This is a genomic window from Xanthomonas campestris pv. campestris str. ATCC 33913 (assembly GCF_000007145.1).
In the GTDB taxonomy this organism is placed as follows: Bacteria; Pseudomonadota; Gammaproteobacteria; order Xanthomonadales; family Xanthomonadaceae; genus Xanthomonas; species Xanthomonas campestris.
This window is the reverse complement of the sequence record NC_003902.1, coordinates 4,200,499-4,257,252: the sequence shown is the minus strand read 5'-3', so window position 1 is coordinate 4,257,252 and position 56,754 is coordinate 4,200,499. Positions and strand designations below refer to the sequence as shown.

Sequence of the window (56,754 nt, the reverse complement as noted above, 5' to 3'; positions counted from 1 at the left end):
GCCGCGGCCTGATCCGAGGTTATTGACGTGGTAAATTTCAGCGACACTCTTAGCGCAGGATCAGAGAGATGGCCCTTCACCTTGGGAAATCCCATGGCCGGCAAGTTAACCAAGGACGTAATGCCCTCCCTTGGGCAGCGTTGTTACCAGTTGCGCTGCTGACACTATGCACTTTTCATGCGGGATGTGCCCTCAGCACTCCACGCGATCAGCCAGCCGTAGCGGCTGCAAAGTCCTCCATTGAAACCAGGAGCAAAGACGTGACGGAACGCCTCAAGCAAGATGTGGATCGTTTGATCGCAACTGACTTCCACGATATCGCAGCACTTAACGCTCAGCTTCAAACGCAACTGGGCCCAGGTGAATCGCAAGATGTGATGGTGATACGGGCCGGTGTAAGTGGTGTGCTGGCTGGTGCAGCCTTGAAGCGCATTGAGCTTCGCAGTAATCAGCATGCCCCTTCGCATGCGACTCTTGTGCTTGACTTTTCGCCGCCTGGGCCGAAGTTCGAGGGTATGCCCTCGCCAGATGCTTCCCTCTACCCACCGCGCCCAGACGCGGCCGGCTCGAGCGCTTACTGGTCGATGCAGAGAGAAACGGCAACTGTCATCTTTGGATTGAACCAAGATCAGTCTGGTCTAAGCTACATCACAATCAGCAAGAAATAAGTTGCTGAGTTGGGTTCCCGCAACGGAGTGCATGATGGAAAATATCGACGAGTCGAAGTATCCGCAGCCGCAGCAATCGGTGTCAGGAGCCGCTGCAGTGAAGCCGTCCTCTCCGCTATCGGATCCTTCGGTCACGCCTTTCTTGCAGAGGTCTCCAACACTTCAGGCAGGCCTCGCGCAGCTGAATCGGGACAACATTGGGGTGGTATGGGGGACTGCCGGTGCCGGCACCTATCTCGTTCCTCGCACGCAAGTAGTTATTGACGAAAATGCAGTTGGAAACGGTGCGCGCATCGCTCGGTCGCTATCGCATGAAATTGGACATCATCGATTTTCTGAGCAATCCGATCAGTCCTCCAAGAATGGGTACGTCACGAGCATGCTCCGTGGCGAAGCTGCAGCAACGCTTAGCAACGCACTAATTCGGCGTGAGATTATAAATAATAACGGACCGGATATCGGTATCTCTGGAAGCGGCACAAGGCCACAGCAGTACCAGGCAATTGCAGATCAGCAAATGGCAGGTCGCATCACGCGCGATGCTGCATTGAACCAGATTGCCCAGGTCTTCAAGACGGAAAAACCTTCGGTTGGTCCAAGTAAAACATATGAACAATATTACGGAGATTACTACGATAAATATATTGCACCGCTGCAACGCAAACAGGGTCGACCGGAACCTGGAGGCGTTGGCGACATCAGTACTTCTGATGTGAAGCAGGGTGGACTTGGTCCTGAATCACCCTCGGTGTCACCGAAGACCACGTTGTTGCCCTCACAGCCAGGCCACGCGGACCACGCGCTGTACCAGCAGATCAGAGGTGGCGTGATGCAGCTCGACGCCCAACACGGCAAAGAGTGGGACGGGGCCAGCCAGCGCATGACCGCCAGCTTGCTTGCGTTGGCCAAAGAGGAAGGGCTGTCGCGGGTGGACCATGTTGCACTCAACAACCCCACGCCTCAGCTAGCTGGCGGCGAGAAGGTCTTCGTTGTACAAGGCGCGCTCAATGACCCGGCACACCAGCGGGCACATATGCCAACGATAGAAGCCGTGCAGACACCTGAGATCCAGTCGTTCGATCGCCTGCAGGCACTCAACCAGACTCAGGCCCAGGCGCGCGAGCAGCAGCAGGCATTAGAACAGTCGCAGCAAGCCGTCTCACAGGCCGGTCCGTCGATGACGCGCTGATATTTTTCAAGAAATAGGCAGAGCCAGTCGCCGTACTAAGCCTGGCGTGGTGAACACATCGACGGAGTAGAAAGTGAGTATGCGGATGATCACGGGGTTTATTTTAGCCCTACCGTTGCTGCTTGGCATCGGCGCCGCGTCGGCTACTAAGGTGCGCCAGTCTGTTGCGTATCCACAAGAGCTTCAGGGCATATGGGACCTAGGCCCTCACGCTTGCAAGCTACCCATGAATCCTGACTCCGATACGCCGATACATATCGAGAAGACCTGGTTGCGTGGCCACGAGCACCAGCAGACGCCCATATCGATCAGGCGTGTTTCTTCTGATCCACATGCTTGGCTGGTTTCCGCTAAGTCGGATATCGCGCCAGATATCAGAACTGATGACCTTTACATTCTGAAAGGCGGCTATCTGGTGATCTCTGATGGCAAATCGGTTAGCCAGTATCGTCGCTGTCAGTGAGTTGAATGACAGCACGCTCAAGATGACAGACATGAACACGGGTGACGCGATCGCCAACCGATCGCGCAATCTTTGGCCAACTGCAGTAACTAAATGGGATGCAGCGAAGGAACAAACCCAGCAGTAGTGACCAGATGCTTGTGCTTGAAATTCATCCGTCTTGCTCGCCAGTCAGTGCACTCACGCACCTCAGAACCATAGATCACGCACGCAACGGCCATCGGGCGGCAGGTCGTCAAAGCTGTCCAGACCATCGAAGTGGTCGATGGCCAAGTGCGCGACGGCGTCTGGATCGGCGAGCCTGATGTTGACTGCCATGCGCCGGCTTCCGTCGGCTTCGAGGCGCAGCCCACGCCAGCAGATCACGCAGGCGCAGGCAGGGCAGAAGTGAATCTCTAGCGCGGGGTCTTGCTTCCCGGCGCGGACATAGGTTTGCGTTGGCCCGTGTAGCGTTATGCGCCCGTGTTCAACGTCGTACGCCCAGAGCGCGCCGTAGCGCCGGCACAGCGTGCAGTTGCAAGCCGTGACCGCGCCTGGATCACCGGAGAGATGCCAGCCCGCGCTGCCGCAATCGCAGCTACCGCTGAGTGTGTCTGGTGCCACCTCGAATCCCCGTGTCCGTGCGCAATCGCCGCAATCTAGCAGGTTGGAATCCAGGCGTGCGGGCCCGTCACATCGCACTTTGTCCGGGTGAATACAGTGGTTTGCGCCGTGAGACCCGCTGGGCTACGCCGCTAATACGAGCTCATCCGGCAGGCGCGCCGGCCCACACCCACTGAATCATCAAGGAGCAGCCATGTCTATTGAAGCGGATCAGACCCATGCAAGTCGTGCGCGTCGCACGCTACTACGCAATGCCCTGCTGACGGGCGCGGCGATGATGGCGCCGGGCACGGCTGCGATCGCGAAAGACCTGCGCCCGGCCAGCGCGGCCAGTGGTGATTTATCCAAAGGCACCGCTCAGTTGACGTTAGGAATGGTGGTGTTCTACGGCTTCCAGCTACTGGATGTGTTCGGTCCGCTGGATATGTTCGGCAATCTTGATGGCAAGGTCAGGATCGTCATCCTGGGCGAGCGCGCTGGCATGGTCGCTAGCAGCGCCGGTCCTGCGGTTGCCGTTGACCATGCGTTGGACGCGGCGCCGCACATTGACATCCTGATGGTTCCGGGCGGCATGGGCACACGGCGCGAGGTGGGCAACACCGCATTCATCGCCAGCATCACGCGCCTGGCGCGTTCGGCGCCACACGTCGCCAGCATCTGCACCGGGGCGGCGCTTCTGGCGCGCACCGGTCTGCTGGATGGGCGGCGTGCCACGACCAACAAGCGCGCCTTCAACTGGGTAATGACGCAGGGGCCAAAAGTAGAGTGGGTGAAGCAAGCGCGCTGGGTGGAGGACGGCCATGTGTTCACCTCCTCCGGCGTCTCCGCAGGTACGGACATGGCGCTGGCCCTGATCGCAAAACTGTTCGGCCCCGATGCCGCCAAGCAGGCCGCCGATATCGCCGAGTACCGCTGGAATGCGGATTCCACCAACGATCCGTTTACTGCCGCGATCGACACTGAGTGAGCAAAGCAGTGTTGCTGGTTCGGTGCCCATCACGCGCCGGCCAGCGTTTCTGTGTCTGCAGGCACTGCAGTTACGTACCGTCTGGGCGCCTATGGCCGGCGATAGAAGCGCTGCGGTTCTTTGCGCATAGATTTTCGTCCGGCCCTACGCAATGCACAGGCAGTCGTCCGTAAATGAAAGGCGCCATTGACCACCGTCTTGGGCGCAGTTAGCGTCTCACTCAGCCTGGTACAAACGAGTAATCCATCCTTGCGCGCCATCTATGAATTTTTCGCTCCCTTTGCGAGCCACGGCAATAATCCTTAAGAAAAAAGAGCAAGGAGTCTCCGTGCAAGTAACTAAGCTTGGTTGCCTGACACTCGTGTCCCTCGCAGCAACAGGATGTTTGTCAGCTTCCGCTGGCAGTGAAACGGGTGCCATGTCCGGTGGCTCGCTCTGTGACGAGTCTCGTCGCTGGGGACGTATCGACGCAACGCACGCGCTGCAAGTGGTTCCACAGGTCTTCGAAGACGAGAATGGGCGCCTTTATCATTTTGACCTCAAAGGGCGAGGTGGCTTGTACTACCTGGATGCTCGCTGTGGCGTTGGGACCTATGCTGAGTGCGCTTTCACTGCAACGCGTTCAACAGGGGAGCGTTTCCAGTTTTCGGATATTTCGACATTTGGTCTTTGGGAAACTCAGTATGCGTATTATCTGCTCTACCGCGTCGTGACACCGAAGAGCGCGTCTGAAAGACGACAGCGAAGAGTCGTCCAGCTGGGCGATCCACCGGTGGAGATATGCAATCAAATTGGCGACTATTCGAATCTCATGTAATTGCTTGAGCAGATCTCAATGACTTCTTGCGCATACTGATTTCATAGGTCTATAGGAGGGGCATGCGTCTTTCTTCAGCGAAGACAGAGGGTTCTCCAGGGGGGGGGCAAGCGCTGCTTACTTCTGGTAAAAACGCCGATTGCCGCAGCAAGGAGCCGCGCCGGATGCCATTCGCTATCTTCCGTCCCCACGTTTCAATAGCGGCCGCAGTGGTGGTTGCTAGCTTTGCAGGATGCGTCGTGACGGAGGCGCCGATCTCGCAGAAGCAGTTCTCCGATCATGTCGCGACGCTGCTGGCAGGCAAGGATTCGGCGGTGGTTGAGGCGGGCAAGCTCACCGACTTCCCTTGGAAGACACTGTGCTTCGAGCGCGATGACAGTCTGGTGCTGAGGTTCGATCAGGGTGGGAAGAGATCAGTTCTGCAGTTACCGCACGAAACGTTCTTCGTGGACGAGGGGCAGGTGGAGCATTCTCTTGAGGACAGATGTGTCACGCCCGCCGAACACATCTTGCTCAAGAAGAAGTATCCAGGTGATCACGGGCCGATCGAGTTTCAGAAGGCAGCGCACGGCGCCTGAGTCAGGCTGTACCGAATCACCCAAAGCGCTATGCCGGCGATCCCGGCGCGGCGAACACGTAGTTCGCCTGCTGCATGATTCAACAGCGTCCGTTCTGCACCGCTGGCAGCGCCGGCCGATGCGCTCCGCTACTGACCGGCCTCACCAATCCGTCGGCGCATAGTCCTTCAAGAACTGCCCCCACACATGCTCGCCGGTGTTGAAGCCGTGGATGATCGGGTCGACGATGCGCGCGGCGCCGTCGACGATGTCCAGCGGCGGATGGAAGCGTTCCTGCTGGACCTTGAGCGCGGCGATGTCGGCCGGATCTTCGTCGGTGACCCAGCCGGTGTCGACGCTGTTCATGTGGATGCCGTCGTTTTGATAATCGGCCGCCGAGGTGCGCGTCATCATGTTCAACGCGGCCTTGGCCATGTTGGTGTGCGGGTGACGGGTGGTCTTGAAGTTGCGGTAGAACTGGCCCTCCATCGCCGAGACGTTGACGATGTGCTTGTCGCGCTCGGGCGTGCGCAGCATCAGCGGCTTGAGGCGCGCATTGATGATGAAAGGCGCGATGGCATTGACCAGTTGCGTCTCCAGCAATTCCACCGAGGGCACCTCGGCCAGCAGCAGGCGCCAGGAGTTGCGGCCGCGCAAGTCGACCTGCTGCAGATCCTGATCGAGACGGCCTTCGGGGAACAGGTGCTCCTGGCCGACCAGCTCGTCGTCCAGCAGCGCGACCTGCGACAGCTCGGCGGCGCGGGTGAGGCCGTCGGCGCCGTCCAGGCCGCGTCCGTGCACGGCCGGCAGCGCAGTGGCTGAGGCGTCGCGCAGCAGTTCGGGTGTACGCAGGCCTTCGTAATGGCCCACCAGCTTGCGCACCGTCTCGGGCAGGTCGTGCAGCGCGGCGGTCTCGCCGGCCATCATGTGCGCGTAGAACTGCGGCGGGCGGCGCACGGTCTGGCAGGCGTTGTTGATGATGAAATCCAGCCGCGTGCGCGTGGCCAGCAACTGGCTGCAGAACGCTTCCACGCTGGGCGTGTGGCGCAGATCCAGCCCGAACACCTGCAGGCGGTGGCCCCACTCGGCAAAGTCGGGTTCTTCCGCATAACGCGCGGCCGAGTCGCGCGGGAAGCGCGTGGTGACGATGAGTTCGGCGCCGGCGCGCAGCAGCTTCAAGCCAGCCTGATACCCAATCTTGACCCGGCCGCCGGTGAGCAGCGCCACGCGCCCGCGCAGGTCGGCGGTTTCGGTGCGCTTGAAGAAATTCAGCTCCGCGCAGGCCGGGCACATCTGGTCGTAGAAGTGATGCAGCTGAGTAAACTTCTGCTTGCACACATAGCAGTGCCGCAGTTCCGGCGATTGCTGTGGCGCCTCGGCAGCGGCAGCGCCTTCGCCATTGTGTGCATCGTGCAGGCCGGCGGCGTGCGGCGGGAAATAGTTCGGCGTGCTGAACACCGGTTTGCGCCGCAACGCGCGGATGCCGGTCTGCTCGAGCAAGGCCTCGGCCTTGCGGACCTTTTCCTGATGGCGTTCGCGCTCGCGCTGCTTGAGCAGTTGGCGGCGCGCCTTGGGCTCGGGGTGGTAGACCTTGGCCACCACCTGATGCAGCCGCACGCGGTCGGCCTCGGAGAGCGTATCGAGCACGCTGCGGTCCGCGTCGATGGCCTCCAGCACATCCAGCGCGGCGCGCAGGCGGTCGGTGAGCGGCAGGTCGTCGGCGGGCAGGGGCGGGGCAGTGGTATTCAAGGCAGATCCGGGCAGAAGCGGCTGAAAGCCGTGGGTGTGGCGGCAGGCGGCCGGTGGGCAAGACGGTGCTGAGCCCTTAGAAAACGCGGGCGTTGCCAGTGAGTTTCAAGGCTGGGCGCTATTTTCGCCGATTGGCGGCGGCAGCGCCAATCCGGGGCCCGGGGTGGTGTCCGAGCGCCCCGAGGCGGCCGGCGTGTTGTGGCGTTGGCGGTCCGCTTCGGCGGAACACACGGGTGGGCATTTGCACCTGCTGCCGTGCACCTGCAACAGCGCTGAAAGGACAATGCTCTTCGCGTGGATCCTGTGCGAGTCAAGACTAACAACGGGGCCAGTCAGAGGTGGGTTACCCTCACCGTCAGTTTTGCTATCGGAAATGCTGCTCATGCAGTCCGCAGTCGACAAGGATCAGTCATTCGCAGGTGCATTAGGGCGCCTGCTGCTTGATGCGGTTCTGGTGTTGGCGCCATTGGCTCTACCGCTTTTGCTGTCGCCACCACTGGCATGGCTGTACCTGAGCGGGACGGTGCTGTTTGAGTGGGCTGAAGAACGCGTCTTTGGTCGTGTCGAGTGGATGCCGCTCTACAGATTGGGGGCCTGCATAGGTGTCAGTTATGCCGTCGCTCAGGCTACTCCATCGCGCACCGTCGCGCTGCTGGCGGGAGTGGCCGTTTTCGCGGTTCTTGTGGCGCTGGGAAAGGCATGGGAGAAGCTTGCTGGGCTTTCAATCGAACGCCCAAGCAAGGGCCCAACGTTTACGCGCATCGCAGGGCCCGGGCGGCCATCCGGACGCCCCGTTGACGATCCGGCACCGCTGACGCCGGAGGGTGGGCAGATACGCATGATCGGTTGCCACGAAGTGCGCAATAGTGCTCCGCTGCAATACGATTATCTGTTTCCCGATGGCAGCGTGCTGTTTGGAGCGGGCGCGGTGCTGATGTTTTCTCCAGATGGCCGCTATTGCGTTTCACCGATGCCAACCACCGGTTTCTGGGGGCTGCTGATCTATGACCGGCGCGCACGCATCCTGTACCGTTTCACGCAGCGCGAAAGTTTTGTTGCGCTTCATGCCGTCACCGCGACCGAGATCCACGGCTGGGGTAGTCGCGTGCATAAGGATGGAACCATGCTGTGCGTGTTGATCGACGACGTGATCGCACATGCCTGTGCAGTTCCGATGGTGAACATCGGTGATCTCATGGTGCCGGCGTACTATTTGGAACAGGTGCACCAATCCCAAATGGGCGAATTTCCTCCCGCACCGGCCGGCGGACCGGTACTGACCGTGGCGCCCTACCTTCCGCAGCGCTTGATGGCGTTGGCCGATCCAGTGGCGCCGCTTGCAGACCCGTGGGTGGAGTTGATCGTCAATGGCGCAGCAAGTGGCTTGATTGTTTCGCGCCGTTATCCCCGCTTGCTCTGGAGCAGCGATGCACGCGGGCTGGTGTGCATTGCCAAGCGCAAGCACTGCGACGAAGCGGCCAGCTTCTGGTACTGGAACGACGTGGCGGGCTGGAGCTCGGTTGGCGGAGGCGACCGCGTTATACCGATGCAGTAGCAACGTCATGCAGCGGATCGCAAGGCGCGGTTGCAACAATGCAACCGCTCCGTGTGTTGCGGTGTTCAGTTGCGCCGCCGTTGTGTTCGCCGATCACATGTCTTTGGAATGGCGTGCGCTACGGTAAGTGCGGACCTATTTCCGGGAGACACCATGGGCCTGCTGGTCGACGGCAAGTGGCAAGACCGTTGGTATGACACCGACAAAAGCGATGGGCGCTTCGAGCGCTCGCAGTCGCATTTTCGGCATTGGGTGACGGCCGATGGGCGTGCTGGGCCGCATGGCGAAGGCGGCTTTCAGGCTGCGCCTGGGCGGTACCACCTGTATGTGTCGCTGGCCTGCCCGTGGGCGCATCGCACATTGATCTTCCGGCAGCTGAAGGGCCTGGCATCACTGATCGATGTGTCGGTGGTGCATTGGTTGATGGGCACGCAGGGCTGGACCTTCGAACATGGACCCGGTGTGGTGGGCGATTCCATCCACCATGCCAAATATCTGTATGAGGTCTATCTCAAGGCCGATCCGCAGTACTCCGGCCGCGTGACGGTGCCGGTGTTGTGGGATCGCGAGCGCGATACGGTGGTGAGCAACGAGTCAGCCGACATCATCCGCATGTTCAACAGTGCGTTCGATGCGGTGGGCGCGGCAGAGGGCGACTACTATCCGGAAGCGCTGCGTGCGCAGATTGATACGATCAACCAACGCGTCTACGACACCGTCAATAACGGCGTGTACAAAGCGGGCTTTGCGACCACGCAGGCGGCGTACGAAGAAGCCGTGGTGCCGTTGTTCGACACACTGGATTGGCTGGACACGTGCCTGAGCACGCAGCGCTATCTGTGCGGCGATTACCTCACCGAAGCAGACTGGCGCCTGTTTACCACGCTGATTCGGTTCGATGCGGTGTACGTCGGGCATTTCAAATGCAATCTGCGGCGCATCGCCGACTACCCGCAACTGTCGGGATTCCTGCGCGAGCTCTACCAGATGCCGGGCATCGCAGAGACGGTGAATTTCCAGCACATCAAGAGCCATTACTACCAGAGCCATGCCATGATCAATCCCACCGGGATCGTGCCGATGGGGCCGGTGCTGGACCTGGATGCGCCGCACGGCCGGGGATGATGGCGGCCATGGTCGCTCGCAGTGGATGGGCGGTTTACCGTTGCGCGTTGGTTGCCCTATGCTGCTCGCCCTGCGAATACACCGGAGTGCTGCATGCTGAGTCACGTCATGGTCGGGTCCAACGACATCGCCCGCTCGAAAACCTTTTACGACACGCTGTTGGGAAGCGTGTTCGGCGCGCCGGCGGCGTTCGTCAACCAGGCCAACTCCGGACATACGCGGCTGTTCTATCGGCACGCGGGCAGCAGCTTTTGCGTCAGCGAGCCCATCGACGACGCGCCGGCCAGCCCGGGCAATGGCACCACGGTCGGGTTCGTCTGCGACTCACCCGAGCAGGTGCGGGCATTTCATGATGCAGCGGTCGCCGCAGGTGCCACCAGTATCGAAGAGCCGCCTGGCCTGCGTGACAGCACCATGGGGCCGACCTGGCTGGCGTATGTGCGCGACCCGGATGGCAACAAACTCTGCGCCATCCATCGGCCGTAGGCCGTCATGCAACGCGGGCCGCGTGACGCGCTGATGCGGCGCGGCCCTCGAGACGGGCGTTACGTAGGCAAGACGGCCAAACGCATTCGGATCGACCGCGCGCTCGGCACCGGCCCCGCGCAGTCCCTCGCTAAATGATGCCTGCCGACGTGGATTATCGGTCGCTCACTCTTCAGCAGCGCTGCGCACGATCAATGTGGCCGCACCCACCGAGATGGCATCCTCAACCGCACCGGTGCTGGTCTGCCCGTAGCGTTCGATCGCGCGCATCCGCGCATTGAAGGTGAGGTAGGCCGCCGCGACCGCGGTGCCGGCACCCAGCAGGGCCGCAATGCCGCGCTGATGGCGCGGCGCCAAGGCGGCGCCGGCAATGGCACCGGTGGCGACACGGGCCATCATGCCGGCCAGCACGATGCGGTCTGGCGCGGTCTTCATCTTGTCGCCCGCCAGCTCGCCACCTGCCAGCGCCAGCATGCCGGCAGACGCCAGTGGGTTGGCGAGTAGCCGCGGGGCGCCATTGTCGCGCGGTAGGGTGCCGGTGCGTGCCGCATTGGCGACCGCGGCAAGCGGGGTCATCGAGCGCATGCCAGCGACGGCGCCCATCAGAATCGAATGAATCAGAGCCATGTGCACCTCTGCAGGTACGCATCGACGTGCTCCGCCATGGAGCCCGCAGGCGCGCATCAGTTTATTGGTGCTCAGAGCCTAGGAGGTCAGATGTGTGCGAGATGGCAAGGCAGTGCCAGGGCACTGCGACGTAGGTGACGTCAGACCAACGCGGTGTCCGCCTGGCAGCTGACGTCTATTCCGCGATGGCTGCGCTGTGCAGGCACCGCGCCATTGTCATGCGTGGCAGGCGCCACTACGCTGCATCACCTTGGGGGCGCTGCAGCGTGGCGGATGCGCATCAGGGCTGCTTCGCAAACCGGCCTGCGCGCCACGCCATTGCCAACACGGCAAGGCCGACCGCCAGGCAGACCAGCACGCCAGGCAACGACGCTTCCGGGCCAAACGCACCGCCGGTGAGCCATTCGGGAAATCCCGGGCGGGCCGTGCTACGCGCGATGGCCGGGCCCATGTCGGTGCCGGAGACGGCTGCGCCAAACAGATAGCCCTGGGTGAAGTTCCAGGCGATATGCACACCGATCGACATCCACACGCGGCCGGTCAGGGCATGGAACGCGCCCAGCAAAATGCCGGCTTCCAGCGCGATGCAGATCGCTGCGAATGCCGTGGCGTGCGGATTGGCGATATGGCCGAAACCGAACAGCGCGGCGGACGCGGCGAAGGCGATCCACGGCCCGAACGCGCGCCAGACCAGGCGCAGGAAAATCGCCCGGAACATCAGCTCTTCGATCACGCCCGCCTGCAATGCCTTGCGCACCGCAGTCCATGCCGGCGCCATGCCCAAGGACTGGATGTCGTACAGCCCGAACACCGCCATGATGCCCATGACCGAGGCGAACATCGCCGCGCCGATCAGCAGGCCGAGAAGCACGTGCGGCACCATCGGCCGCACCGCGAGCTCGCTGGCGCGTCGCCCTTCGGCCAGGCGCACCGCAAGCACGTACACGCCCAGGCCCACCGCGATGCCTATCAGGCTGGCCAGCAACTGCAGCGGGCCGGACTCCTTGGGCAGCAGGCCGCTGACGAACCGGCCGCTCATGGGCGCCAGCGCGGCAACCACCACCAGCAACAGCACCGCCCAGGCGATGGCGCGGAGCCAGCGCAGGCGCCCGGGATGCAGGAACTTGCGCTCACCCAGTTCGATCGGGCGGCTCATCTGTCTGGTCGTGGCCAAGGACTGTCCGGCAACCGATTGCGTTGATGCGTGCATGTACGACTCCATGTGGTGTGGTTGCTAGCGGGTGGTGGAGCGGGATGACGCGTTGGATGCGTCTGCAATCCGGGTGGAAAACGCACGCTGGTTCAGCGCGTCGATGGCCTCACTGAGAATGCGGGACAGCGGGACGGACAACTCTGCATCGAGCTGCGCGGCGGCGGCATTGGTCGCGGCCCATTGCCGCTCCAGCGCGGGAATCATCTTTTTCGCCTTGGGCGTCAGCACGACGATGCGTTCGCGCGCATCCGTGCCTGGTTTCAAGGCAATAAGACGGTGCGTGGTCATCTGCGCCACCGTCTGGCTGGCGGCCGAATGGCTGATGCCGATCTCCTGCGCGAGCACCTTGATGGGAACCGGGCCCACACGCAGCAGGGCGCGTAACACGGGGGTATAGCGTGGCCGCCAGGTTAGCCCCGCAGCCGCGTAGACACCTTCCAGATCACCATCGAGCCGCTCGATGAGTTGCCGGACCAGGGTGCCAAGGGTAGGTGCAGGTGGGGTCATGACCGAAATGTATAAGCGCTGTTGTAATTGCGCCTGTGCCAGAAGTATTGGCATCTGCCAGCGCTAGCGGCGGGTCGGGTAAGGCTTCGGCGCTGCCGCTGCATGACATTGCGGGATCGCGCGAACCAATGTGGGGCGTGTCGATGGATGCGCTGATCGGTTTTGGACTGCCGGCTGCGGAGAGGGTTGGCGCGCGCATCATACGCTGGCGCCGCCGCACCAAGTGGGTCAGCAGCGATGCAACGATCAAGACGCACTCTTACGCAGCAGCGCTACGCTGTTCCGCGCATGGCCATGCTGCGGAGCATGTGGTCTTGATGGTTTTGGCTTGCCGGGGTCAGTTAGTCGCTTCGTCGCCATACACCCACTGCGCGAACAGTGCTGAAAGATCGCGCCCGCTGGCGTGCTCCATTGCTCCCTGAAGGTCCTGACTGACGACGGTGCTGCCCACGTTCTTGCGGGTGTAACGGCGCATACCCGCCCAAAACGCCTGCTCACCCAGCGTCTGCCGCAAGTGCGCCATGAACAGCGCGCCTTTGCTGTACTGCACGGCGCGGCGGACACGTAACGAGGGGTACTCACCTGACCAGGCCAGCGGTTTGTCGAAGCCGGCGTCACGGGCGATGGCAAGCCGGCGGCGTGCTTCATTCAACTCCTGCTGGTAGGCCGCCTCGCCGAAGGCGTGTTGCTTCCAGGCGGCGACCATGAACGTGGTGATGCCCTCGTTCAACCAGAAGTCTTGCCACGATGCGCAGGTGACAAGGTTTCCCCACCACTGATGCGCCATTTCATGCGCGATGATCCATGACGAAGCGGGGTCTTCCTGCTCGTCTTGCAGTGCTTGCACGCCAATGAGCGAGAAGGTGGCCGCCTCCTGCGCCTCCTGTCCGGGCACAAGCAGCTGGGTGTAACGACCATCCGGGAGCGATACGCCTGCCGCCTGCGCAAAAAATGCCGCAATGGAGGGTGTCTGCTGGAATGCGTCTGCCAGGTCCGCACCTCGACCTGTGCCATCGAGATAGACGAACGTCCCGGCCGTGGTTTTGGATGACTGCTGCGAGAAGGTGCCAACCGCAAAGCCGAACAGATAGGCCGAATACGGCCTGGTAGCGCGCCAGCGGTGCAGCACCAGGCCGTTCGGAAGCACCTTCTGGGGCAAGCCTGCGCCGATGCTCAACGTATCGATGCCGGCAGGCACGAACAGATCCAAAGCGAAAGACGCTTTTTGGCCGGGGCTGTCCTGCAGGCAGACCATCCAGTCGCACGCGAAGTAGCTGGTGTAGAAGCCACTGGCCGCGCGAACAACACCCTGGGCCGGCACGCCGACGATCTTGAAGGCGAGCGACGCGCGGGCGCCTTTGGCAAGCGCGCTTGGCAACGCAAACGTGATGCCATCGGTGGTGCTGGTCACTGCGATCGGCTGACCATTTAGTTCGGCCGAGAGGATCTGCAGTGCATTAGGCGAGAACGTCAGCTGGGTGAGGTGGTCGGAGGTGCTGCGTAGGCGAATGCGCTGCACGCCGGAAAGCGCGGTGGTGCTGAGGTCCGGGCGCAGTTGCAGCTGATAGCCCTCGACCTCGAACCCCGCGCCTGGCAGTGTCGGTGCTGCGGCCATCAGCGAAGTCGGTGCAAGTGCCAGCAGTGCCAACAGTGCAAGCAGGACCTTGTATGCAGTGAGTCCCCGATGTGTCACCGCTCGCTCCGATCAGCCGTCTTGATCCCGAGCAAGACCTTCAAGCCGTGGGTGGTGCCGCGTGGCCCGATGGTCAGGTGGTCCTCGTCATTGAGAACGTCCAGCGTGAGATGCAACGACGGATAGTGCCGCGCGCGCAATGCCTGCGCCATGTTCTGTGTGTCGACGACCATGTCGTGATTCTGGTGGTAGCGCACTTGCTCGTACTCGCCAACGTATAGATAGACGAGCGCCGGCAGGTCTGTATGCGAGGCGGCAAAGGTTTTTTCCTGCGCCACCATCGCGTGCTCGCCATACCAATACGATGGGCTGCCCAGGATGTAGCCGGCAAACATGTCCGGTGTGCTCAACAGGATCTGCGTGCCCAGCAGGCCACCGTACGAATGCCCGAGATATAGACGCCGCTGCTCGTCGGTTCGGTAGCGCCTAGCAACGAACGGCAACACGCGATCGCGCAGGTAGCGGATGTAGTCCGCGCTCTTACCATGGGTCGCAACCGGCGCCGCGTCTGGGCCATCTTCCGGTGTGGGCGTGTAATCGCGCCGCCGGCTGGGCATGGGCTCGTCGCCGACGGCGTAGGACAGGCCGACCAGGATGAAGTCCTCGACGGCCGGGCCTTCGCCATTCAAGCGTCGCGCGATCTGCTTGACCAGGGGGAACGCATAGTCGCCATCGGTGGCGTACAGCACCGGGTAACGGCGTTGCGGATTGTCTGCATAGCCACGTGGCAGGGCGACGAAGACCTGATACGTGCGACCCGTTGCCGGGTCGGGCACGTCCCAGACCTCGCTGTCGACCAATTCATAGGGCTTGCCGCCGCCACGTTGCCCGCCCAGCGGCGTAGCCTGTGCCGGCGCTGCAATCGCCTGACTGGTGACTGCAGGTGCTGTTGCGGCGGGCGGCGCCTTGGCGGTGTTGTCGCACGCACTCAGCAACAGCACGACCAACCCGATCAATCCGATTCGATTCAAAGACATTCCCAGCCTGACGTTGCGTGTGGTCCGTCGTGCGGACATGGAGTGGTGATTGCATGCGTGCAGATCATGATGGGATCGCCAGCGCAGCGCGTTGAGGAGGCTGCAGCGTCAACGCTGATCGTCACTACGCGCACCCCGGCTCACGTCCCTGAGCACGGCGCCGTAGCCATGGTAGAGATTTGCAGCGGGCAGCTGGTTTTGCGCGTGCATCCAGCGATGCAAGGCCGGCAGTTGGTAGAACGGCACGCGCACATGCTGGTGGTGTTCGATGTGGTAGTGGATGCCATGCGGGCCGCAGAAAAAGGTTTGCCAGCTGCGCGCGACGATGGTGCGCGCGCTGTGGCGCTGGTCCTCGCACGCGGCGTAGCCGGCATGCTCGGTGATGGCACGGATGCGGGCGAACAGCTGCAGCAGCGTCAGCGCCGGCAGCAGCCATAGGCCCAGGTACAGCAGCGGGTGGCCAAATGCGGCGAGAGCCCCGAACAGCAGCCCGTTGCTGAGCAGGATCGTGCCGGCAACCAGCCCCGCGCGCTGCGGCACGGTACGGGTGTGCGCACTGGCTGGTTGTGTACGGCGCCTGCGTAGCGCACCACGGATGGCGAGTACGTAGCCGATGCCGGTGACATCGCGGAGCAATCGCAGCGCCAGCTCGCGGCGCGAGACAGGGTAGTCGGCAATGCCGAACATGATGGCCACTGGATCATCCGGCGACATCGGTGCGCGGTGATGCTGCAAATGCCCTTGCCGGTAGGCGAACAGCGACAGGAACAGCGGGCCGGCGGCCAGCGCCTGCGCCACCACGTCATTACGTGACTGGCGATGCGCCAGCAGGCGGTGCGCGCCCTCGTGCATCATCACCGCGAGCGCAAGCTGGGTGCGGGCAATCACCACAATCGCCAACGCATACACTGCCGGATGTGGATACAGCATGGCGGCGCCAAAGCACAGCGCGATCACGGCCCAGTCGGCGGCCAGTGCCATGCCGCTGCGCCAGGGCTGCAGGCGGGCAAGCGCTATCGGCACCGTGGCGCTCATGCGTGCTGTCCGGTGGCTGTGAGTTCCACCCATGCCTGTGCAGGTGCGCCGCGTGCCAAGGCCAGGATCAGGCTGACCCACAGCTGCAGGCGCTGTGGCGCGTCCAGCGTGGACGCGTCGTGCCCGGCGGCGGGCGGGGTTGCGCGCAACGCGTCGCAGGCGTGGTGGATGGCATGCGCAAAGGCGTCTGCATCGCCCGTCCACGCAACGATTTGATGCGCCAGGCCGCAGGTTGCGGCATGCGCGGCATTGCGTTGCTGCTCCGGCTGCCCGGTGACGATCAGCAGGATGGGCCGCCGGTACACCAGCGCAATCGATAGCGCGGCCATGCCGGGCGCCGAGATCAGCAGCGTGCTGGTTGCGGCGTGGTCGATCCACTGTGGGTGGTCGGCCTGCCAGCCGGGGCGCTGCGCATAGCCTTCGCCGACACACAGGCTGCCCAATCCCGCGCGTCTCAGTCCTAGCTCCAGTGCCTGCGCGAGCGCGGGATCGCGGAAGTGCGGGTTGAGATAGACCGCGGCCATTGGCGCCGTGGGGGTGGCAGATGGGGATGCAATCGCTACCGGCGTTGGCAGCCGCACGCGTCGTCCGCTGGCCTGCGGTTGGCTTTGCGCGAAGTCGTGCTCCAGTTGCGCGGCGGCGCGGTCGATCTGCCAGCCGATGGCGCCTGAGAACAGCGCAGCCAGCACGCGCGGCAGCCGGCCTTCGAAATTGCCCTGCAGTGCGGCGCGCAAGCTGCCGCCATAGATGTGCACGATCTTGTGCCGCCAGACCGGCAGCATGCCCATCACCAGCAGCGCCGGATGGAAGGAATCGTTGAGGACCAGGTCGACCTCACGCAGGCGTCGCTGCAGTTGCAGGACATCGCGCAGCAGCCGCGCCGGATGCAGCAAATAGGCGGCGACGTTGGCATCGGTGGCGGCCGCGCGCATGTTCTGGCGCGCATCGAACTGCACGGCGTAATGCGGCGACAACACGCTCGCCTGGATGTCAAAGGTGTGGAGAAACCGTGCGCCGGCTGCCGAGGTGGTGATGACCTCGACCGCGGCGCCCTGCGCCTGCAACGCATGCGTCAGCAGCTGTGCGCGCATCAGGTGGCCGCGTGCGTCGGCGGTGGCCAGGTACAGCAGGCGCGGGCGCTTCACCGCCACAGGTAAGCCCGTACACGCAGCACCGCACCGGCGGCATACATGCCGAACGCACCACTGATGCCGAATGCACGGTCGATCCGCCGCACCTTCGCCAGCAGTGCCTGCAGCGCTGCCTGCTCATCTGCAGGTACCAGCCGCTGCAGGATCCTCTGGCACTGTTGCACGTGGCGTTGCTCATCGCCGAGCACGCGCGTGAGCAGCGGCTGCAGTGCGTGGCCGGCAGGCAACACGCCGCAGTGTCGCTGCAAGACGCGCGACGCCATCTGTTCGGCACACAGCCCGATCGCAAACGCAGGCACCAGCAGGCCCTGCCGGAACTCACCCGCATGATGTGTTGCCAGCCGATGCCACTGCGCAATCTTGCGCCGGCTCAGGGCATCGGGCTGCGCGGAGGGCCGTGCGGCACCGCGTGCGGCCAGCGCGGCGGCGAACGCCTGTGCATGCCATTGCTCTTCCTGCAGATGCTGGTCCATCAGCGGCACCAGCCACGCAGGCCGCTGCACCGGCACCTCGCGCTGCAAGGCCAGCTCGGTGGCTTCTTCGCCAACCAGATACATCCGCAGCAGCAGGCACTCGCCGGCGACGCTGGCATGCAGCTGACGTAATGCGGCCGCCTTGATCCGATCGACCAGCCACGCCTGGGTGCGCGCCCAGCCACGCAGGGGCGGTGGCTGCAGCGCCAGGAGCGGCACGCCGCCAGCGGTGCCGGGGTCAGCTGGCAGCGCGCTGCTCACCGCTAGGAGTGGTGGTAAGACAGCGCCTGCGCATCGGCGCGGCGGCGGCGCCAGCCCAAGCCGGCGGCCAGGCTGCCGAGCATGTCCACCGCGGAGAACGCGGCGATCAGTGCCAGCGCGGCGCCCCGGCGCAGCCCGCGTACGGGCGGCAGGTCCTGCATATTTAAGGCTTGCGCGCTGAACCACAGACGCGATGCCAGCACGCACAGCGGCCCGACCGGCCCGCTGCGCGCCAGCCAGTGCAGCGATGCCGGCAGATACGCCTTGACCAGGTGCGGGGTCAGGCCCAGCGTGTCCTGGCCGCGCCACCAGCGCAGCTGCAGTGCTTCGCCACGGGTGTCGGGCAGCTTGTGCACCGTGTGCGCACGGGGTGCGTAGTGCACCGCGATGCCGCAGGCCTGCAGATGCAGCCCCAGCACCTGGCAGTGCGCGCGGTACACGCCATCCAATGGCTGGTAGGCATGCGCGGCGAAGATCTCGCGCCGGAACACCACGTTGTTCGCATAGAAGTTGCGCGTGGCCTGCGGCTGCAAAGGGCTGGGGAAATACATGAAATCCAGCGTGGTCAGTGCGGTGCCCACCAGCGTGGCGGCGTAGCTGGTACGCCCGGCAACCGCTGCCAGCTGCGGCTGTGTGCTGAAGGGCAGCAACAGTTCGGCCAACCAGTCCGCCGCCGGCAGGCAGTCGGCATCGGCAAAGATCACGTAGTCGCACAGCGCCGGATCGGTGGCGGCAAAGCCACTGTTCTTCGCCTCGTAATAGCCGGTGGTGTGCGCAATGCGGACAAAGGTCACCGGCCGCCCGGCGATGCCGCTGAGCGCGGCGCAGGCGGTTTCGCTCAGGCCGTCGTGGGTCACGATCAGCTGCGCCAGCGCGGTGAGCGGAACCGTTTGCGCGGCCAGTGCGGCCACTGCGCGCTGCAGGCTCTCCAGCACAGCGTTGTGTGCTGCGTCGCCACCGCGCAGGTTGTTGGTCTCCAGGACCAGGGCGCAGCGCAGTGCAATCGGCGTGGACATCGTACGGATCCCTGTGACGTCGTGATCTCCCGGCAGCTGCGCCGTTGGACTGATCGCAGATGCCATCAAGTGCCGAGAGTTGCGCGACTATACCGGGAAAGCACGGGTTGGGACGGCTGGCGGGTCCCTGGTGCCCGACGTCACCGCGTTCGACGTGCAGCCTGGTGTGCAAGTAACCGTGACGCCCAGCGTGCCGCATCAGTGCGACCGCAACGGTCGCACTGCGGTCAGCTCAATCCAGTGGCCCAAGCGCCTGCAACGCTGGTGCGCGCGCCATATCGTTGGGGTTGGTGCCGGGCAGGCCTTGTGGCACATCCATGCCCTTGCTGCGGTAAAACTCTGTCCAATATGCAGACATCTGCCCGCTCTGCGGGTTCTTGAAGTTCATCGGCTGCAGCGCGAAGACCTGATGCGCGCGGAAGGCGCGCTCGATGAAGTCCGAGCAGTAATAGCTGTTGTCGTCCTGCACGTAGGTCAGGTTGTAGGGCTTGCCGAGCATGCGCCGCGCCTGTGCGATGGCATCGGGAATCGCCGCACGCTGCGCGGCGTTGAGCCGGTACACGAAGATCTGCCGCTGTTTGGCACGCGCCTGCCGGATGAAGTCGGCAAGCGGTTGCTGGCGCGAGCCTTCCTCATCGGCATGCAGCACCACGCGCGCGCGGCCGTCATGGGCCACCAGGCCCACATGATCGAAGCTCGGTGCGCCCTGGGTGGCGGTGGCATCGTCGATGGCGCCGCTCAGGCCGGTGCGCGCGGCGGTGACGAACAGCAGATCGCCATCGTGCAGCCGCAGGGCCAGCGCCGAGGTCGGCAGCAAGGCCAGCAGGAGCAGGGACAACAACAGCCGGAACGTGTGCATGTGTGGATGCTTGGCGGTGGCAGGACGTACCGATTATGGACAACAACGCCTGTCTCGGCGCGTATGCCGAGGAAGGCGCAGCCCGGGGCGAGGGCAGCGGCTGTTGGCCGCGTGGTGCACGCAGCGAGGCGTCTGCTCCGCTGTCGATCGGGGGTTCCAGCCGCAGCGGCTTGCAAGAAGCCCTGGCTTGCCCTGGATCGCAACAACGAAAGCCCAAGCCTGGCCCGTGTTTTGTAGACTACGCAGGCCAGCGGGCGTCGCCGTCGCCATCGTGTCGCGGCATTGCCTTGGTCGCCTGGAGTGTTGCATGCGTTCGTCTGCTGCGTTGTCGCCGATCGGCCGGCTGTTTGCCGTGGCCGCCCTGATCGAAGGAGTCACCTGGGCCGGTCTGCTGATCGGCATGTGGCTCAAATATGGCCTGCAGACCACCGAGACGGTGGTCTGGCTGTTTGGCCGCCTGCACGGCGGTGCCTTTCTGTTCTATGTGGTGGTGAGCGTGCTGGCCGCGCTGCGTCTGCGTTGGCCGTGGTGGGCCTGGGCGCTGAGCCTGCTGGCCGCACTGCCGCCACTGGTGACGGTGCCGTTGGAACTGTGGTTCCGGCGCATTGGTTTGTTGGGTGTGCGGACGCGTTGATGCGGTTCGTCAGCGAGAGAGTGCGTTTCCCCAACGAAAGCCACGGCTTCTACACCGAAGCGCATGGGCGTGAGTACTACACGCGCTTGCTGGCGCTCTTGAGCAAGGAGCTCGGCGGTAGCGCCGCGGTCCAGTAGCTGTGCTGGTCATGCGCTGGCGCGCGGCGCGGACGTGAGTGCAGTACCGCGCCGCCGCGCCATTGCGCAACGCATGAACCATCTGCGTTGCGCGATGACACCAGCTGCAACTGGCGTGCTCAGTGCTTCGGCATCGGCTGCATCTGGTACTGCGCCGGGGGCGTAGCACCGAGCAGATACTGCACGAAGTAGTCCCAACGGCGGCGGGTGACATACGGGGTCAGGTCGCCGTAGCCATGCTTGGCATTGGGCAGCATCAGCATGTCGAAGTTCTTGTTGACCTTGATCAGCGCGTCGGCCACCAACAGGGTGAGATATGGCGGCACGTTGTCGTCGAGCGTGCCGTGCACCAGCATCAGCCGGCCTTGCAGCTTGCTTGCATGCGTCGCGTTGGCTTGGTCGTCGTAATTGGAGGTGCCGTCTTTGTTGACGATGTGCTCGCCGTGGTACTTCTCGGCCCAGTCGTCTTCGTAGCCGCGGTTGTCGTGGTTGCCGCTTTCCGACCAGGCCACCTTGAACAGTTCGGGGTAGCGCAGCATCGCGCCGGTGGACGCATTGCCGCCACCGGAGTGGCCCCAGATGCCGACGCGGGTGGTGTCGAACCACGGGTAGCGCTGGCCGAGTTCCTTCACCGCAGCCACCTGGTCGGGCAGGGTGTTGTCGCCCATGTTGGCGTACCAGGTGTCGTGGAAGGTCTTGGAGCGCCAGGGCGTGCCCATGCCGTCGATGGCGATGACGATGAAGCCCAGTTCCGCGAGCGATCGATTGTCGCCATGGCCGGCGTAGAAGCCGCGCCCGCGCACCGAGCCGGTCTGCGGGCCGGGGTAGATGTAATCGATCACCGGATATTTGCGTGCCGGATCGAAGTGGGTGGGCTTGAACAGCAAGCCGTACAAGGTGGTCTTGCCGTCGCGCGCCTTCACCGTGATCGGTTCCGGCGGGACCCAGCCGGCGGCCTTCAGGCGGGTGATGTCGGCGGTGGCGACGGTGCTGAGCGTGCGCCCATCGGCCGCAGCGCGCAGCACGCTGACCGGTGGGGTGAGCGTGGTGGAATAGGTATCGACGAAGCGCGCGCCATCGGGTGAGAGTGCAATGCTGTGATCGGCCGCTTCCGGCGTCAGCAGCACCGGTGCGCCGCCGTCCAGGCTCACCTTCCACAGTTGCTGGTAGTACGGGTCCACGCCCGGCACCTTGCCCACGCCGACAAACCACGCGGTGCGGCTCACCGGGTCCACCCGCAGCAGCTCGGTGACATTGCCTTCGCCGCTGGTGATCGCGCGTTTGGGCTTGCCGGTCTGCAGGTCGTACAGATACAGCTGGCCCCAGTCGCTGCGTTCGGAGAACCACACCGCTTCGTTGCTGCCGGGCAGATAGGCCCAGTTCGCGGCGACCTGGCCGCTCTCGTAATAGGTCTTGGCGGTTTCGTCGAAGGCGGTACGCACCGCGCCGGTGCTGGCGTCGGCAATGCGCAGCCACACCTGCTTGTGGAAGCGCGAGGTGGAGGCGAACGCCAGGGTCTTGCTGTCCGGCGCCCACTTCACGTCGTCCCACAGGCCCGGCGAGCAGCTCACGTCATCGCACAGGGTGGAGCGGTGCTGGTCCGGCGGCAGCTTCAGGCGCACCACGCTGGCGGTGGGCACGTCGATGATGACGCGCTCGATCATGGTCACGTCCTTGTCGCCGGCCAGCGGGTATTTCCACGACTGCAGTTCCGGATGCCCGAGCTTGGTGCTGACCAGATACATGTCGCCGGTCTTGCGCTGGTCCTGCTGGAAGGTGGCGATCTTGCGCGAGTCCGGCGACCACGCAACGATGGCGTTGTCGCTGTGCTGCCAGCCGGCGTTGTCGGTGGCGTAGCCGAAGTTTTCCACGCCATCGCGGGTCAGCTGGGTTTCCTTGCCGGTGGCCAGCTCACGCACCCACAGGTTCCAGTTGCGGATGAAGGCCTCGCGGGTCTTGTCCGGCGAAAGCACGCCCGGTTCGGCCTTTTCGCTGGCGTAGACCTTGCTGCAGGCGGCGCGCACATCGCAGATCACGTCGGTGTCGCGGATCTCGAAACGGTAGCGGCCATCGGCGGTGAGGCGGACCTTGGGCGCCAGCGTGGCGGCCTTGAGCGGTTTGTCGCCGGTCTTGAGCAAGCTGTTGAGCGCGGTGGCCAGCCGGGCAGGCTTGAACAGTGGCGCGGTCTTGCCGGTGGCGGTGTCCAGCTGCAGCAGGCGGTCGCCCCTGGCGTCATGGTCCACATACACCACATGCGTGGGGTCCAGCCAGGTCACCTGCGTTGCGGCGTGGTCCACCAGCGGCTGCGCCAGATAGCTGACCAGGCGTTCGGCGCGCGCGTAGTCGGCGGCAGTCACGCTGGGCGCCTGCGCGCTGGCCAGTGCGGGCAGCAGGGCAACGGCCAGGGCGGTGAGCAGGTGGCGCATCGGCAACGGTGTGGGCATGTGGACCTCATCAAAAGGACGCGCGCCGAGCAGAGTGGCGCAACCCGGCAATGCTACGTGCGCGGGCGGGGCCTGTGACCCTGCCATACGTCGTGCTTTGCCACGGCGCGCAGCTACGGGCATGGTGCCAGAGGCGCCGCGTGCCCCGCAGCGGGTGCTGCTACTTGGCCATGCAGCGCTTCCAACGGTCGTTGACGCGTTGGGCAAACCAGGCGGTGGTGAGGGTGCGGGTGATCTTGGGGCTCTCCAGGGTGATGCCCGGCAGCACCGCGCGTGGCAGCGCCGCGCGGCCGTCGCGCTCGGCCAGCGCGAAGACCTGGCGATACAGTGTGCTGTCGCCGAAATCGGCGCGGTTGCCGTCTTCGAGCGCGGCGCGGATCTGGCGGTCATTCATGCCCAGCTGGCTGGCCAGCGCCCGTGCGGCGCGTTCGGTGCCGCCGGGTGCGTCCAGGCTGGCGCCCGGGGTGAGCAGGTCGCCATCCAGCGCCAGCGCGATGCCGCTGGCCTTGCTCAGCGCGGTCTGGAACGCGGCATTGCGGCTGGCGTACCAGCCGGCATTGAAGTCGGCAAAGCGGTACAGCAGCGCGTCGTAGCGGGCGGGGTAGCCCAGCAAATGCCGGGTGCCGAACCACAGCCCGCCGCGGCGGCTGAATACCTCATGCCGGATGGAGTCGTCAGGCGGGTAGGGGTAGCGGTCGGCATGCTGCTCGGCGAAGGCGATGCTCACCTGCATCGGCCCGCCGGTGCGCACCGGATTGAGCCCGCCAAACAAACGCCCACCCAGCGGCACGCTGCCGGCGAAGTCTTCGAAGATGCCGCTCAGCTCCTGCTCGGTGCGCGCAGCGGCAATGCGGGTGGCATAGCTGCGGCCATCGGGCGAGGTGATGCGCAGCGCGGCATCGACCATGAAGCCGGGCAGGTGGTGGGCGCTGGCGCGGCGGTCGATCTCCGCGCGCGAAATCTTGCCCAGGTTCGGCACCGGCGGATTGGCCTGATAGGTGGACTCCTGCTCGGTGACCGCCAGCACCGCGCAGATGTGTTCGGGCGTGGTGGCGATGTCCTGCGAGGCAAGCGCCACGTAGACGTCGCGGGCCCAGCCGGCGCGGTCGCTGACCGATGCCGGCAGGCGGCGCGCGATATCGGCCTGCACGGCCTGTGGCGAGCGTTGCGGCGTGCGGGGCGCCTGCGTCGCACAGGCCGACAACAGGGCGAGCACGCCAAGCGCCAACAGGCGCGGAATCGAACGGGTCACGGCGTCTCCGGGAAAGGCGGGTGGTACTGCCGGGTGGCAGTTTACGTGGCGCGGTGTTGGCGGATGGCAGATGGCGGCGGCAGGCGCATGCACGGCTTGCCGGTGGCATGGCGTGGTTCACCGGGACAGCGCGTTTGCTGCTGTCCATATGGCCTGTCACCGGGCGCCGATGGCCGCGGCGATGCGCTGCGCGCGGGGACATGTGCAGGACCGGCGCGCGCCACAGCTCGGGCGGCGCTTCGTAGCACGCATCGTAGAGCGCGCAGCGCTGCCACGTTCAGCGGGCGCCATTCAAGACCCTGGCCACCCGGCCGATAACGAGCTCGACCATCTGCGTGATCGCCTGGTCGGGCACGTCGCGCGACCACCATTGTGCTCAGTGTCGCTATCGCGCGCGACTGCAGCATTGTTTCCATCACCTGCGACGGAGGACTGCGCCATGCCACAGCAATCAGTACCTCCTCACCCAGGGCCACCTGCGAGCCACGGCCGCGATGCCATGGTGATCGCGATGCGTGTGCGATGAAACGTCAGCGCACGGCGTGGTGGTTTCCGCATCTGTGCACTGCACTGCTGTGGGTCAGTGGGGCGGCCTGGAGCCAGCCGCAACCCTGGGCCACGACCGAAGCCATGCTGCTCGACGACCCCACCGCCGCCCTGCAGGCCACCGACCGACAGCTGCGCCAGGCGCGCGCAAGCGGGCAGGCCGATGCCACGTTCTGGGCGGCCTTGGCGCAGGCGCGGGTGCTGATTTCGCTAGAAGACAGTGCACGCCGCAATCAGGCGCTGACGCAGGCACGCGACGTGCTGGGCCAGCTGCATGGCAGCGGCGCGCAGGCGCGGCTGTGGCTGCACACGGTGCAGGCACTGAGCGATGTGCGCGAAAACCCCAATCGCTCCATGGTGGCGCGGCTGGAAGAGTTGCGCCGGCAGGCGCGCGCGCTGGGCCGCCGTGACCTGCTGTGCGAAGTCGACGCGGTGGACATGTGGAGCATGCTGGCGTCGGGCAGCAGCGATGAGGCCTGGAATGCCGCGCAGGCCAGCTACCAATGTGCGGTGCGCGAAGGATCGCTGTCGCTCGAGCTGGATGCGCTGACACAACTCGGGTCACTGGCCAGCCGCGTGGGCGGGCGAACCGCCAAGGAAAATGAGGCGGAGGCCTATCTGCTGCGTGCATTGGCGCGCCTGGGCGACCTGCCGGCACGCTTCCAGCGCAGCCTGATCGAATACGAATACGGTGCCTCGCTGGCGCTGCAGCAGCCGGACGCGGCGCTGGTGCATTTCCGCCGCGCACTGGCCTTGAGTCGCGCGCTGGGCGATCAGGCCGGCGTGGCAGCGGCACTGACCAGTGCCAGCGAAGCCTTGATCGAGACCGGCGATGCCGCCGCGGCGCTGGTCACCGCCAACGAAGCGCTGCCGCTGATGCAGGCGCAGGGCAACATCGGCCGCGTCGCGGCCTGCCACGCGGTGTTGTTGAAGGCGATGACCGCGTTGACGGATGCGCGCCTGGGCGAGGAGATCGCCGCGGCCAGGCGCGCCGATGGCCCGCAGCTGGCATCAAGCCGCCGTGTGGACCTGGCCGATGCCATTGCCGCGGCGCTGGCCTCGATGGGCCAGCACGCGCAGGCCTATGCCGAACTGCAACGTGCCAACGCCTTGCGTGAGCGTAGCCAGGAGGGCCAGCGCGACACGGTGATGCTGCGGCTGCAGGCGCGCTACGAAGATGCACGCCGCAGTGCGGAAACCGCGGAATTGCGCCGCCGCAGCGAAACCGCGCAGTTGGCGCTGCAGGCGCGCGAAGCCGGCCAGCGCACCTTGTGGATCGCGCTGTGTGCGGCCTGCCTGTTGCTGATCGCCGCGCTGGTGGTGGTGGCGGTGGGCTGGCGCCATCGCCGCCAGCTCTCCACTCTGGCCATGCGCGACGAACTGACCGGCCTGCCCAACCGTCGCGCGATCCGTACCGAGGCGCAGCAGCAGATCGAGCATGCGCTGCGTACACGCACCTCCTGCATGCTGGCCTTGATCGACCTGGACCACTTCAAGCAGATCAACGACGTGCACGGCCATGCCACCGGCGACGCGGTGCTCAAGGCGCTGGCTGCCGCGTCCCGGCGCGCCCTGCGCGAGCGCGACCAGCTCGGCCGGTTGGGCGGCGAGGAATTTCTGCTGGTGTTGCCGGGCTGCACCGCTGACGAAATCGGCAACGTGTTCGCGCGTCTGCGCAGTGCGGTGGCGGCGATTGCCATCGCAGGCCTGCCGGCAGATGCGCCGGTGCGCTTCTGCCTGGGCGCGGTGCGCGTCACCCCGGCGACCGGGCTGGACGTGCTGCTGAGTCAGGCCGACCTGGCGCTGTACGCCGCCAAGACCGCCGGCCGCGACCAATGGGCCGTGTACGGCGCGTAGTGCAAGTGCGCGCCCTGGTGCAATGCGACAATGGCGCCGCAGTGCGGCACACTTTGCGCAGCGGCGCTGCCGCTCCTCCCGCCTGCTCAGCGATGCCATTCCGTGCGAACCGATAGCCGCCTTTCCCGCATGCTGCATGTGCTGTTGCACATGGCCAGAAGTGCGCAGCCGATGACCTCCGAACAGATCGCCCGCATGCTGTCGACCAATGCGGTGGTGGTGCGGCGGACCATGGCCGGCCTGCGCGAGGCCGGCTACGTGCAATCGTCCAAGGGCCACCACGGTGGCTGGCAGTTGGCGCGCGATCTTGCTCAAGTCACATTGCTGGATGTGCACCGCGCTGTCGGTGGCCCGCATCTGTTCGCAATCGGCACCGACCAGGACCACCCGCAATGCGGTGTGGAGCGTGTGGTCAATGCCGCCATCGCCGACGCGCTCACCGCCGCCGAAACCTTGCTGTTGGAGCGCCTGGGAACGGTGACCCTGGCGGACCTGGCCAGTGACTTCGATGCCTTGTGCAAGACCGCCACACCCGTGCAAGCCGCGGGAAAAGCCAAGCGCGTACGGCGCGATTGAGCGGTTCGGCAGCGCCGGTGGCCTGTGGTGGGTGCGCTCGGTTGCCGGGGTCCTCGCTTGCCAGCGATGGTTGACTGATCTGTCTGCTTGCATGCAGCCTGATGCTGCTTCAACGCAATGAGTAGTTCAATCGCTGCGCGTCGAATGAGGTGACGGGCGACGCATGCACTTGTGGTCTCTGTAAGCCTTGCTCATCGCAGTGCTACGCATTGCAGGCAATCACGCGTCAGGCTGCACGCTGTGCGTGGCGCGGCGTTGGCCATGTGATCAGCGCGGTGCGCGCAGTCGCCTCGCAACCTCCGCAATCTCGCAGTGCTTAGCGTTGCAGGGCATGACAGATCGACGCCGTGGATCACCAGCTCGCCGGCACGCGCGTGGAGGTTGGCCACGTGCTGCACCGCCTTGATCATCCAAGAATCGCGCCCATTGCCGGCGTCGCCCAGCACCTTGAAGCCATAGAGCTGCGTCCCCGGCTGGCTGCACTCCAGGCTGTCGCCCTGCAGTGGCCATACGATCAACACGGCACGCACAGTCGCTTCAAGTGCTGACTCCAGTCTCGACAAAAACGCAGCTGCTGAGCTCGCTTATAAGCGCATGCACAACCACACAGCCCTTCGGTGACCGCTTGAACCGCTGGTCCAATCATGTAACATCGAAAAGTACATAAAGAAGCAAAAGGCAAGGCAGCGCAATGCACTACGACGTGATCATCATCGGTGGCAGCTACGCGGGACTTTCGGCCGGCTTGCAGCTCGCGCGTGCACGCCGCCGCATTCTGGTGCTGGATAGCGGTCTGCGCCGCAATCGCTTCGCCGCAACCTCGCATGGCTTTTTTAGCCGCGACGGCGAGTCGCCTGCGCAGATTGCCGCGCACGGGCGCACGCAGTTGCGCGCGTATCCCGATGTGCACTGGGCCGATGCCGAGGTGACGCAGGTGGACGGCACCGCAGAGGCATTCCGCGTGACGCTTGGCAATGGTGGGGCCCACATGGCGCGCCGTCTCATCATTGCCACGGGTGTGGTGGACCGCCTGCCGGATATCCCGGGCCTGGCCGAGCGCTGGGGCAAGCAGATCTTCGTTTGCCCGTATTGCCATGGCTACGAACTGGAGCAGGGACGTATTGGTGTGCTGGCCACTTCTGCGTTTGCGGTGCATCAGGCCGCGATGCTGCCGGATTGGGGCGTCACCCGCCTGTTCTTGAACGATGCGCTGGTCTTGGACGCCAAGCAGAACGCCCAACTACAGGCACGCGGCGTGACCCTGGTGCCAGGCGCGGTGGCCCGCATCCAGGGCGACGACGCGCATGTGGAGGTGGTGCTGCGCGATGGGCAAACCACACAATTGGACGGCCTGTTCATCACCACGCAAACCCACATCAGCCCTGTGGTGACGGCAATGGGGTGCGCCCTGGCGGACGGGCCACTGGGCAGCCATGTAGCGGTGGATGCAATGCAGGCGACCTCGGTTCCCGGGGTCTTTGCATGCGGCGACATTGCCAGCCCCGCAGCCTCGGTGACCTTCGCGGTGGCCAGCGGTGCCATGGCCGGCGTGGCCGCGCATCGCTCGCTGATCTTTGGCTTGCCGGCGTGAACTGAGCCGGCGCGGTGACCGCGGAGCGGCGAAGAGAGAACTCGCGCGCGTAATCGGTGTTATCGCCGCCATTTTGCACCGGATCCAGCTAATGAATGTTGGTCGGCGGTAACAGCCATGTACCGCGATCTATGCCGAAGCGTGCGCTCGCCCTCTGCATTTACTGACGAGTGCGCGCTGCGCTCGCCAGCCGCTGCAGCGGTGTGCGAATCGCCCGCAGCAACACCGTTGCGCCTGCGCATAGGCCGCATATAAACACGCCCGGTACATGGCAGCGGCAGCACACCGTGGTGTCTGCCGATGCCATGTACCGGGCGCGTGGTGACGACTGCAGTGCGCAGTCGTCTCTGCTGTTACTGCTGCACTTCCTGGAACGGCACGTTATGTTCCTTGGAATACGCACGCTGCGCCGTGTTCAAGGCCTGGATGTCGGCCACCAGGCCGTTGGCGGTGGTCTGCAGCTGCTTGCCCAGCGGTGCCAGGGTCTCGTTGGTGTAGCCATCCGGCAACGCGGCAATCTGCTCCATCGCGGCCATGGTGGCGTCGGCGCTCTTGAGGGTGGCAACCAGCTTGGCATCCAGCTCCTTGGCGTTATCGGGCACGCCCGAGGCCATCATCGTGTTGGCCTGCGTATTGGCGGCCAGGGCCTTGCGCTGGCCGGCCAGTGCAATCTTGTACTGCTCCAGCGGCTTGTGTGCGATGGCATCGGCCATCAGCGACTGCCCACGCTCGCCCGACACCCATGGGTCGACGATTTTGACCACGCCGTTCCAGACCGAGATGTTATGCAGGAGATAGTCGCTGGAGGACATCTTGGAGGCGCCGCTGGCGAGATCGCTTCCGCCACAGGCAGACAGCAGCAGGCTGAAAGAAAGCACGACAAACGCGGTGAAAGTCTTCAAAGCAGAGTCCTTGGTACGGGTTTTCCGCGGCAGGGCCGCAGCGAACAGGAGAACACCAAGGAAGCGCCAACGGCCTGCAGCATCGCAACCGATGCGGACGATCTTCCTTGATACGAAGCAGCGCTGGGGTCCATCCCGCGATGCGGGTGCGCTACGGCACGTAGTATAGCGGCCGTCGTCAGATGCATGCGGCATTGCCCGCTCAAGCGCGATCTGCACGCGCTCAATCCTCATCGTGTGCTGTACGGCAGGCGCCGGTATTGGCAGCGTGGATCTGTGCGTAGCGGTGCGTGCATGCGACATCGGTAAACTGGCGAACGATTCGTTGCAGTGGCACTACGTTGAAACCACCCCGTCGCCGTGCAGTTGTACCAGCACCCAACTCACGCAAGGAGCGCATCGCGGCGGTGCTGCAAGGTGCGGGCATGCTACTGGTGGCCGCAGCCTGCTGCATGCGGCTGGCGCTGCTGGTCGAGGCCGTGGTGAAGGGGCGTTATGTCAGCGTTATCCGTGGGCGGCCGACACGCATATTCCTGCTGGAGGCGGATCCGCAGCGTTACTGGATCGCCATTGGCTGGGATGCGGCAGTGACAGGTGGCTTGTTGGTGCTGCTGCTGGTGATCGCCCGCATGTGGTGGCTGCAGCGGCGCTGATGCCGCGTGTAGCGCACTGTTGTGCAGCGATGCGTCTCTCGCCTCGCAGCGCTCTACCAGCACCACGCATTAACGCAGCGCTGTTCTGAGATGTGACGTGCATTGCGCATTCCGGCGCGGCATGGCGCTGCATCGAGCGTATTGCTTGATGATCAAGCGCCATCACGGCCGCAAATCGGGCCAACTCCGCTCAGCGCGTGGGCTGCCGAGGCGCTGGCTTCTTCGGCTTGAGATTCGGCCAGGTGTCGTAGCCGTAGACGAAGTTCTTCTGATCGGTGCCCTCGGTGGGGTCGCAGCGTGGCGAACTTCCGCTAGCGGCCATGCCGGGTTCCAGCTTCCCGCCCACATCGCGCACGGCCTGCGCGGCGTAGTCGCAGATCGGGCCGTCGGTTGCCACGTTCCAATCCGTGCGCGTACTGGGCTTGGCATGCTGGATCAACACGATTGGCGTGCCGTTGAATACATGCACTTGTGCAGCGTGATCGCGCCCGGTGCTGAAATAACAGGGCGCCGGAATGCCCAGCGGCAGGGTTTCGGCATCGCGCTGGACCACGCATTGCCCATCGCGTTCGCCCAACTGCAGTACCCGGCCCGCCAGGGTGGCGGTGGTCACCGGATGGCGCGTGGTCACCGGTGACGATGCGGCGGCGGGAGTCTGTGCGTCTGCCGGCAGGCAGGCGAGCATCAAACCGAGTGCGAGGGTGCTGGCGGCAACTGGCAGGTGCATGCAACGTCCGTGTCGATGGCGCCGCAGTATGGCAGATGCGCTGGCGGCTCCTTCCTTCAGATCATCCAGCCCAGGGATGCAGCAGCCCACGCGTTGGGCCACGCGCCTGCATTGCTAGACTCCCGGCACTGCAAATGGAGCGCACCGCGTGGAGATGGAAACCCTGAAGGCCGCGCGGCGGCCAACGGTGTTCGGTGGGCTGTCGTTGCTGGCGGTGCCGGTGGGTGGTGGTGTCGGGATCATTGCCGCCGCCGGCTACGGCGGTTACGGCGCGGCGATTGCCGGGCTGATGGTCGCGGTCTGCGTGGCGGCCGTCATCGGGCTGGCGTGCCTGATGCTGTCGCGGCTCAACAATGAGCGCTATGCGCCGCTCGCATGGGCCGGTGCGGTGCTCAGCGTCATTCCCGGCGTGATGCTGCTGGTCGTCATCGTGCTGCGAGGTTGACGCTGATTGCCTCAGACGCGCATCACCGACGTGGCGGCAGCACCGCCAGCACGCCATCGAGCGCCAGCTGGGTGCGAAACCCGGCCTTGCTCAGCCGCTTGCTCACTTCGTTGGGCACGTCGCGGCCGCTGGTGAGCCTGTTGGGCGCGCCGGTGTAATGGAACAGGCGCCCGCCCGGACGCAGCACGCGCGCCAGCTGGTCGTAGAACACCTGCGAATACAGCTCCCCGGCAATGCCGAAGCGTGGCGGGTCGTGCAGGATGGCATCGAATGCTGCATCGGCCAGCGTGGTGATGTGCTGCGCCACATCGCCATGGGTGAGGTGCAGGCGGCCGGCCGCTGCTGCCGCGTCCGGATCCGGCGACCAGGGGTTGAGCGTGCGCAGCCACAGCACGTCGGCGTTCTTTTCGAACGACTGCAGCTGCGCGACGCCGGCCTCCAGGCAGCAGGCCGCGAAGTAGCCGAGGCCGCCGCAGGTGTCGAGCACGGTCTTGCCGCGCGGTTCCACCAGCGCCACCTTGCGTTGCGCATCCTCGAACGGCGAGAGCTGCGCGGAGGGCAGCATCTTGATGCCATCGATCTCGAAGGTGGGCGGGCCCCAGTCGGTGGGCACCAGCTTGATCAAGCTGCTGCCAAAGCGCGAGATGGGTTCGAAGTCGTCGCCATCCCAGAAATACAGCGTGCGGTCCTTGAGCTTGCCCGGATACGGGTAGCCCTTGCCCCGCCACTGCCAGGTCTGCGCATCGAGCTCGGCGGTGGCCGTGGTGCGGCCCAGGTCCAGCGAGCCGGTCCAGCGTGGGAGCCCCTTATCGCGCGCGGCAAGCAGGGCGAGGGCGTCGGAGCGGGTCAGCAGGGGGCCGGAGTAATGGGGCACGATGGCGGTCTGCACCGGGCCGCGCCACACGCACGACCAGGCTGAAGGGGAGGGACCGGCATCGTACCTGAGCCATTGCGCCGCGGCATCGGGGCAATGCGTACGTGTTGGAGGCCGTTGTGCTGGCGTAGCGCTGGCGGCTTGGCCACCCTTGGGAGCGCGCGGACGACGACCCGGTATGCAAGATGCGCTTGTGCACTGCGTGGCATGCACATTTCGAAGCGACTGCGCTCCGCAAGCGGGCCGCGCTGGGCCAACACACCGCCGTGTCGCTGCTATCGCGGTACTACCGTGCCCGGATTCACCGCGCGCCAATTCCGCTTGAGCGCATCGCACCGCATACTTGGCCATGCCGGCATCGACACCGCGTCGGATGCAGCGCCACTGCGGAGTGCGGTCCATGCTGAAGGGTGTGTTGTTGGGGTTTGCGTGCTACGCGGCCTATTCGATCAGCGATGCGTTTGTGAAGCTGCTGGAAGGCACGCTGCCGGCCTATGAAGTGCTGTGCCTGGGCGCACTGCTGATGCTGGTGGCGGTGCCGTTCCTGAAGAAGCCCGAAGACCGCTTGCGCGAGCTGGTGATGGCCAAGCAGCCGGCGCTGTGGCTGTTGCGTGCGCTGACCGGCGCCATCGGCAACCTGACCTCGGTGATCGCCTTCACCACCTTGCCGATGGCCGAAGCGTTCGCGCTGATCTTCCTGATGCCGATCTTTGTCACCGTGCTGTCGGTGGTGTTCCTCAAGGAGGAAGTGCGCTGGCGGCGCTGGTCGGCGGTGATCGTCGGCTTTATCGGCGTGCTGATCGTGCTGCGGCCGGGCTTTCGCCACCTCACCCATGGGCATGTGGCCGCGATCGTGTGTGGCCTGGTCGGTGCGATTTCGGTGATCACCTTGCGCATGGCCGGGCATAGCGAAAAACGCCTCACCTTGTACGGTGCCGGCGTGATCGGCCCGCTGGTGATGGGCGCGATCTTGATGCTGCCGACTTTCGTGTGGCCCACGCTGTACCAATGGGGCCTGCTGGCCGGCTACGGCCTGTTGGCGGGCCTGGCGGCGATCTGCCTGATGTACGCCACGCGCATGGCCCCGGTCAGCGTGGTGGCGCCCACCCAGTACAGCCAGATGCTGTGGGCGATTGCTTTCGGCTACCTGTTGTTCCATGACCACCTGGATTGGCCAATGGCGGTTGGCATTGCGCTGATCCTGGGCGCCGGGCTGTTCACCCTGGTGCGCGAGGAGCAGGTATCGCGCTGGTGGCGACGCACCAAGATTGTGTGAGGTGCGGCGTGTAGCGCCGCGGGAATGGGGAGTCGGGAATCGGGAATCGCAAGAGCAGCTGCTGGCGCTGATCATTACGGCGCAGCGCCTTTGCGATTCCCGATTCCCGATTCCCGATTCCCGACATCACAGCGTGATCGTCAGCGCCCCCACCAATGCTCGACGATGCGCGCATAGTCGCCACTGGCCTTGCTCAGGTGCAGCCATTGATCCACGTACGCCTTCCACGCCGCGTCGTCGCGTGGGAGCAGGAAGGCTTTTTCGCTGTATTGCAGGGGCTGCTCGGGTGCGACTGCGCACAGGCCGGGCAGGCGTGCCTGCTGGAATGTGGCTTCGGAGGCGTCGGTAATCATCACGTCGGCGCGGCCCTGCCGGAGTTCTTCGAAGATGGTGGTGTTGTCTGCAAACAACCGCAGGTTCGCCTGCGGCAGTTGACGCCGTGCGAACGCCTCGTTGGTGCCGCCGGGCGGTTCGATCACACGCACCTCCGGGCGATTGATCTGGGCGACGCTGCGATAGCGCGCCTGATCGGCGCAGCGCACCAGCGGAATCTTGCCGTCGACATCCAGCACGCTGCTGAAACTGGCCTGGCGCTGCCGTTGCAAGGTCACCGAAATGCCGCCCACCGCCAGGTCGCAGCGATCGGCCAGCAGGTCGTGCATCAGCTGTGGCCAACTGGTACGGACGAACTGCACCCGCGCATCCAGGCTGTCTGCCAACGCCTGTGCCAGCGCGATATCGCTGCCCTCGAACTGCCCATCGGCGCGCAACAGCGAATACGGGCGGTAGTCGCCGGTGGTGCAGACGCGCAGCACGCCGGCGCGCACCACCGCATCCAGGCGCGAGGCCGGTGCTGCTGCCGTAGCGGCGCCGCACAGGAGCAGCAGCATGATCAGAAGACGTGGGCGCATGACGGCGGCCTGGAGGGCGGAGCCCCATGATAGCCACTGGCCCGCAGGCAACCACAGCGCAGCGGTGCGCGCTCAGCGTCAACGGCATGTCAGCGCCCGCGCGCTGCGGCTCACGGCCTGCTAGCGCTGCGCGCACTAGCGTCGAGCACAGGTTCCCAGCTGGAGATGTCGCATGATCCTGTATTCGCTCAACACCGATCCGCCTGCGTCCGTTGTCTCGCAGTTTCGCTTGCACGGCACGCCGGGGCCGCAACGCGACGACGACTTGCCGCCCTCGAACGACCCCTCGCCACGGCGCGGCGGTATCGACGATGAAGTGGGCGATCTCGACAACCCCGAGAACGACGACGATCAGGCATTACCCGGGCGCGTCGGTGGTGGCCTGGCGGGTGGTTGATGCACCTGGATTGCACCGGCGAAACTACCCAAGTAGAGGCCGATGCGACGTTGCATAGAGGCCGCGCCGTCGTTCGCTGCCAGAGGCGCATGGTAATAACAGCATGGCCTCATTGCCGTTTACAACAGCGCCAATTAGCGTATACCGCTATTTGGTCGGTATTGCTGGCGATTCACGGTGCTCTACTCGAGCGGCCAAGCGTTGGCCACACGCGCGCAACTGCGTAAGGCTGGCTCGCTGAAGCTGATGACTGTGTCTCTGGCGCTGCGTGTGTGAAGCAGTTGCACGGGCACCAACGTGGCGACGGCCGGTGCGTACAGCCGGTGCGTGACAGCGACTCGCACGCACCGGGCTGACCCAGCGAGATCAACTAGCGGCGCTGAAAGCGCTTGTCGCTCTAGACAAGCAAACGATCTAAACAAGTCCACGCCCGTTAACCAATCCAACGCTCAGTTCAGGCAAACCACCTGTTCGCGCTACGGAAACTGCACATGCCCCGGTTCGAAATACGCCGGCTTGCTGCCGTCTTCTGGCAGACGTGGCAAGGTATCGGTGAGGACCTTGCCGCGAATGTCGGTGATGCGCAGGGTTAGCGGTTGGTTGCCCAGTTGCTCGCCCAGGAAGTGGTTGTAGTCCATCTTCTGCAGGTTCTTCCAGGTGCTGCCTTGCTTCACCTCCAGCTTCACCACCGGATAGGCGTGGTTGCGCACCTGGATCGCCGCCCACCAGCGTGAGCTGCCTTCCTTGATGCGGTATTGCAGGTTGCCGGTGACCGGCGCGCGTACCACTTTCCAGCTGATCGGGATGCGCCCCTGCACCATGTCGCCGATCGCCGCGAACGCGTTGTGCGATAGATCCAGGCCGCCGGATGCGCCCTCCGGATACAGGTCGGTCACGTAGACCGTGGTGGTGCCCTTGGGGCCGTTCACCTGCAGGTACGCGCCGGCAAGCGCGGCCTTGACGCCACCGAAGTTCAGTTGCACCGGGTTGAGCGCGGTGATGAAGGCATCACTCGGAATGGGGTCCAGCAGGAGCGCGCCGCCAGAGTAGCCGGAGCCGGTCACGGTGGCGGTGCCGGTGAAAGTACTATTCCACGGCTTCTTCCCACTCGCATTCTTCGTGCTGTCGCCGGTTGCTGTCGCAATGGCGGGCATCACGGGTAACCTGCCCCAGGCATGACGCAAGATCAGCAGTTTGTCTGCGCGGGGGCTGCCATCCGGCGCCAACAGGCCGCCGTTGTTGGCATTGCCCGTTTCCCAACTGCCGAGAAATGCGCTGCGTATTCCTGCGTTTGCCAAATAACCGCTCAATGCGGTTTGCCATGCCGGGTCACGCGGGTCGCCATCGCCCAGTCCACCGCCGAGGCTGACGGGTACCACTGCATGGTCGATTGCGAATTGGCCGAAGTCGCGTTGCCACATGGCGGGCAGTGCCTGCGCAAATCCGGGTGCGGCGAAAGCATCGGTCGTATCGCGATCCGGGCCCGCCAACTTCGGCATCAACACCAAGTGTCGGCGAGCGATGTCCAGCGGCACGCACGCGAACGGCTGAAGATTGCTGCCAGGCGCCTTGCGCTCTGGGTCACTGCACACCGCATTGCTGCCCACACCTTCCACACCGACGACCCAGCGCGGTGCCTGCGCCAGCACCCTTGCAACTGCGCGCGACGCTACCCGGTTCCAATCCTGATCCGCCGCGTTTCCTGCCCAGCTGGCATTGCGATAGCCGCTGCTGCCAAGGTCAATGCCCAGGACATTGGCGTTGCCGCCATAGCGGCGTGCCAGCGTAACCAGGCCGCGCGTCCATGCTTGCTGCTGTGCGCCCAGGAGCGGTGCGCGGTCATCGCAGCCTCCATCTGCAAACGCGAACATCACCTGCATCCCGCGCTGGCTTGCGGCATGCACCACTGCGTCGAGCAGTTGCAAGGAATCTAATCCGCGCAGCGTGGAATCGCCGGCAACTTCTGCAGCTGCCACAGGGGCGCGTTGCAGAACAGCGGCGCAGACCGGCACACGTACGGCATTGATGTCTGACGCCTGCATCCGATCCAGCAGTTGCGCCAGTGTGTTGTTGCGCATGCCGACGGCCGCCAACCCGGCGCGATCGAAGCCGGGCCAGGTGACCCCGCGAATGTGCAGCGTCTGACCTGTTGCATCGACAAGGGGAGCTTGCGTACTGACCTGCATCGCCGGCGCGGTGACCGGGATGAGCGTTGCGAGCGCGATCAAGAAATGGATATGTGATGGCATGGACGTCTTCTGGAGTGTGTTATGTACGGTTGCGTGCGAAGCGGCCTGTGCGGGTGGAGACAAAAGGGCGCAGCTCCCCGGCAACGCGCGCGATGCAGTCCCGGCATGCCACAGGCCGGGTTGGCCGTCAGCGGCACGGAGTGGACGCTGCGCCGCTTGCCGTGGCGCTACCGAGCCTGTGCCATGCAGCGCCCGTTCCGCCAGCGACGGCATCTGCTCCGATGTCATCTCATTCGAAGCGCATGCCGCGCTCCAGACAGAGGTAGAGCAGCACGACAGCGATTGAAATGGCGGGCGCAAGGCGCCGCCATCGTGGTTGCAGCGCTCCTCCCGCGGCCGAGGAGCGGTAGAGCACACTAGCCTCTACCGCTCTGTGGCAACGCAGTTATCGCATCACCGATGCGGTGTCGCGCTCACGGTGACCGAGCTCGCGTCTGCACCCGATGCGCCGTTGGCCGTTACCTTGTAGTAGTACGTGGTGCCGTTGGTGAGCGTCTGGTCCACATATGAGGGCGAGGTCAGGCCCGATGCGACGGTGATGGGAGCAGCGGTTGCGTCGGCGACACGTTGCACCGTGTAACCCGTGGCACCGGCAACGGGCGACCAGCTGAGCCTGACCTCGCCATCCGCTGCATTGGCGGTCAACCCCTTGGTCGCCGTCGGCCGACTGGCGGGCACCGCGTCGGTCGACGCCGACTGCAGCGCCGCCTTGGTCGAGGTGCCGATGGCGGGATACGCGTTGGCGACCAACTGGAGGAACTGCGCGTGGAACCAGTTACCGGCGATCGGCGCGTTCGGCAAGGCACCCGTCAACGTGCCGTCCGGCGTCGTATAGGTCGGGTCGCAGTATCTGTCGAAGCCCTTGCCCTGGTTGTTGAGGATGGACTTGCTGGCGCCGTCGGATTCGCCCGGTCCCTTACCCCACACCAAGGCATGGATATGCCCGCCGGGTGCCGCGGTCGGCGGCATGCCGATCCCCGCACCACTCTGATTGCACCAGTTGCCGCGATGGAGGCGACGGTCCACGCGTCCGGAGTCCACGTAGGTGTTGATGTCATTGCCGCTGGCAGATGCAGGGCGCGCTTTGCCGCCCCAGCCGTTGCGACCGGTGTCGATCAGAAAGCCGATCTTGCTGGACCAACCCGCGCCGACGAAGCCGTTGTAGAGCGCTTCCGCATAGGTCGATTCGTCGAAGAAACTGTTCCATTGATAGAAGTTGGACGAGCGAATGGGCTGGCCACCGATCGTCAGGTCCGGATTGGGCAGGTTCGGCTCATGAAGCGGCGTGTAATTGGCGGTGTTGGTGATGAAGCCATCCGCACTGGCCAAACCGGCTGCCGTTCCCTGCACGACCCGTGTGTATAGCGAAATTGCCGGGCTACGGTTGCTATCCCACCCCAGCCAGCCGGAATGGCCGATATCCAGGTAATTGTAAAGATTGGGAGTGGCATGGAGCTTGTCGAGCGCGTACTTGATGGCGGCCTCGTAAATGCCGCTGGATGCCGCCTGGCCGCAGGCGGGCGTGCTTTGATTGGTGACAAGATTCGGAAGGCTGTCCGGCTCGATGATGTTGACGATCCGAAGATCTTTGTATTTCGGATTGGCCAACGTCGATGCGATGACGTCGATGTATTCGGTCTTGTAGCGCTGCAAGCCGGCTTGCGTCAGTGGTAGCTCGCCGTTGGAGGCCAGCGCATGGCAGTCGCGCCCCGGCATGTCGTAAATGACAAAGCCGACCGTGATAGGCGTATTGGCCTTTTTCTGCGCCAATGCCGCATCCAGGTGGCCTTGCAGACTTAGGCGGCCGGCGTTGCGCGAGCCGCCATAGATCGCGTTGATCGAATCCAGCCAGACGGAGGTCGGATAGGACTTGACGACCTGCATCTTGGCTTTCAGTTGCACATCCTTGACCTTGACGATCGACGAGTTGACTTCCTTCGAATAATCGGGATTGAGATACCCGCTCGCGCCGACAAACGGGTTGTCGACATGGCTCTGGGCGGATGCGGCAACGGGAACGAGCAGCGCGCCTGTCAGCAACGAAACGGCGAGCTTGGATGTGACGCAGGGTCGGAGGTTTGTCGAAGATGACATTGAATTTCGCCTTGAGATGGGAAATGGTGAAACGGTGTGTAATTAGTGAAATATCAAGATGTCGCGTGATTCTCCGTGACTGGTGGTTTCTCTCGATGGATGCCCGCTCGGGGTGAGTGATGCACGTGCGCAACCGAACGCGCCCCAGATGCGCGTGCATCGGTGGTCCTGCGCCGGGGGCGATCGGCGCAGGAGATGGTGCGGTATGTCGCATTCAAGCTGCTCGCCGTATTCGCGCATCGGTCGGCGCAATGCGTCGATTCCGTTGCCCGTTTGAGCGCAGCTGCAGCGGGCTGACGCCCAGGCGCACCGGGCGATTGTGTGCCGCGTCGTTGCGGCTCATGCCCGCTTTCGTCGACCCGCCTGCCGCGACCATCGACCGGCATGGCCGGCGTATTGATCGACAACGGCAGCAGGCCTTGCAGGCAAGGTGTGGCTGGAGATGCACGGGAGACTGTCTGGCGAGGCGAAGAACGTAGAAGGCCAGCATCGATGGCGCGAATCCGTGCGCGGCCTCTAGAAAGCGAACTCTACAATAAAGCAGATCCTGGAACTGTGGACGACTACGCTCACCATCTGCGAAAGGTGTGGAGTTATTGCAGATGCCGATTATGTGGAGACGCCAACGCCAACGCCAACGCCAACGCAGACGGATATCGTTTATTCGGAGAGTTGATTCATAAAGATAATATCGAAAGTTATTTAATGCTGCCAGAAATGTTTTATTTTCGACTTTAGGAGTGGGGCGGAAAAGTATATTTCCCTGGATTATGTTGGATGTCAGTCTCGGTTGGCGTCGTGGTTCCGGGGCATTCCGCCACAGCTTGCGATTCCCGGTGCCTGGCAGTGAACGCGAACCAGCGCGTCTGACCTGGATGCCGGTGTCGGAAGACCTCGGGATGGTTCGATGCGAGGTCGCTACGGTCGAGATGGCGTGAGCAGGTACCGGCAGACTGAGCTGCATGCAGTGCGGATTGTCTCCGCCGGGAGCGCGGTACGGCCTGAACGCTGGTTGCGGTCTTGGGGCGGTGCAGGTCTGCGACGCGGGCCTTGCCCAGGTCGTTGCAGAGGACCTGTCCACCACAGCCTGGCATAAGGCGCGCCCCCTGGCACGCATGGGCGCGATCTCGTATTTTTGTCGGCTTGCTCACCGTTGGTGCCGTGCCCATGTCCGACCCGTCCGCGCCCGATCATCTGCAACGCAGTCTGTCCAACCGCCACCTGCAACTGATCGCGATCGGCGGTGCGATCGGCACCGGCCTGTTCATGGGCTCCGGCAGAACGATCAGCCTGGCCGGGCCGTCGATCCTGTTCGTGTACCTGATCATCGGCGTGATGCTGTTCTTCGTGATGCGCGCCATGGGCGAGCTGCTGTTGTCCAACCTGGACTACAAGTCGTTCATCGACTTCTCCACCGATCTGCTCGGGCCCTGGGCGGGGTTCTTCTGCGGCTGGACGTACTGGTTCTGCTGGATCATCACCGCCATTGCCGATGTCATCGCGATTGCAGCGTACGCCCAGTTCTGGTTTCCCGAACTGGCGCCATGGGTGCCGGCGGTGCTGTGCGTGCTGCTACTGCTGGCGTTGAACCTGGTCACGGTGAAGTTGTTCGGCGAGATGGAATTCTGGTTTGCGCTGATCAAGATCATCGCCATCTGCGCGTTGATCATCACCGGTGCGGGCCTGGTGATGTGGGGCTTCCGGTCGCCCTCCGGCCACGTGGCATCGCTGAGCAATCTGTGGAACGACGGCGGCATGTTCCCGATGGGAATCGGCGGGTTCTTTGCAGGGTTTCAGATCGCGGTATTCGCCTTCGTTGGCATCGAGCTGGTGGGCACCACCGCTGCGGAAACCGCCGACCCGCAGCGTAATCTGCCCAAGGCGATCAACTCGATCCCGGTGCGCATCCTCATCTTCTACGTGCTGGCGCTGATCGCGATCATGGCGGTGACGCCGTGGCGGCAGGTGGTGGCCGACAAGAGCCCGTTCGTGGAGTTGTTCGTGCTGGCCGGTGTGCCGGCGGCAGCCAGCCTGATCAATTTCGTGGTGCTCACCTCGGCCACTTCATCGGCCAATAGCGGCATCTTTTCCACCAGCCGCATGCTTTACGGCCTGGCCGAAGAACGCAACGCGCCCAGGGGCTTTGCCAAGCTGACGCGGGCGGCGGTGCCGGCGCGCGGCCTGCTGTTCTCGTGCATCTGCCTGCTGCTGGGCGCGATGCTGGTGTATCTGATTCCCGATCTGGTCACCGCATTCACGCTGGTCACCACCTTGTCGGCCGTGCTCTTCATGTTCGTGTGGTCGTTGATCCTGTGCGCGTACATCGCGTACCGGCGCAAACGCCCGGAGCAGCATGCGGCTTCGGCGTTCAAGATGCCCGGTGGCGTGTTGATGTGCTACGTGTGCCTGGCGTTCTTCGCCTTCATCATCGTGTTGCTGACCTTGCAGCCCGACACACTGCACGCACTGCTGGTGAGCCCGCTGTGGTTTCTGGTGCTGGCGATTGCCTATTGGGTGAGGCGAAACCAGTCGCCCACAGCCCGCTGAGTGTGCGCCGCCGCCGCATGCGGGCGTCGCGTCGCCGTGGCGGCGTCGCGGGCACATGGGGCAAACACGACCGCCAGCTGAGTGCGGACAGCCGCCGGCGTTGACGCGGGTGAGGCGGCACCGGATGCTCGCCAGCATTCTTCCGCCATGGCCCGCCGCATGATCACCATCCACTCCACCTCCGCCGCCGATCACACGCAGGGATGGTGGGTGGACCTGTGCCAGCCCAGCGCGCAGCAGTTGGCCGAGGCGGCCAAGCGGGTGGGCTTTGCGCTGCCCGACCGCGCGGCGATCGGCGAGATCGAATTCAGTAGCCGGGTGCGGCACGAAGGCGATGTGCTGTTCCTCAACGTGCCGCGCTTCCAGGACGACGACGGCCCGACCGCGCCGCTGGGCTTTGCAGTCTCGGCGCACATGCTGGTCACCCAACGCGAGCAGCCGATGGGCTCGCTGGATGCAGTGGCCGCGCGGTTGGCCCACGCGCCCTGCCGGGGCGGCGACGACCTGCTGCTGCGCATCTTCGATCAACTGGTCGGCCACCTGGCGGACCGTCTGGAAGCGCTGGAAGCAGAGATCACCGAGACCACCCGCGCGGTGTTCGACACCTCCACCAAGACCAAGACCGGCGCGCTGGAACGCATGCTGCACCAGGTGGGCGACATGGGGCGCCGCCTGGGTGGGCTGCACAATGCAGGCCAGGGGCTGCTGCGGCTGGTGACGTACCTGGATGGCGCCGCCCCCGAGTGGTTTGGCGACGATGCCGCCAGGCGCATTGGGCTACTGCACAAGGACCTGACCACCTTGAGCGAGTTCCAGCAGCACATGGACGACCGCATCGAGTTCCTGCTCGACAGCGTGCTCGGCTTGATCAACATGGAGCAGAACAACGTCATGAAGGTGATGGCGGTGGCGTCGGTGGTCGGCATTCCGCCCACGGTGCTGGTCGGCATCTGGGGCATGAATTTCGCGCACATGCCCGAGCTCAAATGGCACGACGCGTACTACTGGGCGCTGGGCGTCATCGCGCTGAGCGTGGTGGTGCCGCTGGCCTGGTTCCGCAAGCGCGGATGGGTGTGAGGCGGGCTTGTGCAGCCACCTTCCGCGGATGACCGCACGTAGCGTCTAGAAGGTTGGAGTGGGAAACATCGCGTTGAAGACGCGATCCATCACCCGCGTGGCATGGTCCGTGCGCCGACACGTGGTGGGGTGCCCGGTGGCAAGCAGATGGGCCTTGCTCTCGGCCACGCCACTTGGACCGCTGTAGCGCCAGTGAGCTGCAACATCGCATTGGCAGGTCCACTGCTCCTGCCCGTCCAGTGCGCTGTGCGCAGCCAAGCCCAACGCTGCGCCGGTGGCGAGCACGCCTGTCACCAGAGCTAGAGCGGCTAACAAAACGTAGCGAGCAGCCGTCAGATGGGTGCGGACGGCGCGGAGGAACCGGAGTGTACGTGGGTACATGCCGATTTCGAGCACCGGCCGCGCCCGCCTGGCGGCTGCGCAGTCGTTTTGATAGCTGCTCTTAGTACAAGCATCTTCTGCAAGGCACGCGATCTCCGATCACCGCTGCAGTGCCCAACCACGCGTCTGCGTAGCTGGGCAACGGGGCATCAGCCCTTGGTCTGGAAGCTGGCTTCTTCGTACGGCTGCACCACCACCCAGCCTTCGCCGGCGAAGCGCATCTGCAGGCTTTCGCCCGAGCCGCGGCCGAACAGCGTGCCGATCGAGACATCGGTCACCAGCTCCGGGGTCAGCGTGCCGGACCAGGCCACCGTGGCGTTCGGGTCGGTGAACACCGGGCCGCTGGCGGCGGTGACCGGCAGGGTCAGCGGCTCGTAATGCGAGGTGATCGCCACGATGCCGTGGCCGCTCAGGCGCACGTTGAAGAGGCCGCCGGACAGCATGCCGGCCACTTTGCGCATCATCGTGATCTTGTGTTCGACGCCCGACTCGAACGCCAGCACGTCGTTGCCATTGACGAAGATCGCCTCGCCGTTCAAGCGCAGCAGCGTGACCAGCTTGCCGAGGTCGGCCAGATACACGCGGCCCTGGCCTTCGGCCTTCATCAGCTGCATGCCTTCACCGCTGACTGCCTTTTTCAGCAGGTTGCCCAGCCCTTGTTCCAGCAGGCCCTCGCGGGTGAACTTGACGTTGCCGGTGCGCGCGACCATGGCGCCGGCCTTGGACCAGACCATGCCGTCCAGGCGCACCTCGAGCAGATGCGGGTTTTCCAGTTCGAACGGATCGGGGCTGACGTCCTTTTCCTTGGAATGGGCGAGAAATTCGTTGAGCGTGCGTACGGCCATGGGTCCGTCCTGGAAGTGAAAGAATGCGCATGATACCCGCCGCCCGCGTACCTGACGGCAGACAGGGCGATGCATGCGCTGCCCCGCAGGCTTCCGCGCGCGTGGCCGATTGCCTGAGGTGCAGTTCCCTTCACAGCTGCCCCGTTGTCGCACACGCCGCATGTGCTGGCCGGTGGCCAGTTGCGATGCGTGACGAAGGCCACGAGCTGCGTCGTAGGAGCGCTTGCGCGCGATGCGGCGCTCTCGGTCAAGCGCCATCGCGCGCAAGCGCGCTCCTACCAACAGCCGTCGTCGATCAGGCCGCAATGCTGCTGGCGCTGCTGGCATGGCATGCGCCAACCACCGCCACGCTCAGGGAGCGGCGGGCTCGGGCTTGCGCTTGGTCTTGGCCGGAGCCTGGGTGGCGCCCTGTGAGGGGTACAGGTTCAACAGCATCAACGTGACGCCATTGGTCCAGCCAAAGCCGTCCTGCAATGCATATTCGCCACCGCCGCCGCCGGCTGCATCGGCGTCCAGGCCGTATTTTTCGACCAGCTTGTGCTCGCGCGCGAATAGCGCCTGCACCTGGGTGAGGAAGCGCTCGCCGATGGTGCGGGCCAGGCCGTCTTCGCCGTAGCGACGCAGGCCGTCCACGGCCACCCATTGCAATGGCGCCCAGCCGTTGGGTTCGTCCCACTGCTGGCCGGTCTTCAACGCGGTGGTGGCCAGGCCGCCGGGACGCAGCAGGCGGGCGCGCACGCTGGTGGCAGTGCGCTTGGCGTGGTCATCCGAAGCCAGGCCGGCGAACAGCGGGTACAGCGCCGCCGCGGTGACCTGGTTGCTCAGCGTGCGGGTCTGCCAGTCGTAGTCGGCGTAGTAGCCGGCTGCATTCCACAGGTGCGCGTCGATGGCCTGCTTGCGCTGCTGTGCGAGCGCAGCGTAGTCCTGGCTGCAGGCGGTGCCGGTGTGCGCGCAGGCCTGCGCCAGGGTGCGTTCCAGGTGATACAGCAGGCTGTTGAGATCGATCGGCACAATCGCGGTGGTGCGGATGGTGCTCAGCGTCTTGCCGTCGGCCAGCCAGCGGCTGGTGTAGTCCCAGCCACTTTCGGCGCCGGCGCGCAGGTCGCGGTAGACATCGGCGGCCGGGCGGTCATGCGCCTCGGCAGCGGTGCGGGTGTCGTGCAGCCAGGCTTCCGGGCGCGGGGTATCGCGCTCGTCCCAATAGCGATTGAGCACGCTGCCATCGGCCAGGCGCACCACATGGCGTGCGGCCTGGCCGGGTTGCAGATCGTCGCCGCCCTGCATCCAGTACGCGTATTCCTTCTGCAGCTGCGGCAGGTAGCGCTGGTACACCGCCTCGCCTTCCACGCCGGCCTGCAGTTCCACCATGTAGGAGAATAACGGCGGCTGCGAGCGGCTCAGGTAGTAGGTGCGGTTGCCGTTGGGGATGTGCCCGTAGGTGTCGATCAGGTAGGCGAAGTTGTCCAGCATCTGCCGGCTCAGCGTGGTTTCGCCACTTTTCACCAGCCCCAGCATGGTGAAGTACGAATCCCAGTAATACACCTCGCGGAAGCGTCCGCCCGGCACCACGTACGGGTGCGGCAACGCCAGCAGGCTGCTGTGTGCGGGCACGTTGGTCTGGCTGCGTACCAGCTTGGGCCACAGCGCGTCGATGTGCTCGCGCAGCGCGGTGTCCTGGCGGATCGCATCGGTCTGTACCGGCGGCGATTCCTCGAAGTTGGCATCCACGAACTTGCGCAGGTCAAAGCCGGCATGCTCGTGCTGCGCCAGATAGTCGGCGTTGATCAGGGCTGGGTCGCGCAGCGGCAGAAAGTCGACGAAATGCTTCTGGTCGTCGAACAGCTCCCCGCGCTGCACGGCCTGGAACAGCTCCGGATACGCCAGGTCGGGCGTGGGCGGCGTGGGCGCGGGCGCGCTGACCACCGCACCTTCCAGCGGCGTGGCCGCCAGGGCGCAGGGCGCAACGAACATGCTCAGCGACAGACCAAGCAACGAGGTGCAGCACGGGGGCGCAGCAGCGCTCATGGCATCTCCAGAACGGGCGGGGGCGTGCGGCATGGTAAACGACCGAAGTGGCGGGTGGAGCCGCAGGCGCTGTGTCGGGGGACCGGCACGCCGCACGCGGCAAACGGGGTTCAGCAACGTGATCTCGCGCAATGCCGCATGGTGCAAGGCCACACTGCCGATTCAGGCCTATCGGCCCGTGCCAGCGCAGCTTGAGCACACGGCGGTGCGTGTCACACGTCATGGCTGCTGCAAGATGCGCGCCACCGCGCGCTAGCGGCCGATTCCCAACAGCTTCTGCAGCTGCAAGGCATTGGGCACGGCCAGCCCGGCAGCGGTGTTGTCGAAGATCACCCACTGCTCGTTCGCCGCATGCGCGGCCATGCCGCTGCGGACCGCGGCCGCCAGGCGCTGCAAGGCGGCGTTGTCGTATCCGCTGTAATAGACCTTGGGGGTGCCGTGCCAGCGCCAATATGCCGGCGCGCCGGGCATGCCTGGCGCGTCGGGCAGCGCGGCGGCAGGCACCGGTGCCGGGTCGGCCGCACACCGCGCGATGCGGTGGCGGTGCAGCAGCGCCTGCGCCTGGGCGGTGAACCAGCTGGGATGGCGCGGCTCGCACACCACTGCGCCGTCCCAGCGCCGGCGCAGGACGGCAAAGAAGCTGGCCGCCACGCGTGCATCGAACACCGCACTGGGCGGCAACTGCAGCAGCAGGCAGCCCAGGCGCTCGCCCAGCGCGCCCGCCTGCGCCAGGAACGCATCCAGCAATGGACCGGCCTGGTGCAGGCGCGCATCGTGGCTGATGCTGCGCGGCAGCTTGACCGAGAAGCGGAAGTGCGTCGGCACGCTGTCGGCCCAACGCGCGTAGGTCGACGTGCGATGCGGGCGATAGAACGAGGAGTTGATCTCCACTGCATTCAGGCGCGTGGCATAGCGCTGCAGCACGCTGCTGCCGGCGCCGAACTGTGCGCGCTCGGCTGCGGGAATCGACCAGCCCGCGCAGCCGCAATACACCCGTGGCAGGGCGGTGGCAGCGGGCTGCGGGGGCGGTGCGGAGGTGGACACGCCGCACTGTATGCAGGCAGGCGCGTCTGCACGATGTCTGCACTGCGCTCACGGCCGACTCACGCCGCGCTTCGATACTGATGGCATGCCTGAAGGTCCCTCCCTTGTCATCCTGCGCGAAGAAGCCGCGGCGTTTGTCGGGCGCAAGATCCTGCGCGTGCAGGGCAACAGCAAGCAGGACATCGCGCGCCTGCAACAGCAAAAAGTGCTGGCGCTGCGCAGCTGGGGCAAGCATCTGTTGATCGAATGCGCGCAGTTCAGCGTGCGCATCCACTTCCTGCTGTTCGGCAGTTACCGCATCAACGAAGACAAACCCAACGCGGTGCCGCGGCTGAGGCTGGAATTTTCCAAGGGCGAGACACTCAATTTCTACGCCTGCTCGGTGCAGTTCATCGAGCGCCCGCTGGATGAGGTGTACGACTGGAGCGCGGATGTGATGAATCCGCTGTGGGATGCCGCGCAGGCACGGCTCAAGTTGCGTGCCGCCCCGCAGCTGCTGGCCGCCGATGCGCTGCTGGACCAGAGCATTTTTTCCGGCGTGGGCAACATCATCAAGAACGAAGTGCTGCACCGCATCCGCGTGCATCCGGAAAGCCAGGTCGGCGCCTTGCCGGCGCGCAAGCTGGGCGAACTGGTCACGCAGGCGCGCGACTACAGCTTTGATTTCTACACCTGGAAAAAGGCCTTCGTGCTGAAGAAGCGCTACCAGGTGCACACCAAAACCATCTGCCCGCGCGATGGCGCGCCGCTGCAATACCGCAAGCATCTGGGCAAGGCCGGCCGGCGGGCGTTCTTCTGCGAGGTGTGCCAACGCCGCTACCGGCTGGAGGAAGCGTGACCGCTGTCGCAACGTGAATGGCGGCTGGCCCGATGCCGACAGACAACGAATTCCAAACGCGCCCGTCCGCGTGGCCCGCTAGATTTGCGCGTTGCGCGGCGCCCCAAGGCGTCGACGCCCGCTTATCACCCCCCTTTTGGTCTGCCGCATTGTGATGACTCGCAAGCAGGAATCGCTTATCCCGCATGTTGCCGCTGCCGCATGCACGGGCGCGATTCTGTTCTTTCTTGCCTGTCTGTTGCTGTACATGCCGCCGCCGCGCGACAGCGTGCGACACGACGACAGCTTGCAGGTGTACTTCGTGCCACGCGCGTTGCCGACCCTGCCGCCGGCCGTGCAGCCGCCCACACCGCAACAGCGTGCGCAACGCCCGCGTGCCGCCACGGCCGCGGCCCGCGCCGCGCCGCCGCCCACACACACGCCGCCGCCACCCCGGCAGGTGGCCGCATCCACCGCGACCGCACCCGCCGAGGCGTCGATGGCCGCCCAGCTGTACACCCGCGAAGGGCGCCTGCGCATGCCACCCGGCGCGCAGATCGATCCGCTGGCGCAGGCCGGTGCGGTGCCGCCGGGCATGGACGACGCCCGCGTGGCAGCCAAAACGCGCAGCGTGATGGAGCGGGTCAACCCGGTGCAGTACCAGGAAACGCGCTTTGCCAAGGACTGGAAGAGCGACGGCACGCTGGGCGATGTGGCGATGCAGGAACTCAATCGCGGCATGAAGAAGCTCAACGACAAGATCAACGGGCCGCAGACGCAGGTGGCCAAGGCACGGCCGCCGCCGGAGGTGCGCTTCAACCCGGCGCTGGCCGGCAACCAGGCCGAGATGGGCAGCGCCGCCACCGGCGATGCCTACAAGGCCGCGCCGATCGCGCACGAGAGCCTGCCCGATCTCAAGGGCGAGGCCAGCCGGCGCATCCGCGATGCATTGGCGGCGCTGGAGCAACGCAGCACGCGTTGCGAAGCAGCCACGCGCACGCCGTTGCTCAGCACGGTCCGCGGCCACCTGGCCGACCTGGAGCGCGCCGAGCACGCCTTGAACAACGGCGCCGATCCGGTCCTGGCCGCGCAGTTGCTGCCGCGGCAGGCCGACAGCGCCTACGACCTGGCGCGCCGCGCGCTGTGGTACGCGGATCGCCAACTCAAGCAGTGCGCGGCTGGCTGATCCGCGTGCACATCGCATAGGGTTCGTTGCGAAGGCTATGGCTCGCGTGACCTGTCGCGGGGCATTGCGTTGAGTGCGCTGGCGTCGCGGTTTTGTGTGGTGCGCTTGTTTCGGTGCGCCTCGTCGTTGCGAATGGGGGCGCCGATGCCGCGCGTGGATTACGCAGGCGTGGCGTCTTACACCTCTTATCGCCATCGCCAGGCACGTACCTTGCCGGCGCTGCGAAGGTCCTTGTTCATCGATCCGTGCAACGCAGCAGCGCATCTCAGCTGCTTGCGGGCGCTTAAGTGTGCGCATTTCGACTGGACGACGGCGTGGCGGTGCAGGGTGATCGCTGCATCAGCGCATCAATACAACTGCGCTTGCGTCGTTAAGAGTGCAGTTGCGGTCTGGTGTGAGTGCCGGGCAAGGACGTGCGCAGGGGGCGTCCATTTTTTTAAAGTTGCGCGACACCTGAGACGACGCAGATCCAGATCTGCAGCGCTCTGCAAATGCGGATGCGTCAGCGCTTCGACGGGACGCGTTGTTCAAACCGATGCAGCGTTACGCCTGGCTGAGAACAAACAGCCCAGTCGCCACTACCACCGCACACATTCACAACGCTGCGGATGCGTACCTGCGGTCCTCTGGCGCTACTGCGCCAGTCCCTGCCGGTAGCGATCCTTCTCCGCGCTCAGCGCCACTTCGGCCCGCAGGAAGACCTGGCCGATCGGCTCGTCGGCGCGCGCGGCGTAAGCCTCGCCTACCAGCACGGTCAGGCCATGCGCATGCTGCTGCTCGGCGATCTCGCGCAGCCCCTGCAACTTGCGTTCGGCATCGTTGCCGCGCAGCACCGCGATGAACTCGGCGCTGTCGGTGACCCGGTCCACGCTGTCGCCGCTGGCCTGCAGAAAGCTGGCCAGGGTCTGGTCGAGCTGTTGCAACGCACGTCCGAGCAGGCGCTCGCTTTGCTGCTGGGCCAGGGCGGCCAGTTCCTGCACTTCCAGAATCACCAGGTGATAGCCGGTGTCGGCATCGGTAATGGTCGCGGTGCCCGCCGCCGCCGCAGGAGCGGCCGGCTGCAGGATGGCGTCACGTTCGCGCTGCAGTTCGCGCTGGCGTTCGTCCAGCAGGCGCATGGCGACGCGGGCCAGCGCTTGCAGCCCGGTGCGCTGCGCCTCGTTGAGGGCGCGCGGTTCGGTGTCCAGCACGCAGACCGTGCCCAGCGCCACGCCCTCGGAGGTCACCAGCGGCATGCCCGCGTAGAAACGCGCGCCCACCTCGCCGGTGACCACCGAAATATCGGTGAAGCGCGGGTCCTTGCTCAGGTCCGGCACTTCCATCAAGTGGTCCGGGCTGCGGATCGCGTGGTCGCACACCGCCTGGCTGCGGTCGGTCTGTTGCAGGTCCAGCCCCAGGCGGGCCTTGAACCACTGGCGGTCGCGGTCCACCAGCGACATCAGGGCAATCGGCGTCTCGCACAGCGAGGCGGCCACCTGCACGATGTCCTGGTAGGTGTCTTCGGGCAGGCTGTCGACGATGCGATAGCCATCCAACACCTGTTGGCGCGACGCTTCGTCTGCCATCGGCATGTCTTTCATTGAATGCGCCATGTCAGCAAAAGGAAGGACGCCACGCTAGCGGGCAGGCCGATAACGTGGCGTGGATATCACCTGCGCGCACGCAGGCAGTAAACGCGATCATGCACTAACGGTAACGCGCGCTGCAGTGCGCGTTGCCATGTGGCTGCAAGACTCAGCGTTCGAACGGCTGTCGAGATCCAGCAGGCCACCGTCTGGACGCGTGCGGACGGCTCGCAGAACCGCCGCCTACGTCGTGCCTATCGGACCCACGGATCGGCCGCGCCTGCCTTTGGGAGGGGGCTGCGCGGCCGTGCCGATCAGCGCTTGACCGGCTTGCCGTCGGTGTCCAGCACCTGCACCTCGCCCAGCTTGAGCGCGCGCACCGGGGCTTCGATCTTCTTCAGGTCGCCCACGATCACCCAGGTCATCGCATTGGGCGCGATGATGTCCTTGATGGCGGCTTGTGCGGCCGGCTGATCGATCGCTTCCAGGCGCGGCTTCAGCGTTTGCACGTAGTTGTCCGGGCGGTCGAACTGCACGATGCCTTCGATCGCACCGAGCACCGCACCAGTGGTTTCGAAGCTGCCGGGCAGGGCACGGATGCGCTGGTTCTTGATCTTCTCGATCTCCTCGGTGGTCAGCGGCTTGTCGCCGATGATGGCTGTGGCTTCCTTGAAGATTTCATTGGCGGACTCGGCGGTCTTGTCGGTCTGCACCGGCGCGGAGAACATGTACGGCCGCTGGCCCTGCGCATCCACCAGTTGGGTGCGTGCACCGTAGGCCCAGCGCTTGTTCTCACGCAGGTTCATGTTCAAGCGCGAGGTGAAGGTGCCGCCGAAGGCGCCATTGGCCACCGTGATTGCCAGGTTGTCCGGCGCCTTGGTCGACGGTGCCAGCAGGCCGGCCAGAATCACCGATTGCGGTGCGTCCGGGCGGTTGATCAGGTAGACGCGCGGCTTGGGCTGCGCGGCCACGTTGACCAGGTTCTTCTTCGGCACCGGTGCGGCCGGGGCCTTCCAGTCGCCGAAGGCGGCATCCAGCTGCGGGATGATCTGCGCCAGCGTGGTATCGCCGGCTACCAGGATGCGCAGGTTGTCCGGACGCAGCCACAGGCTGTGGAAGGCCTGCAGGTCCTTGGCATTGAGGCTTTTGATCGCCGCCTCGGTGCCGCTGCCGGTGAGCGGGATACCGTACGGATGCTTGTCGCCGTACATGAGCGGCGGCAGCGCCCGCAGGCCAAGGCTGTTGGGCTGGGTCTTTTCCTGCGCGATCCCTGCCAGCCACTGGCCACGGATGCGCTCGATGTCTGCCGCCTTGAAGGCCGGGTTGCGCACGATGTCGGAGAACAATTGCAGCGACGGCTGCAGCTGGTCGTTGAGGGCATTCAGCGAGGCGCTGCAGCTGTCCAGATCGCAGCCCACCTCGGTGATGGCGCCCAGGCGCTGGCGGCGCTGCGCCACTTCCACCGAATCCAGCGACGCGGTGCTCTCGTTCATCAGCGCGGCGCTGAAGCTGGCGGTGCCAAGCTTCTTGCCCTGGTCGGCGGCGTAGCCGGCGTCGAACAACAGCTCCACCTGCGTGACCGGGATGGTGTGGCGTTCGGCCAGGATCACTTCCACGCCGTTCTTCAGCTTGCCGCGCTGCAGCTGCGGGAAGCTCAGGTCCGGGAAGCTGGCGGTGTCGGGCACGCCCTTGCTGCGATCGAGCTTGCTGGCGGTGACCTTGTACTTGGCCGCGGCCGGCAGCTTGGGCGCGGGCTTGCCCGGCTCGGTGCCGCGCGCGACCACGGCCTTGTCTTCGGCGGCGGGGTCGAAGTCCTTGCCGGCCGGCAGTACGGTGAGCAGGTAGTCGCCCTTGCCGAACCAGGTCGATGCGGCCTGCTTGACGCTGCCGATGGTGGCGGCCTGGCCGCGCTGCAGATCCTGCTTGTAGGCACCCGGGTCGCCGCGATAGACCTGGCCTTCGGCCAGGATCACCGCCTTGCCACCGAAGCCGCCCACCTTCTCCAGGCCGCGCACGAAGCCGGCGCGGTAGGCCACCTGGGCGCGTTGCAGTTCGTCGGCAGTGGGGCCTTCGGCGAGGAACTTCTTCAGCTCTTCATCGATGATGGCCTCGACCTTGGCCGGGTCCACGCCGTCCTTCACGTCGGCCTGGATCTGCATCTGGCTGGCCAGCGCGAACGGCTGGATCGCCGCGGAGACGTCGTCCACCAGCTGGTCCTGATAGACCAGGCGCTGGTACAACCGCGAGGTCTTGCCGCCGCCCAGCACGGTGGTGGCCAAGTCCAGCTGGATCATGTCGTCGGTGCCCAGCTGCGGCGCGGCCCAGGTACGGTAGATGCGCGGCTGCGACACATGGTCGTGCTGCACGCCGCGCTTCTGTGCGGCCAGCGGGGTCACCCACGGCTGCTGACGCGCCACCGGCTTGCCGGACGGGATATCGCCAAAATACTGCTCGGCCTTGGCGCGGGCCTGCGCCACGGTGATGTCGCCCGCCAGCACCAGGGTGGTGTTGGCAGCGCCGTAGTTATCGTTGAACCACTGTTTGACATCCGCAAGCGAGGCGGCGTCCAGGTCTTCCATAGAGCCGATGGTGTCGTGCTGGTACGGATGGTTGGCCGGGAACAGGTTGGACAGGATGTTCTGGTCCACGCGGCCATAGGGGCGGTTTTCGCCCTGGCGCTTTTCGTTCTGCACCACGCCGCGCTGGGTGTCGAGTTCTTCCTGGCCGATGGCGCCGAGCAGGTGGCCCATGCGGTCCGATTCCAGCCACAGCGCGGTATCCAGCGCGGTGGTCGGCACGGTTTCGAAGTAATTGGTGCGGTCGAACCAGGTGGTGCCGTTCATGTCGGTGGTGCCGACCTTTTCCAGCGGCGCGAAGAAGCTGCCCTTGTTGTTTTCCGAGCCGGAGAACATGAGGTGCTCGAACAGGTGCGCGAAGCCGGTCTTGCCAGCCGGCTCGTCGCCGGAACCGATGTGGTACCAGATGCTCACGGCCACCACCGGCGCCTTGTGGTCTTCATGCACCACCACGGTCAGGCCGTTGGGCAGGGTGAAACGGGTGTAGGCGATGTCGGGAATGGCGCTGCTGTTCGCAGTCTTGGACAGGCTGGCCGGGGCGGCCTGTGCGGCGGGCGGAACGGTACCGGCAGCAACGCCGAGCACGCCGGCGATCAACAAGGACAACGGACGCAGCATGTGACACTCCAGGGGCAGGACAATCGGCCGAGGGTAGTGGCTGCCTGGCGGCGTCGCAAATGCCGGTGGTCAGGGGAGGGCGGGTTGGCCGGATGCCTGGCAAACCTTCGGCACCGCAGCGAGCAGATGGGCGTGCCATCGGGACCATGCCGGCCACGTGGGCACAGCGGCAATGGCCACGGGACTAAGCGCGGCTAACAAAACGTAGCGAGCAGCCGTCAGGTGGGTGCGGACGGCGCGGAGGAACCGGAGTGTACGGGGGTACATGCCGATTCCGAGCACCGGCCGCGCCCGCCTGGCGGCTGCGCAGTCGTTTTGATAGCTGCTCCAAGCGGCCCCGGCCGCGCCGGCTCAAGTTGCCCGTCGCCTTGCCGTTACCTGGGGCGACCCACCGTCATCCGACCTGTCAGCCGATTCCTTCATGACCGCCCTGTCGCCGCCCGTCCCGATCCCCGCCAACGACGCCTTGCGCGTGGATGCGGTGCGCCGGCTGGGGGTGCTGGACACCGCGGCCGAAGCCGAATTCGACGACCTCGCCTGGCTGGCCGCGCATATCAGCGGTTCGCCGATGGCGCTGATTTCCCTGCTGGACGCCGACCGCCAGTGGTTCAAGGCGCGCTGCGGCACCGATCTGGAGGGCACGCCGCGCAGCGTGTCGTTCTGCTCGTACACGGTGATGGGCACCGACCTGCTGGAAGTGCCCGATGCCATCGCCGACCCACGGTTCACGCACAACCCGTTGGTGACTGCCGCGCCGGGCATCCGCTCCTATGTGGGCGTGCCGCTGATCGGCCGCGAGGGCTATGCCTACGGCACCTTGTGCATGCTCAGCACCAGGCCACGCGTGCTCGATGAGAACCAGAAACAGGCCTTGATCCGGCTGGCGCGTCAGGCCGTCAATCAGCTGGAGGCGCGCCGCGACCGCCTGGATGCGCAGGCACAGCGGCAGACCTTGAGCCTGTTGCTGGAAGCCATGCCCGATGGCGTGGTGGCCTGCGGCACCGACGGCCTGCTGCGCGAGTTCAATCATGCCGCGCGGCAATGGCACGGCACCGACCCGCGCGTGCTGCCACCGGCGCAATGGGCACAGCACTTCGATCTCTACGCCGCCGATGGCAGCACCGTGCTGCCGACCGACGCGATCCCGCTGGTACGCGCCTGGCGCGGCGAGCATGTGCGCAACGCCGAACTGGTGATCCGTGCCACCGGCCAGCCGCCACGCAGCGTGCTGTGCAACGCCGACCCCATCGATGGCGACCACGGCGTGGCCCTGGGCGCAGTGTGCGTGATGCACGACATCACCCAGCTCAAGGATGCCTCCGCCGCGTTGGCAGCCGAGCGTGCGCGCCTGCAGGCCCTGGTGGACGCCTCGCGCGATGTGGCCATCATCGTGTTCGACCCGCTCGGGCACATCGAGGTCTTCAACCCGGGGGCCGAACGCTTGTTGGGCTACACCGCCGCCGAGGTCATGGGGCAGTGCCCGACACAATTCCATCTGCCCGAAGAACTCGCACGCCACCGCGCCACGCTGGCCGTGCCCGCGCCTTCGTATGTGGCATTGGCTGCCGCCGCAGCCGGTGACCTGCTGGAGCAGGAAGTGTGGACGCTACTGCGCAAGGACGGCAGCCAGCGCCGCGTGCGCTTGAGTTTCAACGTGATCCAGGACGCGCAGCAGGGCCTGACCGGCTACCTGGCGATGGCCATCGACGTCACCGCCGAACTGCAGGCGCAGGCTGCCGCACAGCTGGCCGCTAAGCGCTTCAGTGGCGCCTTTGACACCGCGCCGCAGGGCATGGCCATCGTCTCGCTGGAAGGCCGCTGGAGCGAGATCAACTCCGCGCTCTGCACCCTGTTGGGCTACTCACGCACGCAGCTGCTGGGCATGACCTTCCAGGACGTCACCCACCCGGACGATCTGGATGTGGATCTGGCCTTGCTCGGTGAGCTGCTGGACGGCAAGCGCAACAGCTACACCTTGTCCAAGCGCTATGTCAGCCGGCAGGGCGCGGTGCTATGGACGCTGCTGTCGGTGTCGTTGGTGCGCGATAGCGACGGCGCACCGGTGCATTTCGTCTCGCAGGTGCTGGACGTCACCGAACAGCATGTCGCCGCCGAACGGCTTGCCGAAAGCGAAGCGCGGCTGCGGGCGATCAGCGACGCCACGCCCACGCTGGTCAGCCAGTTCGACGCCGCGCAGCGCTGCCTGTTCGCCAACGAGGCACACCGCAGCTGGCTGGGCGTGGACCCGAACAGTCTGGTCGGCTGCCACATCACCCGCCTGTTGGGCGACGACTTGGGCGAGCCGGTGTACGCCGCGCTCGCTGCGGCCGCCCGCGGCGAGCGCGCCACCTTCGACTACGTGCTGCAGGCCGGTGCGAGCGCACGCGATGTGGAGATCACCCTGGTGCCGGCAACCAAGGGCACGCAGGCGCAGGTGCAAGGGTTTTTCCTGATGGCGCAGGATGTCACCGCGCACAAGACCCTGCACCGCTTGATGCACGAACGCGCCACCCGCGA

The 56,754-nt window shown here is 65.1% G+C and carries 47 protein-coding genes, 2 other RNA genes and 2 pseudogenes (1 of these 51 only partly in view); 24 read left to right on the top strand and 27 right to left on the bottom strand.

Annotated elements, in window-relative coordinates:
* The first annotated feature begins 260 nt into the window (after positions 1–260).
* The 3 genes from XCC_RS18490 to XCC_RS18480 all read left to right on the top strand — a co-directional run bounded on the left by XCC_RS18490 (position 261) and on the right by XCC_RS18480 (position 2,320).
* The gene (locus XCC_RS18490; protein WP_228415064.1) at positions 261–668 is read left to right on the top strand and encodes a hypothetical protein; all 408 of its coding nucleotides are present in this window, start codon (positions 261–263) and stop codon (positions 666–668) included.
* Between the two features lie 34 nt (positions 669–702).
* Positions 703–1,857, top strand: coding sequence for an XVIPCD domain-containing protein (locus tag XCC_RS18485; RefSeq protein WP_012437269.1), 1,155 nt, complete (start codon positions 703–705; stop codon positions 1,855–1,857).
* Positions 1,858–2,083: 226 nt separating this feature from the next.
* Complete coding sequence (locus XCC_RS18480) at positions 2,084–2,320, top strand: hypothetical protein (protein WP_129588839.1); 237 nt, start codon at positions 2,084–2,086, stop codon at positions 2,318–2,320.
* Positions 2,321–2,509: 189 nt separating this feature from the next.
* Here XCC_RS18480 and XCC_RS22575 read toward each other — a convergent pair whose 3' ends face one another.
* The gene (locus XCC_RS22575) at positions 2,510–2,638 is read right to left on the bottom strand and encodes a hypothetical protein (protein WP_256267585.1); all 129 of its coding nucleotides are present in this window, start codon (positions 2,636–2,638) and stop codon (positions 2,510–2,512) included.
* Positions 2,639–3,116: 478 nt separating this feature from the next.
* On the opposite strand from XCC_RS22575, the gene XCC_RS18470 reads away from it, so the two are divergent.
* The 3 genes from XCC_RS18470 to XCC_RS18460 all read left to right on the top strand — a co-directional run bounded on the left by XCC_RS18470 (position 3,117) and on the right by XCC_RS18460 (position 5,285).
* Positions 3,117–3,890, top strand: coding sequence for a DJ-1/PfpI family protein (locus XCC_RS18470; RefSeq protein WP_019237244.1), 774 nt, complete (start codon positions 3,117–3,119; stop codon positions 3,888–3,890).
* Between the two features lie 262 nt (positions 3,891–4,152).
* Positions 4,153–4,707, top strand: coding sequence for a hypothetical protein (locus XCC_RS18465; RefSeq protein ID WP_011038656.1), 555 nt, complete (start codon positions 4,153–4,155; stop codon positions 4,705–4,707).
* Positions 4,708–4,946: 239 nt separating this feature from the next.
* Entirely contained in the window at positions 4,947–5,285 is a 339-nt protein-coding gene (locus XCC_RS18460; RefSeq protein WP_019237243.1) for a hypothetical protein, read from the top strand.
* 141 nt (positions 5,286–5,426) lie between these two features.
* Here XCC_RS18460 and XCC_RS18455 read toward each other — a convergent pair whose 3' ends face one another.
* Positions 5,427–7,013 carry an SDR family NAD(P)-dependent oxidoreductase gene (locus XCC_RS18455; RefSeq protein ID WP_011038655.1) on the bottom strand — a complete coding sequence of 529 codons (1,587 nt, stop codon included), beginning with the start codon at positions 7,011–7,013 and terminating at the stop codon, positions 5,427–5,429.
* Positions 7,014–7,395: 382 nt separating this feature from the next.
* Between XCC_RS18455 and XCC_RS22495 the strand changes: the two genes are divergently transcribed.
* From XCC_RS22495 to XCC_RS18440, 3 genes are all read left to right on the top strand, one after another.
* Complete coding sequence (locus XCC_RS22495; RefSeq protein WP_225443866.1) at positions 7,396–8,568, top strand: hypothetical protein; 1,173 nt, start codon at positions 7,396–7,398, stop codon at positions 8,566–8,568.
* 153 nt (positions 8,569–8,721) lie between these two features.
* Positions 8,722–9,693, top strand: coding sequence for a glutathione S-transferase family protein (locus XCC_RS18445; protein ID WP_011038653.1), 972 nt, complete (start codon positions 8,722–8,724; stop codon positions 9,691–9,693).
* A gap of 93 nt (positions 9,694–9,786) precedes the next feature.
* Complete coding sequence (locus XCC_RS18440; protein ID WP_012437278.1) at positions 9,787–10,179, top strand: VOC family protein; 393 nt, start codon at positions 9,787–9,789, stop codon at positions 10,177–10,179.
* A gap of 165 nt (positions 10,180–10,344) precedes the next feature.
* Here the strand turns inward: XCC_RS18440 and XCC_RS18435 are convergent, their stop codons facing one another.
* From XCC_RS18435 to XCC_RS18390, 10 genes are all read right to left on the bottom strand, one after another.
* Positions 10,345–10,806, bottom strand: a complete 462-nt coding sequence (locus XCC_RS18435) for a DUF4126 family protein (protein ID WP_019237241.1) — start codon at positions 10,804–10,806, stop codon at positions 10,345–10,347.
* Positions 10,807–11,086: 280 nt separating this feature from the next.
* Positions 11,087–11,962 (bottom strand): CPBP family intramembrane glutamic endopeptidase, encoded by an 876-nt coding sequence (locus tag XCC_RS18430; RefSeq protein WP_019237240.1) that lies wholly within the window; start codon positions 11,960–11,962, stop codon positions 11,087–11,089.
* 78 nt (positions 11,963–12,040) lie between these two features.
* Positions 12,041–12,526 (bottom strand): MarR family winged helix-turn-helix transcriptional regulator, encoded by a 486-nt coding sequence (locus XCC_RS18425; protein WP_029628843.1) that lies wholly within the window; start codon positions 12,524–12,526, stop codon positions 12,041–12,043.
* 337 nt (positions 12,527–12,863) lie between these two features.
* Positions 12,864–14,174 carry a M1 family metallopeptidase gene (locus XCC_RS18420; RefSeq protein ID WP_016944764.1) on the bottom strand — a complete coding sequence of 437 codons (1,311 nt, stop codon included), beginning with the start codon at positions 14,172–14,174 and terminating at the stop codon, positions 12,864–12,866.
* A 41-nt stretch (positions 14,175–14,215) separates the two neighbouring features.
* Positions 14,216–15,196, bottom strand: coding sequence for an alpha/beta hydrolase (locus tag XCC_RS18415; protein ID WP_019237238.1), 981 nt, complete (start codon positions 15,194–15,196; stop codon positions 14,216–14,218).
* 108 nt (positions 15,197–15,304) lie between these two features.
* Positions 15,305–16,231, bottom strand: coding sequence for a fatty acid desaturase family protein (locus XCC_RS18410; RefSeq protein WP_019237237.1), 927 nt, complete (start codon positions 16,229–16,231; stop codon positions 15,305–15,307).
* Entirely contained in the window at positions 16,228–17,376 is a 1,149-nt protein-coding gene (locus XCC_RS18405) for a hypothetical protein (RefSeq protein WP_228442245.1), read from the bottom strand. Before XCC_RS18405 ends, XCC_RS18410 begins: the two co-directional genes overlap by 4 nt.
* The gene (locus XCC_RS18400) at positions 17,373–18,116 is read right to left on the bottom strand and encodes a hypothetical protein (protein WP_011269495.1); all 744 of its coding nucleotides are present in this window, start codon (positions 18,114–18,116) and stop codon (positions 17,373–17,375) included. Before XCC_RS18400 ends, XCC_RS18405 begins: the two co-directional genes overlap by 4 nt.
* A gap of 2 nt (positions 18,117–18,118) precedes the next feature.
* Complete coding sequence (locus XCC_RS18395) at positions 18,119–19,132, bottom strand: glycosyltransferase (protein ID WP_019237236.1); 1,014 nt, start codon at positions 19,130–19,132, stop codon at positions 18,119–18,121.
* 232 nt (positions 19,133–19,364) lie between these two features.
* Entirely contained in the window at positions 19,365–19,991 is a 627-nt protein-coding gene (locus XCC_RS18390; RefSeq protein ID WP_043877704.1) for a YiiX/YebB-like N1pC/P60 family cysteine hydrolase, read from the bottom strand.
* A 307-nt stretch (positions 19,992–20,298) separates the two neighbouring features.
* Here XCC_RS18390 and XCC_RS18385 point away from each other — a divergent pair, with 307 nt between their 5' ends.
* Together XCC_RS18385 and XCC_RS22145 are read left to right on the top strand one after the other, a co-directional pair.
* Entirely contained in the window at positions 20,299–20,625 is a 327-nt protein-coding gene (locus tag XCC_RS18385) for a DUF3817 domain-containing protein (RefSeq protein ID WP_019237234.1), read from the top strand.
* Positions 20,625–20,762: a hypothetical protein gene (locus XCC_RS22145; RefSeq protein ID WP_019237233.1), complete on the top strand. Its 138-nt coding sequence runs from the start codon at positions 20,625–20,627 to the stop codon at positions 20,760–20,762. The genes XCC_RS18385 and XCC_RS22145 overlap by 1 nt, the downstream gene beginning before the upstream one ends.
* A gap of 119 nt (positions 20,763–20,881) precedes the next feature.
* On the opposite strand, the gene XCC_RS18380 is transcribed toward XCC_RS22145, so the two are convergent.
* Complete coding sequence (locus tag XCC_RS18380) at positions 20,882–23,206, bottom strand: S9 family peptidase (protein WP_019237232.1); 2,325 nt, start codon at positions 23,204–23,206, stop codon at positions 20,882–20,884.
* A 160-nt stretch (positions 23,207–23,366) separates the two neighbouring features.
* Entirely contained in the window at positions 23,367–24,458 is a 1,092-nt protein-coding gene (locus XCC_RS18375) for a DUF1615 domain-containing protein (protein WP_011038639.1), read from the bottom strand.
* Positions 24,459–24,980: 522 nt separating this feature from the next.
* Between XCC_RS18375 and XCC_RS18370 the strand changes: the two genes are divergently transcribed.
* From XCC_RS18370 to XCC_RS18355, 3 genes are all read left to right on the top strand, one after another.
* Entirely contained in the window at positions 24,981–26,861 is a 1,881-nt protein-coding gene (locus XCC_RS18370) for a GGDEF domain-containing protein (RefSeq protein WP_043877706.1), read from the top strand.
* A 129-nt stretch (positions 26,862–26,990) separates the two neighbouring features.
* On the top strand, positions 26,991–27,437 hold the full coding sequence (locus XCC_RS18365) for an Rrf2 family transcriptional regulator (protein ID WP_016944769.1): 447 nt from the start codon (positions 26,991–26,993) through the stop codon (positions 27,435–27,437).
* A gap of 691 nt (positions 27,438–28,128) precedes the next feature.
* Positions 28,129–29,028 carry an NAD(P)/FAD-dependent oxidoreductase gene (locus XCC_RS18355; RefSeq protein WP_011038636.1) on the top strand — a complete coding sequence of 300 codons (900 nt, stop codon included), beginning with the start codon at positions 28,129–28,131 and terminating at the stop codon, positions 29,026–29,028.
* Positions 29,029–29,381: 353 nt separating this feature from the next.
* On the opposite strand, the gene XCC_RS18350 is transcribed toward XCC_RS18355, so the two are convergent.
* On the bottom strand, positions 29,382–29,930 hold the full coding sequence (locus tag XCC_RS18350) for a hypothetical protein (protein ID WP_019237228.1): 549 nt from the start codon (positions 29,928–29,930) through the stop codon (positions 29,382–29,384).
* A 452-nt stretch (positions 29,931–30,382) separates the two neighbouring features.
* Here XCC_RS18350 and XCC_RS22490 point away from each other — a divergent pair, with 452 nt between their 5' ends.
* A complete protein-coding gene (locus XCC_RS22490) occupies positions 30,383–30,583 on the top strand; it encodes a hypothetical protein (RefSeq protein WP_228422686.1) in 201 nt (66 codons plus the stop codon).
* 190 nt (positions 30,584–30,773) lie between these two features.
* Here the strand turns inward: XCC_RS22490 and XCC_RS18340 are convergent, their stop codons facing one another.
* Positions 30,774–31,310, bottom strand: coding sequence for a hypothetical protein (locus XCC_RS18340; RefSeq protein WP_019237226.1), 537 nt, complete (start codon positions 31,308–31,310; stop codon positions 30,774–30,776).
* 154 nt (positions 31,311–31,464) lie between these two features.
* On the opposite strand from XCC_RS18340, the gene XCC_RS18335 reads away from it, so the two are divergent.
* Entirely contained in the window at positions 31,465–31,755 is a 291-nt protein-coding gene (locus tag XCC_RS18335) for a hypothetical protein (protein WP_011038632.1), read from the top strand.
* Between the two features lie 22 nt (positions 31,756–31,777).
* On the opposite strand, the gene XCC_RS18330 is transcribed toward XCC_RS18335, so the two are convergent.
* Entirely contained in the window at positions 31,778–32,629 is an 852-nt protein-coding gene (locus XCC_RS18330; protein ID WP_407077093.1) for a class I SAM-dependent methyltransferase, read from the bottom strand.
* Between the two features lie 400 nt (positions 32,630–33,029).
* Between XCC_RS18330 and XCC_RS18325 the strand changes: the two genes are divergently transcribed.
* Positions 33,030–33,905 carry a DMT family transporter gene (locus XCC_RS18325; protein WP_012437301.1) on the top strand — a complete coding sequence of 292 codons (876 nt, stop codon included), beginning with the start codon at positions 33,030–33,032 and terminating at the stop codon, positions 33,903–33,905.
* A gap of 140 nt (positions 33,906–34,045) precedes the next feature.
* Here XCC_RS18325 and XCC_RS18320 read toward each other — a convergent pair whose 3' ends face one another.
* Entirely contained in the window at positions 34,046–34,816 is a 771-nt protein-coding gene (locus XCC_RS18320) for a transporter substrate-binding domain-containing protein (protein WP_011038629.1), read from the bottom strand.
* A gap of 172 nt (positions 34,817–34,988) precedes the next feature.
* Here XCC_RS18320 and XCC_RS18315 point away from each other — a divergent pair, with 172 nt between their 5' ends.
* A complete protein-coding gene (locus tag XCC_RS18315) occupies positions 34,989–35,213 on the top strand; it encodes a hypothetical protein (protein ID WP_011038628.1) in 225 nt (74 codons plus the stop codon).
* A gap of 476 nt (positions 35,214–35,689) precedes the next feature.
* Here XCC_RS18315 and XCC_RS18310 read toward each other — a convergent pair whose 3' ends face one another.
* Positions 35,690–37,462, bottom strand: a complete 1,773-nt coding sequence (locus XCC_RS18310; protein ID WP_011038627.1) for an expansin EXLX1 family cellulose-binding protein — start codon at positions 37,460–37,462, stop codon at positions 35,690–35,692.
* A gap of 393 nt (positions 37,463–37,855) precedes the next feature.
* Positions 37,856–39,502 carry a glycoside hydrolase family 6 protein gene (locus XCC_RS18305; RefSeq protein ID WP_029217054.1) on the bottom strand — a complete coding sequence of 549 codons (1,647 nt, stop codon included), beginning with the start codon at positions 39,500–39,502 and terminating at the stop codon, positions 37,856–37,858.
* 173 nt (positions 39,503–39,675) lie between these two features.
* Between XCC_RS18305 and XCC_RS18300 the strand changes: the two are divergent.
* From XCC_RS18300 to XCC_RS18290, 3 genes and pseudogenes are all read left to right on the top strand, one after another.
* A pseudogene (locus XCC_RS18300) lies at positions 39,676–40,035 on the top strand (hypothetical protein).
* A 688-nt stretch (positions 40,036–40,723) separates the two neighbouring features.
* Positions 40,724–42,103 (top strand): D-serine/D-alanine/glycine transporter, encoded by a 1,380-nt coding sequence (gene cycA, locus XCC_RS18295; RefSeq protein WP_011038625.1) that lies wholly within the window; start codon positions 40,724–40,726, stop codon positions 42,101–42,103.
* A gap of 159 nt (positions 42,104–42,262) precedes the next feature.
* A complete protein-coding gene (locus XCC_RS18290) occupies positions 42,263–43,180 on the top strand; it encodes a CorA family divalent cation transporter (protein WP_029628845.1) in 918 nt (305 codons plus the stop codon).
* 306 nt (positions 43,181–43,486) lie between these two features.
* On the opposite strand, the gene XCC_RS18285 is transcribed toward XCC_RS18290, so the two are convergent.
* The 4 genes from XCC_RS18285 to XCC_RS18270 all read right to left on the bottom strand — a co-directional run bounded on the left by XCC_RS18285 (position 43,487) and on the right by XCC_RS18270 (position 47,475).
* Positions 43,487–43,561: non-coding RNA, sX9 sRNA (locus tag XCC_RS18285), on the bottom strand.
* A gap of 149 nt (positions 43,562–43,710) precedes the next feature.
* The gene (locus tag XCC_RS18280; RefSeq protein WP_019237224.1) at positions 43,711–44,406 is read right to left on the bottom strand and encodes an AIM24 family protein; all 696 of its coding nucleotides are present in this window, start codon (positions 44,404–44,406) and stop codon (positions 43,711–43,713) included.
* A 351-nt stretch (positions 44,407–44,757) separates the two neighbouring features.
* Positions 44,758–46,431 carry an alpha,alpha-trehalase TreA gene (gene treA, locus XCC_RS18275; protein ID WP_011038621.1) on the bottom strand — a complete coding sequence of 558 codons (1,674 nt, stop codon included), beginning with the start codon at positions 46,429–46,431 and terminating at the stop codon, positions 44,758–44,760.
* A gap of 252 nt (positions 46,432–46,683) precedes the next feature.
* The gene (locus XCC_RS18270; RefSeq protein WP_011038620.1) at positions 46,684–47,475 is read right to left on the bottom strand and encodes a DUF72 domain-containing protein; all 792 of its coding nucleotides are present in this window, start codon (positions 47,473–47,475) and stop codon (positions 46,684–46,686) included.
* A gap of 85 nt (positions 47,476–47,560) precedes the next feature.
* Here XCC_RS18270 and XCC_RS18265 point away from each other — a divergent pair, with 85 nt between their 5' ends.
* Positions 47,561–48,313 (top strand): DNA-formamidopyrimidine glycosylase family protein, encoded by a 753-nt coding sequence (locus XCC_RS18265; protein ID WP_011038619.1) that lies wholly within the window; start codon positions 47,561–47,563, stop codon positions 48,311–48,313.
* A 154-nt stretch (positions 48,314–48,467) separates the two neighbouring features.
* Positions 48,468–49,478 carry a hypothetical protein gene (locus XCC_RS18260; RefSeq protein WP_011038618.1) on the top strand — a complete coding sequence of 337 codons (1,011 nt, stop codon included), beginning with the start codon at positions 48,468–48,470 and terminating at the stop codon, positions 49,476–49,478.
* 632 nt (positions 49,479–50,110) lie between these two features.
* On the opposite strand, the gene XCC_RS18255 is transcribed toward XCC_RS18260, so the two are convergent.
* From XCC_RS18255 to XCC_RS18245, 3 genes are all read right to left on the bottom strand, one after another.
* A complete protein-coding gene (locus XCC_RS18255) occupies positions 50,111–51,058 on the bottom strand; it encodes a GAF domain-containing protein (RefSeq protein ID WP_014509062.1) in 948 nt (315 codons plus the stop codon).
* A gap of 299 nt (positions 51,059–51,357) precedes the next feature.
* A complete protein-coding gene (locus XCC_RS18250; protein ID WP_011038616.1) occupies positions 51,358–54,237 on the bottom strand; it encodes a M16 family metallopeptidase in 2,880 nt (959 codons plus the stop codon).
* A 192-nt stretch (positions 54,238–54,429) separates the two neighbouring features.
* Positions 54,430–54,504, bottom strand: a non-coding RNA gene (locus XCC_RS18245) — sX9 sRNA.
* 35 nt (positions 54,505–54,539) lie between these two features.
* Here XCC_RS18245 and XCC_RS18240 point away from each other — a divergent pair.
* A pseudogene (locus XCC_RS18240) lies at positions 54,540–56,754 on the top strand (PAS domain S-box protein) (it continues 502 nt past the right edge of the window).

Bases quoted from the DNA above. Each gene is read 5' to 3' on its own strand.
- XCC_RS18485 (WP_012437269.1), top strand. From the start codon at position 703: ATGGAAAATATCGACGAGTCGAAGTATCCGCAGCCGCAGCAATCGGTG.
- XCC_RS18480 (WP_129588839.1), top strand. From the start codon at position 2,084: ATGAATCCTGACTCCGATACGCCGATACATATCGAGAAGACCTGGTTG.
- XCC_RS22575 (WP_256267585.1), bottom strand. From the start codon at position 2,638: ATGGCAGTCAACATCAGGCTCGCCGATCCAGACGCCGTCGCGCACTTG.
- XCC_RS18470 (WP_019237244.1), top strand. From the start codon at position 3,117: ATGTCTATTGAAGCGGATCAGACCCATGCAAGTCGTGCGCGTCGCACG.
- XCC_RS18465 (WP_011038656.1), top strand. From the start codon at position 4,153: ATGAATTTTTCGCTCCCTTTGCGAGCCACGGCAATAATCCTTAAGAAA.
- XCC_RS22495 (WP_225443866.1), top strand. From the start codon at position 7,396: ATGCAGTCCGCAGTCGACAAGGATCAGTCATTCGCAGGTGCATTAGGG.
- XCC_RS18445 (WP_011038653.1), top strand. From the start codon at position 8,722: ATGGGCCTGCTGGTCGACGGCAAGTGGCAAGACCGTTGGTATGACACC.
- XCC_RS18440 (WP_012437278.1), top strand. From the start codon at position 9,787: ATGCTGAGTCACGTCATGGTCGGGTCCAACGACATCGCCCGCTCGAAA.
- XCC_RS18435 (WP_019237241.1), bottom strand. From the start codon at position 10,806: ATGGCTCTGATTCATTCGATTCTGATGGGCGCCGTCGCTGGCATGCGC.
- XCC_RS18430 (WP_019237240.1), bottom strand. From the start codon at position 11,962: ATGAGCCGCCCGATCGAACTGGGTGAGCGCAAGTTCCTGCATCCCGGG.
- XCC_RS18425 (WP_029628843.1), bottom strand. From the start codon at position 12,526: ATGACCCCACCTGCACCTACCCTTGGCACCCTGGTCCGGCAACTCATC.
- XCC_RS18415 (WP_019237238.1), bottom strand. From the start codon at position 15,196: ATGTCTTTGAATCGAATCGGATTGATCGGGTTGGTCGTGCTGTTGCTG.
- XCC_RS18410 (WP_019237237.1), bottom strand. From the start codon at position 16,231: ATGAGCGCCACGGTGCCGATAGCGCTTGCCCGCCTGCAGCCCTGGCGC.
- XCC_RS18395 (WP_019237236.1), bottom strand. From the start codon at position 19,132: ATGTCCACGCCGATTGCACTGCGCTGCGCCCTGGTCCTGGAGACCAAC.
- XCC_RS18390 (WP_043877704.1), bottom strand. From the start codon at position 19,991: ATGCACACGTTCCGGCTGTTGTTGTCCCTGCTCCTGCTGGCCTTGCTG.
- XCC_RS18385 (WP_019237234.1), top strand. From the start codon at position 20,299: ATGCGTTCGTCTGCTGCGTTGTCGCCGATCGGCCGGCTGTTTGCCGTG.
- XCC_RS22145 (WP_019237233.1), top strand. From the start codon at position 20,625: ATGCGGTTCGTCAGCGAGAGAGTGCGTTTCCCCAACGAAAGCCACGGC.
- XCC_RS18380 (WP_019237232.1), bottom strand. From the start codon at position 23,206: ATGCCCACACCGTTGCCGATGCGCCACCTGCTCACCGCCCTGGCCGTT.
- XCC_RS18370 (WP_043877706.1), top strand. From the start codon at position 24,981: ATGAAACGTCAGCGCACGGCGTGGTGGTTTCCGCATCTGTGCACTGCA.
- XCC_RS18365 (WP_016944769.1), top strand. From the start codon at position 26,991: ATGCTGCATGTGCTGTTGCACATGGCCAGAAGTGCGCAGCCGATGACC.
- XCC_RS18355 (WP_011038636.1), top strand. From the start codon at position 28,129: ATGCACTACGACGTGATCATCATCGGTGGCAGCTACGCGGGACTTTCG.
- XCC_RS22490 (WP_228422686.1), top strand. From the start codon at position 30,383: ATGCGGCTGGCGCTGCTGGTCGAGGCCGTGGTGAAGGGGCGTTATGTC.
- XCC_RS18340 (WP_019237226.1), bottom strand. From the start codon at position 31,310: ATGCACCTGCCAGTTGCCGCCAGCACCCTCGCACTCGGTTTGATGCTC.
- XCC_RS18335 (WP_011038632.1), top strand. From the start codon at position 31,465: ATGGAAACCCTGAAGGCCGCGCGGCGGCCAACGGTGTTCGGTGGGCTG.
- XCC_RS18325 (WP_012437301.1), top strand. From the start codon at position 33,030: ATGCTGAAGGGTGTGTTGTTGGGGTTTGCGTGCTACGCGGCCTATTCG.
- XCC_RS18320 (WP_011038629.1), bottom strand. From the start codon at position 34,816: ATGCGCCCACGTCTTCTGATCATGCTGCTGCTCCTGTGCGGCGCCGCT.
- XCC_RS18315 (WP_011038628.1), top strand. From the start codon at position 34,989: ATGATCCTGTATTCGCTCAACACCGATCCGCCTGCGTCCGTTGTCTCG.
- XCC_RS18310 (WP_011038627.1), bottom strand. From the start codon at position 37,462: ATGCCATCACATATCCATTTCTTGATCGCGCTCGCAACGCTCATCCCG.
- cycA (WP_011038625.1), top strand. From the start codon at position 40,724: ATGTCCGACCCGTCCGCGCCCGATCATCTGCAACGCAGTCTGTCCAAC.
- XCC_RS18290 (WP_029628845.1), top strand. From the start codon at position 42,263: ATGATCACCATCCACTCCACCTCCGCCGCCGATCACACGCAGGGATGG.
- XCC_RS18280 (WP_019237224.1), bottom strand. From the start codon at position 44,406: ATGGCCGTACGCACGCTCAACGAATTTCTCGCCCATTCCAAGGAAAAG.
- treA (WP_011038621.1), bottom strand. From the start codon at position 46,431: ATGAGCGCTGCTGCGCCCCCGTGCTGCACCTCGTTGCTTGGTCTGTCG.
- XCC_RS18265 (WP_011038619.1), top strand. From the start codon at position 47,561: ATGCCTGAAGGTCCCTCCCTTGTCATCCTGCGCGAAGAAGCCGCGGCG.
- XCC_RS18260 (WP_011038618.1), top strand. From the start codon at position 48,468: ATGACTCGCAAGCAGGAATCGCTTATCCCGCATGTTGCCGCTGCCGCA.
- XCC_RS18255 (WP_014509062.1), bottom strand. From the start codon at position 51,058: ATGAAAGACATGCCGATGGCAGACGAAGCGTCGCGCCAACAGGTGTTG.
- XCC_RS18250 (WP_011038616.1), bottom strand. From the start codon at position 54,237: ATGCTGCGTCCGTTGTCCTTGTTGATCGCCGGCGTGCTCGGCGTTGCT.